47 protein-coding genes (2 of these 47 cut by a window edge) are annotated in these 57671 nt (G+C 70.2%); 31 read left to right on the forward strand and 16 right to left on the reverse strand.

What is annotated here, in order from left to right:
* On the reverse strand, positions 1-1889 hold the 5' portion of the coding sequence (locus C8E87_RS29780) for an ATP-binding protein (RefSeq protein WP_133876148.1). Its footprint begins 403 nt before the window's first position; the window shows 1889 of its 2292 coding nt (coding positions 1-1889); its start codon is at positions 1887-1889; the stop codon falls past the left edge of the window.
* 355 nt (positions 1890-2244) lie between these two features.
* Entirely contained in the window at positions 2245-3351 is a 1107-nt protein-coding gene (locus tag C8E87_RS29785; protein ID WP_239080589.1) for a pectinesterase family protein, read from the reverse strand.
* Positions 3352-3607: 256 nt separating this feature from the next.
* Here C8E87_RS29785 and C8E87_RS29790 point away from each other — a divergent pair, with 256 nt between their 5' ends.
* The 6 genes from C8E87_RS29790 (at position 3608) to C8E87_RS29815 (ending at position 8830) form a co-directional block, all read left to right on the forward strand.
* Positions 3608-4579 (forward strand): Hint domain-containing protein, encoded by a 972-nt coding sequence (locus tag C8E87_RS29790; protein ID WP_166661287.1) that lies wholly within the window; start codon positions 3608-3610, stop codon positions 4577-4579.
* Positions 4579-5181, forward strand: a complete 603-nt coding sequence (locus tag C8E87_RS29795; protein WP_133876151.1) for a DUF416 family protein — start codon at positions 4579-4581, stop codon at positions 5179-5181. The genes C8E87_RS29790 and C8E87_RS29795 overlap by 1 nt, the downstream gene beginning before the upstream one ends.
* A 52-nt stretch (positions 5182-5233) precedes the next feature.
* Positions 5234-6334, forward strand: coding sequence for an IS630 family transposase (locus C8E87_RS29800; RefSeq protein ID WP_133876152.1), 1101 nt, complete (start codon positions 5234-5236; stop codon positions 6332-6334).
* A 49-nt stretch (positions 6335-6383) separates the two neighbouring features.
* Positions 6384-7469: an IS630 family transposase gene (locus C8E87_RS29805; RefSeq protein WP_133876153.1), complete on the forward strand. Its 1086-nt coding sequence runs from the start codon at positions 6384-6386 to the stop codon at positions 7467-7469.
* A gap of 662 nt (positions 7470-8131) precedes the next feature.
* Positions 8132-8611: a pyocin-S2/colicin E7-DNase domain-containing protein gene (locus tag C8E87_RS29810; protein ID WP_341771751.1), complete on the forward strand. Its 480-nt coding sequence runs from the start codon at positions 8132-8134 to the stop codon at positions 8609-8611.
* Positions 8612-8614: 3 nt separating this feature from the next.
* Positions 8615-8830 carry a hypothetical protein gene (locus C8E87_RS29815; protein WP_133876155.1) on the forward strand — a complete coding sequence of 72 codons (216 nt, stop codon included), beginning with the start codon at positions 8615-8617 and terminating at the stop codon, positions 8828-8830.
* A gap of 302 nt (positions 8831-9132) precedes the next feature.
* On the opposite strand, the gene C8E87_RS29820 is transcribed toward C8E87_RS29815, so the two are convergent.
* Positions 9133-10140 carry a LacI family DNA-binding transcriptional regulator gene (locus C8E87_RS29820; protein ID WP_133876156.1) on the reverse strand — a complete coding sequence of 336 codons (1008 nt, stop codon included), beginning with the start codon at positions 10138-10140 and terminating at the stop codon, positions 9133-9135.
* 131 nt (positions 10141-10271) lie between these two features.
* Here C8E87_RS29820 and C8E87_RS29825 point away from each other — a divergent pair, with 131 nt between their 5' ends.
* From C8E87_RS29825 to C8E87_RS29850, 7 genes are all read left to right on the forward strand, one after another.
* Positions 10272-11423, forward strand: coding sequence for a Gfo/Idh/MocA family protein (locus tag C8E87_RS29825; protein ID WP_133876157.1), 1152 nt, complete (start codon positions 10272-10274; stop codon positions 11421-11423).
* A 104-nt stretch (positions 11424-11527) separates the two neighbouring features.
* Positions 11528-12625, forward strand: a complete 1098-nt coding sequence (locus tag C8E87_RS29830) for a DUF993 family protein (RefSeq protein WP_133876158.1) — start codon at positions 11528-11530, stop codon at positions 12623-12625.
* Positions 12622-13425, forward strand: a complete 804-nt coding sequence (locus tag C8E87_RS29835; protein WP_133876159.1) for a sugar phosphate isomerase/epimerase family protein — start codon at positions 12622-12624, stop codon at positions 13423-13425. Before C8E87_RS29830 ends, C8E87_RS29835 begins: the two co-directional genes overlap by 4 nt.
* On the forward strand, positions 13422-14168 hold the full coding sequence (locus tag C8E87_RS29840; protein ID WP_133876160.1) for a DUF6807 domain-containing protein: 747 nt from the start codon (positions 13422-13424) through the stop codon (positions 14166-14168). Before C8E87_RS29835 ends, C8E87_RS29840 begins: the two co-directional genes overlap by 4 nt.
* A 160-nt stretch (positions 14169-14328) precedes the next feature.
* The gene (locus C8E87_RS29845; RefSeq protein ID WP_133876161.1) at positions 14329-16206 is read left to right on the forward strand and encodes a S41 family peptidase; all 1878 of its coding nucleotides are present in this window, start codon (positions 14329-14331) and stop codon (positions 16204-16206) included.
* 95 nt (positions 16207-16301) lie between these two features.
* Positions 16302-16439, forward strand: a complete 138-nt coding sequence (locus tag C8E87_RS43895; protein ID WP_166661288.1) for a hypothetical protein — start codon at positions 16302-16304, stop codon at positions 16437-16439.
* Between the two features lie 64 nt (positions 16440-16503).
* A complete protein-coding gene (locus C8E87_RS29850; RefSeq protein ID WP_133876162.1) occupies positions 16504-17022 on the forward strand; it encodes a hypothetical protein in 519 nt (172 codons plus the stop codon).
* A gap of 136 nt (positions 17023-17158) precedes the next feature.
* Here C8E87_RS29850 and C8E87_RS29855 read toward each other — a convergent pair whose 3' ends face one another.
* The 5 genes from C8E87_RS29855 to C8E87_RS29875 are packed head-to-tail and all read right to left on the reverse strand — an operon-like array spanning position 17159 to position 23635.
* The gene (locus tag C8E87_RS29855; RefSeq protein WP_133876163.1) at positions 17159-18250 is read right to left on the reverse strand and encodes a Gfo/Idh/MocA family protein; all 1092 of its coding nucleotides are present in this window, start codon (positions 18248-18250) and stop codon (positions 17159-17161) included.
* Positions 18247-19698 carry a mannitol dehydrogenase family protein gene (locus tag C8E87_RS29860; protein ID WP_133876164.1) on the reverse strand — a complete coding sequence of 484 codons (1452 nt, stop codon included), beginning with the start codon at positions 19696-19698 and terminating at the stop codon, positions 18247-18249. The genes C8E87_RS29855 and C8E87_RS29860 overlap by 4 nt, the downstream gene beginning before the upstream one ends.
* Positions 19689-20966 (reverse strand): enolase C-terminal domain-like protein, encoded by a 1278-nt coding sequence (locus tag C8E87_RS29865; protein ID WP_133876165.1) that lies wholly within the window; start codon positions 20964-20966, stop codon positions 19689-19691. The genes C8E87_RS29860 and C8E87_RS29865 overlap by 10 nt, the downstream gene beginning before the upstream one ends.
* Entirely contained in the window at positions 20963-22375 is a 1413-nt protein-coding gene (uxaC, locus tag C8E87_RS29870; protein ID WP_133876166.1) for a glucuronate isomerase, read from the reverse strand. The genes C8E87_RS29865 and uxaC overlap by 4 nt, the downstream gene beginning before the upstream one ends.
* A 6-nt stretch (positions 22376-22381) precedes the next feature.
* Entirely contained in the window at positions 22382-23635 is a 1254-nt protein-coding gene (locus C8E87_RS29875; protein WP_133876167.1) for a Gfo/Idh/MocA family protein, read from the reverse strand.
* A gap of 323 nt (positions 23636-23958) precedes the next feature.
* On the opposite strand from C8E87_RS29875, the gene C8E87_RS29880 reads away from it, so the two are divergent.
* The 6 genes from C8E87_RS29880 to C8E87_RS29905 are packed head-to-tail and all read left to right on the forward strand — an operon-like array spanning position 23959 to position 29577.
* Positions 23959-24966, forward strand: a complete 1008-nt coding sequence (locus C8E87_RS29880) for a LacI family DNA-binding transcriptional regulator (protein WP_133876168.1) — start codon at positions 23959-23961, stop codon at positions 24964-24966.
* 39 nt (positions 24967-25005) lie between these two features.
* Positions 25006-26325, forward strand: coding sequence for an ABC transporter substrate-binding protein (locus C8E87_RS29885; RefSeq protein ID WP_133876169.1), 1320 nt, complete (start codon positions 25006-25008; stop codon positions 26323-26325).
* Positions 26322-27287, forward strand: coding sequence for a carbohydrate ABC transporter permease (locus C8E87_RS29890; RefSeq protein WP_133876170.1), 966 nt, complete (start codon positions 26322-26324; stop codon positions 27285-27287). The genes C8E87_RS29885 and C8E87_RS29890 overlap by 4 nt, the downstream gene beginning before the upstream one ends.
* Positions 27287-28117, forward strand: coding sequence for a carbohydrate ABC transporter permease (locus tag C8E87_RS29895; RefSeq protein ID WP_133876171.1), 831 nt, complete (start codon positions 27287-27289; stop codon positions 28115-28117). The genes C8E87_RS29890 and C8E87_RS29895 overlap by 1 nt, the downstream gene beginning before the upstream one ends.
* A 4-nt stretch (positions 28118-28121) precedes the next feature.
* On the forward strand, positions 28122-28820 hold the full coding sequence (locus tag C8E87_RS29900) for a hypothetical protein (protein WP_133876172.1): 699 nt from the start codon (positions 28122-28124) through the stop codon (positions 28818-28820).
* Positions 28777-29577 (forward strand): hypothetical protein, encoded by an 801-nt coding sequence (locus tag C8E87_RS29905; protein ID WP_133876173.1) that lies wholly within the window; start codon positions 28777-28779, stop codon positions 29575-29577. Before C8E87_RS29900 ends, C8E87_RS29905 begins: the two co-directional genes overlap by 44 nt.
* 105 nt (positions 29578-29682) lie before the next feature.
* Here C8E87_RS29905 and C8E87_RS29910 read toward each other — a convergent pair whose 3' ends face one another.
* Positions 29683-30510 carry an alpha/beta fold hydrolase gene (locus tag C8E87_RS29910; RefSeq protein ID WP_133876174.1) on the reverse strand — a complete coding sequence of 276 codons (828 nt, stop codon included), beginning with the start codon at positions 30508-30510 and terminating at the stop codon, positions 29683-29685.
* Between the two features lie 104 nt (positions 30511-30614).
* Between C8E87_RS29910 and C8E87_RS29915 the strand changes: the two genes are divergently transcribed.
* On the forward strand, positions 30615-31601 hold the full coding sequence (locus C8E87_RS29915; protein ID WP_133876175.1) for a sigma-70 family RNA polymerase sigma factor: 987 nt from the start codon (positions 30615-30617) through the stop codon (positions 31599-31601).
* Here C8E87_RS29915 and C8E87_RS29920 read toward each other — a convergent pair.
* The gene (locus tag C8E87_RS29920; RefSeq protein ID WP_133876176.1) at positions 31500-31883 is read right to left on the reverse strand and encodes an STAS domain-containing protein; all 384 of its coding nucleotides are present in this window, start codon (positions 31881-31883) and stop codon (positions 31500-31502) included. The genes C8E87_RS29915 and C8E87_RS29920 overlap by 102 nt on opposite strands.
* A gap of 285 nt (positions 31884-32168) precedes the next feature.
* On the opposite strand from C8E87_RS29920, the gene C8E87_RS29925 reads away from it, so the two are divergent.
* The 6 genes from C8E87_RS29925 to C8E87_RS29950 all read left to right on the forward strand — a co-directional run bounded on the left by C8E87_RS29925 (position 32169) and on the right by C8E87_RS29950 (position 40386).
* Positions 32169-33407: an FAD-binding protein gene (locus C8E87_RS29925; protein WP_133876177.1), complete on the forward strand. Its 1239-nt coding sequence runs from the start codon at positions 32169-32171 to the stop codon at positions 33405-33407.
* A 90-nt stretch (positions 33408-33497) separates the two neighbouring features.
* A complete protein-coding gene (locus tag C8E87_RS29930; RefSeq protein ID WP_133876178.1) occupies positions 33498-34871 on the forward strand; it encodes a serine hydrolase domain-containing protein in 1374 nt (457 codons plus the stop codon).
* Positions 34872-34906: 35 nt separating this feature from the next.
* Entirely contained in the window at positions 34907-35803 is an 897-nt protein-coding gene (locus tag C8E87_RS29935) for an NAD-dependent epimerase/dehydratase family protein (RefSeq protein ID WP_133876179.1), read from the forward strand.
* 160 nt (positions 35804-35963) lie between these two features.
* The gene (locus C8E87_RS29940) at positions 35964-37163 is read left to right on the forward strand and encodes a hypothetical protein (protein ID WP_133876180.1); all 1200 of its coding nucleotides are present in this window, start codon (positions 35964-35966) and stop codon (positions 37161-37163) included.
* 143 nt (positions 37164-37306) lie between these two features.
* Positions 37307-39514, forward strand: coding sequence for an ATP-dependent zinc metalloprotease FtsH (gene ftsH, locus C8E87_RS29945; protein WP_239080284.1), 2208 nt, complete (start codon positions 37307-37309; stop codon positions 39512-39514).
* Between the two features lie 2 nt (positions 39515-39516).
* The gene (locus tag C8E87_RS29950; RefSeq protein ID WP_133876181.1) at positions 39517-40386 is read left to right on the forward strand and encodes a PHP domain-containing protein; all 870 of its coding nucleotides are present in this window, start codon (positions 39517-39519) and stop codon (positions 40384-40386) included.
* Positions 40387-40690: 304 nt separating this feature from the next.
* On the opposite strand, the gene C8E87_RS29955 is transcribed toward C8E87_RS29950, so the two are convergent.
* The 3 genes from C8E87_RS29955 to C8E87_RS29965 form a co-directional block, all read right to left on the reverse strand.
* Complete coding sequence (locus tag C8E87_RS29955) at positions 40691-41935, reverse strand: hypothetical protein (protein ID WP_133876182.1); 1245 nt, start codon at positions 41933-41935, stop codon at positions 40691-40693.
* A 25-nt stretch (positions 41936-41960) separates the two neighbouring features.
* A complete protein-coding gene (locus C8E87_RS29960) occupies positions 41961-42290 on the reverse strand; it encodes a PadR family transcriptional regulator (protein ID WP_133876183.1) in 330 nt (109 codons plus the stop codon).
* Between the two features lie 179 nt (positions 42291-42469).
* Positions 42470-44671: an MMPL family transporter gene (locus tag C8E87_RS29965; protein WP_239080285.1), complete on the reverse strand. Its 2202-nt coding sequence runs from the start codon at positions 44669-44671 to the stop codon at positions 42470-42472.
* A 242-nt stretch (positions 44672-44913) separates the two neighbouring features.
* Here C8E87_RS29965 and C8E87_RS29970 point away from each other — a divergent pair, with 242 nt between their 5' ends.
* The 5 genes from C8E87_RS29970 to C8E87_RS29990 all read left to right on the forward strand — a co-directional run bounded on the left by C8E87_RS29970 (position 44914) and on the right by C8E87_RS29990 (position 54363).
* Complete coding sequence (locus C8E87_RS29970; RefSeq protein WP_133876185.1) at positions 44914-45681, forward strand: S1 family peptidase; 768 nt, start codon at positions 44914-44916, stop codon at positions 45679-45681.
* A 145-nt stretch (positions 45682-45826) separates the two neighbouring features.
* Positions 45827-46405 (forward strand): TetR/AcrR family transcriptional regulator, encoded by a 579-nt coding sequence (locus C8E87_RS29975; RefSeq protein WP_133876186.1) that lies wholly within the window; start codon positions 45827-45829, stop codon positions 46403-46405.
* A gap of 22 nt (positions 46406-46427) precedes the next feature.
* A complete protein-coding gene (locus C8E87_RS29980) occupies positions 46428-48608 on the forward strand; it encodes an MMPL family transporter (protein WP_133876187.1) in 2181 nt (726 codons plus the stop codon).
* Positions 48609-48690: 82 nt separating this feature from the next.
* Positions 48691-53484 (forward strand): PDDEXK-like endonuclease domain-containing protein, encoded by a 4794-nt coding sequence (locus C8E87_RS29985; protein ID WP_133876188.1) that lies wholly within the window; start codon positions 48691-48693, stop codon positions 53482-53484.
* A gap of 81 nt (positions 53485-53565) precedes the next feature.
* The gene (locus C8E87_RS29990) at positions 53566-54363 is read left to right on the forward strand and encodes an ATP-binding protein (protein WP_133876189.1); all 798 of its coding nucleotides are present in this window, start codon (positions 53566-53568) and stop codon (positions 54361-54363) included.
* Here C8E87_RS29990 and C8E87_RS29995 read toward each other — a convergent pair.
* From C8E87_RS29995 to C8E87_RS30005, 3 genes are all read right to left on the reverse strand, one after another.
* Positions 54360-55811 carry an NAD(P)/FAD-dependent oxidoreductase gene (locus C8E87_RS29995; protein ID WP_133876190.1) on the reverse strand — a complete coding sequence of 484 codons (1452 nt, stop codon included), beginning with the start codon at positions 55809-55811 and terminating at the stop codon, positions 54360-54362. The two genes, C8E87_RS29990 and C8E87_RS29995, sit on opposite strands and share 4 nt — an antisense overlap.
* Before the next feature lie 272 nt (positions 55812-56083).
* Positions 56084-57193: a glycoside hydrolase family 53 protein gene (locus C8E87_RS30000; protein WP_203720701.1), complete on the reverse strand. Its 1110-nt coding sequence runs from the start codon at positions 57191-57193 to the stop codon at positions 56084-56086.
* Positions 57194-57355: 162 nt separating this feature from the next.
* Positions 57356-57671, reverse strand: the 3' end of a protein-coding gene (locus C8E87_RS30005; RefSeq protein WP_133877160.1) for a LacI family DNA-binding transcriptional regulator. The gene runs 731 nt beyond the window's last position; only the last 316 of its 1047 coding nucleotides appear in the window; its start codon lies off the right edge, out of view; it ends in the stop codon at positions 57356-57358.

The raw sequence follows: 57671 nt of genomic DNA on the forward strand, positions 1-57671 counted from the left end.
GCGCCGAGCAGTCGTGCCGCCAACAAGGGCTCGCCCGCGGTGGCCGCACCTGCCGCGAGGCCGCCGAGGAGGTAGCACTGCGCGACACGGTCGTCCAACTGGCGGGCGAGACGCAGGCTTTCGGTGAACAGTGGCCTGGACCCGTCCTGGTCGCCGCGCAGCAGGGCCGCGAGGCCCTGGTTCATCAGCATCATGCCGAGGCTGTACAGGTCGCCCGCCTCCCTGCTCAGCCGCGCCCCCTCGGCGGCCGCGGATCCGACCGCGTCGAGGTCGCCGGCGAGCAGCCCGTTGAGTGCCTGTGCCTGACGTGTCATGAGGGCAGCGCCGAGATCGTCCAGCGTGTTGTTCACGGTGCGGGCCTCCTCGAGCAGCCGCACCGAGATCGCGCGGTCACCGGACATGCTCGCGGCGATCGACGCCATGGCCAGCGACTGCGCCAGCACCTCCCGTTGGCCGGTGGCCCGTGCCGAGGTCACGGCCCGATCGAGAACCGGTGCCGCCGCGGCCGGGTCGTTCTGCAGCACGCCCAGGAACCCGCGGGCGAAGTAGGCCCACGGGTGAGCGTCGGGCTCAGGGTCGCTGACAAGCAGTCTGTCGAGCCACCGCACCCCCTCGGTCGTGGCGCGCGTGATCCAGTACCAGATCAGGCTGGTGGCAAGTTCGAGGCCGCGTCGAGTGTCGCCCTGGTCGACACGCCTGTGCAGGGTGGCCCGGATGTTGTCGATCTCCTGATCCATCCACGGCAACCACTGCGGGAGGCTGGACCTGCCCTCGGCCGCGAAGCGCCGGCAGCGGGACAGGTAGTGGTCGAAGCAGCGTCGTTCGACGGTCTCCTCCTCGCCTGCTTCGCGCAACCTGAGCCGTGCGTACTCCCGCACCGTCTCGTGCAGCCGGTAGCAGGCGATGCTCGCGTCCTCCTCCTTGACCAGCAGGGATTTGTCCAGCAACGATGACAGCACGTCCAGCACGAGTGCCGCCGGGACGTCGCCGCTACCGCACACCGCCTCGGCGTCATCGAGGGTGAACCGGGCCGCGAAGACACACAGCCGCGCCAGCAACCTGCGCTCGGTCGGCGAGAGCAGGTCGTAGCTCCACTCGACCGAGGTGCGCAGCGTCTGGTGACGTGGCAGCGCGGTCCGGTCGCCGGTGGTGAGCAGCTCGAAACGATCGCTGAGCCGGTCGCGGATCTGCTGCGGGCTCAGCGCCCGCGTCCGGACGGCCGCCAGCTCGATCGCCAAGGGAAGCCCGTCCAGCCGGCGGCACAGCTCGACGACAGTGGCGTGGTTGTCAGCGGTCAGCTCGAAGCTGCCCGAGGCCGCTGCTGCCCGCTCCACGAACAGTTGGACCGCCTCGTTGAAGCGCAACTGCGCCAGCGGTTCAGGGTCGTCCGGCGGTGGCAGTTGAAGCGATGGAACGGGCAGCACATGCTCGCCGGCTGTCGACAGCGGCTCCCGGCTGGTTGCCAGCACACGGACTCCCGGCGCCGCCCTCATGAGGTCATTGACCAGGTGGGCGACCGCCGGCAGGACGTGCTCGCAGTTGTCCACGACCAGCAGCAGTTCCTTGTCGCTCAGATAGGAGCGCAGCAGGGCCGTCGGATTTACGGCTGCTTGGTCGCGTAGGTCCAGGGCGGCCAGCACGGCGTTGCCCACCAGGGCCTGATCGCCGATCTCGGCGAGTTCCACCATCCAGATACCGCCCGGGAAACCACGACCGAGGTCGTTGGCCGCGCGGATCGCCAGCCTGGTCTTGCCGACTCCGCCCGGCCCGACCAGGCTGACCAGCCGCCCGGCCGCCAACCTCTTCTTGATCTCGGCCAGTTCGCCCCGGCGGCCGACGAAGCTCGTCGTCTCCGCCGGCAGGTTGCCCGGTCGCCGAGGCTGCAGCACGGGGCAAACCTACTACTCAGCGGGGCTGCGAGACCGCCTGATGCTGTCCCGGCGGATCAGCTCGGCCGGGATGTGCGACCTTCCGCAAGCGTCGCCGCGCACTGTGCTGGGTTGGTGTTCGTTACAGGATGCGGCGGATGCCGGCGCCTGCGTTGACCACGGCGGGTACGGCCGCGGTGGGATCGAGGCGGGTTCGCAGGGTGGGGGTCCAGCCGGCGTCGGGGTCAGGTGGGGGCCGTGGGCGGCGTTGCAGGCGGCCACCAGGTCGACCGGCACGACGGCCCGCTTCGCCGGCAGTTGTTGCTTTCGATGGCCCACCTCACGCGGGAGAGGCGGCGTTCGGGTCGGTGGGCTGTCAGAGGTGGCGGTCGGGGGACCATTTGTCGGCGCCACGCAGGAAGGCGGGAACGGTCCGCGTCGCGGCCTCGACCGGGGTCAACTGGGGACGGTCGGGAGAAGGGCAAGCGCCGCGGCCGTGGTTGCGGTATTCGGCGAAGCGGGCCTCCTGCCACGGCCACGTACCGAAATCGCTCCAGGCGGTCGCCCCGATGTGCGCGTCGATGCGCGAGTCCCGGATGATTGTCTGGCCGACGGCGTCCGGGTCCTGGCTGGGGTGCCACGGGCGGCCGAGGAAGACGCTCGCCTCGGGGGCGCCGGACGTGAACGCGCACCGGGCGAACAGGAAACCGTGCGGGCTGCTGGTATCCGTGCTCGGGGCGGTGACGTAACCCCGCGGCGTCGACTCCCGGTCCAGCGAGTGGATGCGGCACCGGTCGAAGACAGCCGTGGCCCGGCCGAAGATGAAGTCGACATCACCCTCGACGTAGCAGTCCCGGAAGTACGCGCGGGCGATCGTGCCGGCGGCGGAACTGTTCGCATACAGCGTGTCCTGGTTGCCGAGGAAGCGTACGCGGGTGAAAGCCACCCGATCGGCGCGCGTGAGAACGGCGACCGCCTGCCGGCTGGTGATCTCGGGGTGGGCGGCCTCGTCGAACAGGTTCGCGAACGTCACGTTGTGCGCCCGGAAGTCACGCCCGTCCACAGTGACCGACGCGCTGCCGGTAGTTCCCCACGTGCCACCGTCCGGGTTCGGCGTCCCATTGGCCCGATCGTCCGCGATCACCACGTCGGCCGGCCGCTCGCCGAGCCCGACAATGGTGATCAGTGGACGGTCCGAGGGGATGACAACCCTTCCCGTGTACGTTCCGGGCCGAACCGCGATCACGAAGGGCGCGCTGTTTCCCGCGGGAACGGCATCGACGGCTTCCTGAATCCCGGCAAAGTCCCCGCTTCCGTCAGAGGCCACGACCACCCGGCGACCCGGCCCGCCCCCGCCGCCGGCGCCTGCTCCGCCGCCGCCCACGTTGCTCACGGTCACGCCGCCCACGTCGCTCGCCCCGCTCAGGTCGTTCGCGCTGCCCGCCGACGCGGAAACGGCCCGCCCGCCGAAGAGCGAAGCCACCGTGACGGCCCCCGCAGAGGCCCCAAGAAACGTCCGCCGGCGCATGCCAAGTCTCCAACCGCTCGCCAAAACCCTTGAGGTAAGCCCTTTCCTGGCGAACCGTAGGCGTCTCGAGAGGCGTGGGTCAATGCAATGCCGAGAACCTGCAAACACGCCGTGCACCCAGGCCGAGTCCTTCCAGGTGGACACCATGATCTGCAACAAAAGCGCCGCCCGCCGCCACCGAAGGCGCCCGGAGGGTTCCGACCGTCCGTCGGTGTCCCAGCAGCCGGCGGAACAGCGCAACTTCGTCAAGGTGGACAAGGGCAACGACCCGCAGACGGCGAAGCCGGAGGCGTGTCACAGCTTCGCGCCGGACACCCGGGTGCTGATGGCCGACGGCACCACCAGGCCCATCGCCGAGGTCAACGTCGGCGACAAGGTGACCACGACGGACCCATCGACGGGGCAGAGCAGTGACCAGCAGGTGACGCTGCTGCACGCCAACCGTGACCGGGAACTGACCGACGTCACGGTATCGACGGCGCCCGCCGCGGCACCCCGTACGGAGGGCGAGGGCAAGGGTGGCCGCAGCACGCGCGGCCCCACCGAATCGACGCTGGAGACCACAGCTCACCACCCGTTCTGGGACGCCACTGCCGGCGCCTGGGTCGATGCCGCGGAACTCACCCCGGGCACGTCCACGCTGGTCGGCCCCGACGGCCAAATCCAGTACGTAACCGCAGTACACAACTTCACCGGCACCGAGGTGATGCGCGACCTCACCGTCGCCACCACCCACACGTACTATGTGCTCGCCGGCACAACGCCAGTCCTCGTCCACAACAACGATGCCGCTTTCGCAGGGAGGGCATGCGATGTTCCTCGCTTGGGGCGTAGTGCTGAGCGGATCAATGGTTCGCTCGATCCCATCGCTCGATCGCAGCGAGACACGGTGGTGATGAGTACCGATAATGGGCCAGACCTAGTGGCCTCCGGCGTCCGTGACATTGACCCACGTCAGCGAGCTGCGATGGGTGGTTCCGAACTGGAAGCGCGGCTTCCTGGACATCATGCTGAGGTAACCGCAAATGAGCGGGCGAAAGACCTTGGGCTGAGTCCGCGGGCGCTATCCAGTTATCCGCACGCAATCTGCCCAGCCTGTCGTCAGTACCTAGAAGAAGAAGGCTATAGAATCTCGTCCGATGGGATGAGCGCTGTTATGCGTACCTTCGGAAAGGAGAACTGATGGTGGTCCCGGTGCGCTTTGACTCTCAGCGGCTACGCGAAGACCTTGTCAACCTTGCCCCGTGGCAACGTGTCGCCTTTGCAGTTGGCTGTGTTGAGGTGCTTATACCTGCATACTTGAAATTCAGTGAGTTGGAGCAGGTCGGCGATCCGGTCCTGGTCCGGACCTCAGTGGACGCAGTCTGGTCAGGGCTGCAGGGCGGCGACATGAGCGGCGCCGCATCGGAGCTTCCTACGCCGGATTCGATAAAGGAACTGTTGCCGGCTGAAGAAGACTGGAATGAGTGGGCGCCGCAGGCGGAAGATGCCATTGCCTCGCTCGTCTACCTCTTGGAACTTATGCGTGACGATAATGTTGACCTCGCTGTCTACGCTGCTGAGCGAGCATATTCGGCCGCAGACGAGTTCGAAGCACGAGAACAGGATCTAGAGGTTCTTGGAAGGGATGCTGGTGAGGCGCTCTTGCAGGCTTCGTCGATCCAAGCCGAACTGCAACGGCAGGTGGATGCCTTAGATGCCTTGCAAGATCCCGCGGCCGACTCCTCTATAATTTCCGGTCTGCGGGCCGCTGCGATGCAAGTACCTGTTGGCGGTCCGACGTAGGCCAGCTAGTGTCCTGCGCCGTTAATTCGTTGAATTAATGTAGAGTTCGTTCATGGCTGGTCGTGGACGCCCGAAGGTGCCGTTGGTGTTGACCGAGGATGAGCGGGTCACGTTGGTGCGGTGGTCTCGCCGGGCGAAGTCGTCGCAGGCTCTGGCGGTGCGGTGCCGGATCGTGTTGGGTTGTGCGGAGGATGAGGGTCTGCGCTCGAACAAGGACGTCGCGGCGCAGTTGGGGATCTGGCCGCAGACGGTGACCAAGTGGCGCGGGCGTTTCCTCGAGCGCCGTTTGGACGGCCTGGTCGACGAGCAACGGCCCGGCGCGCCCCGCAAGATCAGCGACGAGCGGATCGAGGACGTGGTCGTCAAGACGCTGGAATCGACCCCGGGTAACGCGACGCACTGGTCTCGGGCATCGATGGCCGAACAGTCGGGGTTATCGAAGTCGACGGTTGGCCGGGTGTGGAAGGCGTTCGGGCTCAAGCCGCATCTGGTCGATACGTTCAAGCTCAGTAACGATCCGCAGTTCATCGACAAGGTTCGTGACGTGGTCGGGCTGTACTTGGACCCGCCGGAGAAGGCCCTCGTGCTGGCGGTCGACGAGAAGTCGCAGATTCAAGCCCTCGACCGCTCGGCGCCGGTGCTGCCGATGATGCCGGGCATGCCCGAACGGCGTACTCACGACTACGTCCGGCACGGCATCACCACGCTGTTCGCCGCTCTGGACGTGGCCACCGGTACCGTGATCGGCTCGATCCACCGCCGGCACCGGGCGATCGAGTTCAAGAAGTTCCTCACCAAACTCGACCACGAAATACCCGCCGACCTCGACATCCATCTGATCTGCGACAACTACGGCACCCACAAACACCCCAGCGTCCGGCAGTGGCTGACCGCGCATCCCCGCTTCCACATGCATTTCACCCCGACCTACTCCAGCTGGCTCAACCAGGTGGAACGCTGGTTCGGTCTGCTCACCGACCAGAAGATCCGCCGCGGCGCCCACCGATCGATCCAAGCGCTGGAGAAAGACATCCGCTCCTGGATCGACCAGTGGAACAGCGACCCGAAACCCTTTATCTGGACCAAAACCGCTGACGAGATCCTCGAACGTCTCGCCTCATATCTTCAACGAATTCCTGGCGCAGGACACTAGTGTCGCGTGTCTTAAGTTACTTGACGGTTCAGGTGCGTAAGAACGAGGCATGTCGGTTGCTGCGCCGTTGGTTTTGCGTCCTGGTGATGGTGCTCGTCTTCGCGCGCTGACGCGGTCGTCGTCGGCGCCTGCAGGCCATGTGCAGCGGGCCCGGATGGTGCTGCTGGCCGCAGATGGCTTGCCGAACGCGGAGATCGGCAGGCGGGTGGGGATGACCCGGCAGACGGTGATCGCCTGGCGGGCCCGATACGAGGCCGGCGGGATCGGCGCTCTGGCGGAGCTGCCCCGTTCGGGCCGGCCGCCGGTCATCGACGAGTCGGCGGTGATCACCTCGACGCTGAACCCGCCACCGGACGGGCTTGGGGTGACGCACTGGTCAGCGCGGCTGCTCTCGGATCACTTGACCCAAGGTGGGATGCCGGTCAGCTTCGCCGAGGTCGCCCGGATCTGGCGGGACTGGGGCCTGCAATCCCATCGGGCCGAGACGTTCAAGTTCTCCACCGATCCGCAGCTGGAAGCCAAGATCCGTGACGTCGTCGGTCTTTACCTCGATCCGCCGGTCAACGCCGTCGTCGTGTGTGTGGACGAGAAGTCGCAGATCCAGGCCCTCGACCGCACCGCGCCGCTGCTACCGATGCGTTTCAACCAGGCCGAGAAACGCACCCACGACTACAAGCGGCACGGCACCACGACCCTGTTCGCCGCTCTCGAGGTCGCGACCGGGAAGATCACCGCGGACGCCTGCTACCAGCGGCATCGCAACGGCGAGTTCCTGGCATTCCTCAAACAGGTCACCAAAGCCCATCCGCGAGTGAAACTGCACGTGATCGCGGACAACTACGCCACCCACAACCACCCGAACGTCGAAGCCTGGCTGGCCCGCAACCCGCGGATCACCATGCACTTCACCCCAACCAGCGCCTCCTGGATGAACATGGTCGAGATCTTCTTCGGCATCATCACCCGCCAAGCCATCCGCCGAGCCACCTTCACCAGCGTGGCCGACCTGATCGGCGCGATCCGAACGTTCATCGACGCCTACAACCAGCGCTGCGAACCGTTCCACTGGACCAAGACCGCCGACCAGATCCTCACCAAAGCCAACCGTCAAAAGACCTCAGACACGCGACACTAGATAGCCCGGCGAAGGTACAGATGAGCGGCATTTTGCCATGTCGGAGAGCTGGTGGTCGGCCCTAGTGTGCGGACTTCTTTGGCCGAGTAAATGCAGGCAGGAGGATGTCCTGCGACTCGGCGGTTGTCTCGTGCAGCTCACCCAGATGCGTCGGCAGACCGGCTTCGGCCGGGCCGCTTCTTGATTACGTATAGCTTTTCTTAGCCAGACTCTTCTGTCGTAGTGCAGTGAAACGGTCTGAAGCCAACCTTTCGGGCGTTCATTGCTGTGCGGGCGGCGGTCGGCGGTGTGGCCGGGGTGGGCGCCGTGGGCGTCTGCCCGCGTGGTGTACGCGTCTGCGGGGCCGTAGCGGGTCTCCGGGGTCAAGGGCCGCCCGCAGGGCGGTCGCTGTGGCGACGCGGTAGCGCCCTTGAGGCCGGAGGGGAGGCCTCGTACCCTCGCGGCGCCGGCCGCTGCTGATCTCCTCTGGGTGCGTGGACGTTGTTCCGCCGGTTCGTTTGTGCGCTCGGTCCGCGTGCGGTCGTGGTCGTGCGTGGGGGTTGCTGTCACCGTTGCTGTCACGATCGATGATCGCGACTCTTCGGAGCGATGAACCCGCCTGATATCGCAGGTGAAGTTGGGTGTGACGTAGCGCAACAGCCGGTCGCGGCCATACGTACTATGTGCTCGCCGGTGAAACGCCGGTACTTGTACACAACAACAATGAAGAGTGCCCCACTGCGACTCAGAAGCGGAATTCGTCCGGAACCGCGACCGGTGGCGATGGTTTGCCAATGGTTGACGGAAGGTGGTTGCGCGGGTCACACGTAAATGCAGGATTAATTCCACTTCAGATTGCTGATCAGCTGCGCGACAGGGAATTCAAGAGCTTTCGGGATTTCCGTCAGGCATTCTGGAGCGCAGTCGGAAACGATCCGCATCTTGCGAGCCAGTTTTCTGCCTCGAATCAAGCTAATATGCTTTCTGGAAAAGCGCCATTCGTGGCCCCGATTCAGCAGTATCGTGGCGCAACGCGAAACACGTTGCATCACGTCACGCCGATATCCCAGGGCGGTGGAGTATATGACCTTGATAATCTGGTCGTAGTGACGCCGAGATATCATGCTGACATTCTGGATCCCGAGTTCCACGGAGGGGGCTGACCTGTGATCGAGAGCGAACTTCGCGCTAGGTGTCTTGAGCTCGTGCACATGATTCGGTCGGGCGCCGGCTCTGAAGAGGAAGGCGACCGATATTTCGAGGAGTTGCAGCGGATCAAGCCCAACCCGAACTGGGCCGACATCATGTTCTACAGATTCCCGGACCTTTCCGATGAGGAGGTTGTGGAGGAAGGGTTGGCGTATCGGCCGATGGCCCTATAAGTCGCGACGAGACTTTCTTACGGATGTGTCCGGTCCAGGGGCAGGCCGTTCCAGTCGGGTGCTGCGGTATCCACGGAACGTCGTTTTTCGCGTTCCCATGCGCTGGGAATAGATACTCCGCGCGAGTCGGTGTCGCAGTTAAGAAGTGTGCCGAGGAGAATGGCATGTCTTGGTTGGGGCATGCGATTGTGAAGGCAATGCCGTGCCGCGTCAGCGGTGCGGCGGCGATCGCCGGACGCCGCCGGGCGGCCTGCGCGCGGCCGTAGACGTTGAGCGCGTGCGCGCGGGCGGCGCTCAGCTGGTCACCGGGACTGGGAGACCGGCCATGTGCTGTCGCGGCGGATCAGCTCCGCGGGGATCTTTTCCACCCGGGGGGCGGTGTTGGGTGGGGGTGGGTCGAGGGCGAGTTCCATTGCTCGTTTTCCCAGGTCGGTCAGTGGCAGGCGGATTGACGTCAGGGCGGGTGTGACGTCGCGGGCTATGGGCATGTCGTCGAAGCCGATCACGCTCAGGAAGCGGCCTGCGGTGCGCATCGCGGCGAGGGCGCCCACGGCCATGGAGTCGTTGAGGGCGGCGATCGCGGTGATGGTCGGGTCTGAGGCCAGCAATGCTGCCGCGGCGGCCTCGCCGCCGTCGCGGGTGAAGTCGGCGTGGGTGACGGTCAGGGTGCGGCCGTGAGAGGTGGCGGCGCGTTGCAGGCCCGCCAGGCGGTCGGCCGTCGTGGTCAGGGCGGCGGGGCCGGCGATCACCCCGACCGATGTGTGGCCCAGCTCGAACAGGTGGGAGCCGGCCAGGTAGCCGCCCTCCTCGTTGGCGGGCAGCACCGCGTCGCAGGCGTGGTGGTGGCGGCCGATCACCGCTATGCGGCCGCCGGTGGCTTCGAAGGCGGTCATCCGGGCGTCGAGTTCCTGTTCGGCGTCCGACGACAGGTAGCCGGAGCCTGCGACCACGATCGCGGCGACCTGGTGGGCGTGCAGCAGGTCGATGTATTCCAGTTCGCGGGCCGGTTCGCGGAACGTGTTGCAGATGATGGTGAGGCGGCCGCCGGCCGTAGCCACCTGTTGCAGGCCGCGGGTGATTTCGGCGAAGTACGGGTCGGACACGTCGTGGACGAGCACGCCGACGGCGTTGCGGTTGGAGCGGGCCAGCATCTGCGCGTGCGCGTTGGGCACGTAACGCAATTCGGCCACCGCGGCCAGCACCCGGGCGCGCAGTTCCTCCGTCACCGGCTTGGGGCTGCCGTTGATGATGCGCGAGGCGGTCGCCGTGGACACCCCGGCGCGGCGGGCCACATCGGCCAACGTAGCCACTACCACCTCCGGTGAAGGAAACCCGCTGAGGATACCGCCGGCGGTCTTGCCCGCCCGGCACCACGCCCCGTACGGTATCAGGAAAGCGCTTACCTAAGCGGTTTGCGAGCGAAGCGGAGGCTGGGAAGAGCATGGACCGCACCCCACTCGGCATTGTCCTCAACGGCGTCACCGGCCGGATGGGGCTGCGTCAGCACCTGATCCGTTCGATCCTGGCCATCCGCGAGGACGGCGGCCTCCCGCTGCGCGACGGCACCGTGCTGTGGCCCGAGCCCGTGCTCGTCGGCCGCAGCGAGGCCAAACTCCGGGCGATCGCCGACCGGCACGGCCTGACCGACTGGACCACCGACCTCGACGGCGCGCTGGCCCGCGAGGACGTGCGGGTCTACTTCGACGCCCAGGTCACCTCGGCCCGGGTCAAGGCGCTGCGCACGGCGATCGAGGCGGGCAAGCACATCTACACCGAGAAACCGGTCGCCGAGAGCCTGGCCGAGGCGGTCGATCTGGCCCGGACGGCTGACGAGGCCGGCATCAAGCACGGCGTGGTGCAGGACAAACTGTTCCTGCCGGGCCTGCAGAAACTGCTCCGGCTGGTGCGGGGCGGATTCTTCGGGCGCATTCTCTCCGTACGGGGGGAATTCGGCTATTGGGTTTTCGAGGGTGACTGGCAGGCCGCGCAACGCCCCTCCTGGAACTACCGTGCGGCGGACGGCGGGGGCATCACGCTCGACATGTTCCCGCATTGGCACTACGTGCTGGAGCAGATCTTCGGGCCCGTACGCGCCGTGACCGCTCGCTCGGTGACCCACATCGACCGCCGCTGGGACGAGGCCGGCGACCCGTACGCGGCAACCGCTGACGACGCCGTCTACGGCCTGTTCGAGCTCGACGGCGGCGTCATGGCGCAGATCAACAGCTCCTGGGCCGTACGGGTGAACCGCGACGAACTGGTGGAGTTCCAGGTCGACGGCACCCATGGCAGCGCGGTCGCCGGTCTGCACCACTGCCGCATCCAGCCGCGCGCCGCCACCCCCAAGCCGGTCTGGGACCCGGACGTGCCGACCGCGCAGCGTTTCCGCGAGCAGTGGCAGCAGGTGCCCGACAACGAGGTCTTCGTCAACGGCTTCCGCGCGCAGTGGGAGCGGTTCCTGCGGTACGTGGCCGAGGACGGGCCCTACACCGGCGACCTGTGGGCGGGGGCGCGCGGCGTGCAGGTGGCCGAGCTGGGCCTGCAGTCCTCGCGGGAGGGCCGCCGCCTGGAGATCCCGGAGCTGGACCAATGAGGTTCAGCGAACGAGGCCCCGAGCAGACGCCGGTGAGGTTCAGCGGAGACGGTCGCGAGCGGACGCCGGTGAGGTTCAGCGGACGAGGCCAGGAGCACACACCGATGAGGTTCAGCGGACGCGGCCGGGAGTACGCGCCGGGCAAGCCGTTCACCAGCCGGATCGCGTACGCCGCCGCCCCCGTGACCGCCGACGGGGAGGGCGAGAACATCCCGGGCGCCCCGGCCGCGCTCGACTGGGACACCACGCTCAAATTCCGGCACCACCTGTGGTCGTACGGGTTCGGGGTGGCCGAGGCGATGGACACCGCTCAGCGTGGGGCGGGACTCGACTACCCGGCCACCCGTGAGCTGATCCGCCGCAGCGCCGCCGAGGCCCGTACGGTCGGCGGGGCGATCGTGGCCGGCGTCGGCACCGACCAGCTGCCGGCCGGTCCGGCCACGCTCGACGAGATCACCAAGGCCTACCTGGAACAGCTGCACGATGTACGCGATGCCGGGGCGACGCCCGTGCTGATGTGCAGCCGGCACCTGGCCGCGGCCGCGCGCGACGCCGACGACTACAAGCGCGTCTACGGCGAGCTGCTGTCGCAGGCGGACGGGCCGGTCCTGCTGCACTGGCTGGGCGAGGCGTTCGATCCCGCGCTGGCCGGTTACTGGGGCAACCACGACGCCGTGCTCGAGATCATCGACGAGCACCGCGAGCGGGTGGCCGGGATCAAGCTGTCGTTGCTCGACGCGGACCACGAGGTCGAGATGCGGCGGCGGCTCCCTCCGGGCGTACGCATGTTCACCGGCGACGACTTCAACTACCCGTCGCTGATCCTCGGCGACGACCACGGCCACTCCGAGGCGTTGCTGGGCGTGCTCGCGGTCATCGCCCCACCCGCGGCGGCGGCGCTGCGGGCACTCGACGAGGGCGACGTGACGGCGTACGGGGAAATCATGGAACCGACGCTGCCGCTTGCCCGGCACCTTTTCGCGGCGCCGACCTACCACTACAAGACCGGAATCGTGTTCCTGAACTGGCTCGCGGGCCATCAGGATCACCTCACGATGGTCAACGGCGCGCAGTCGGGGCGCTCGCCGCGGCACCTGCTCACGTTGATGCGGCTGGCCGACGAGGCCGGGTTGCTGCCCGACGCCGAACTGGCCGAGCATCGTGCCGGCGCCTGGCTGACGACGGTGGGGCTGAACCGATGAGGGGTTTCTCGCTCAACCAGGCCACCACCAAACGCTGGCCCCTCGACGAGCTCGTGCCCGGGTGTGCCGCCGCGGGGGTCGAGGCGGTCGGCCTGTGGCGCGAAGAGGTCACCGAGTACGGCACGGAGAAGGCCGCTTCCCTCGTACGCGATGCCGGCCTCACGGTGTCGTCGCTGTGCCGGGGCGGGTTCTTCCACGACACCGGCTGGTACGACGAGAACCGGCGCGCCATCGAGCAGGCACATACCCTCGGGACCGACACGCTCGTCCTGGTCAGCGGCGGGCTGCCCGGTTCGAGCCGCGACCTCGACGCCGCCCGCCGGCACGTGGGCGACGCGATCGGCGCGCTGGTTCCCGACGCGCTGGCCGCCGGCGTACGCCTGGCCGTCGAACCGCTGCACCCGATGTTCTGCTCCGACCGCTGTGTGGTGGCCACGCTCGGGCAGGCGCTGCGGCTGGCCCAGCCCTACCCGGCCGAGGCGGTCGGCGTGGTGATCGACACCTATCACCTGTGGTGGGACGACACGGTGTGGGACGGGATCGCCACGGCCGGGCGGCAGGGGCGGATCGCGTCGTTCCAGCTGGCCGACTGGATCACCCCGTTGCCGTCCGGTGTGCTGCTGGGGCGGGGGCTGCCCGGCACGGGTTCGGTCGACCTGCGGCGCTTCGCCAGGGCCGTACGGGAAACCGGCTACGACGGCCATGTCGAGGTCGAGGTGTTCCACGAGGAGGTGTGGTCGCGCCCCGGCCCCGAGGTGCTGGCCGAGGCGCTCGCCGGATACCAGGCGGCCGTCGCGTGACCTTCCTGCGCGTAGGGGGCGCCCTCGTCGCGACGTACGTCGTCGACCCCCCGCTCGACATCCGGCTCGCGCCGCGGCCCTACCTGCATCCCGTACGCACCCTGGGCGGCGCCGTGGTGACCGACGAGCTCTGCTTCGACCACCCCTGGCACCTCGGGGCGTCGGTGACGGTCGCCGACGTCAACGGCTGGAACCTCTGGGGCGGCCGCACGTTCGTCCGCGACCAGGGCTACACCTGGCTCGACGACCACGGCGCGATCCGGCACGACGGCTGGCTCTCCGCCCGGGGTGGCCTGTCGGAGAAGCTGCGCTGGTGTGACGGCGACGACCGCACCCTGCTGACCGAGCGGCGCGACATCACGGCGTCCGCGGCCCCCGGCGGGTGGGAGCTGTCCTTCCGGTACGCGTTGACGACCGCCCCGGGCCTGGAGGTGTCGCTCGGCAGCCCAGCCACCCACGGGCGTACGGGGGAAGCGGGTTACGGCGGTTTTTTCTGGCGCTTGCCGGCCGGCCGGGCCGTCACCGACCAGCCACACGGAAGCACCGCGCCGTCGGTGACCGTCACGGTCGACGACCGCTACGCGCTCACGTTCGCGGGGCTGGCCGGTGCGGACCGCTGGTTCCTCCGCACCGGCGGCTACAACGGGGTGTGCGCCGCCCTGGCCTGGGAGAAGCCGCTGGTCATCCCGGCGGGGGAGACCCTGGCCCGCCACCTCCGCGTGCTGATCCGCGACCTCGTCTGAGCGGAAGCCGGCCGGGGCGACAGCACGTCGGCGGTCGAGCGGAACCCGTACGGGCGAAAGGCCTGGACCGGCCGGCCGCCCGGGTCGCCGCGTCACGCGATCCGTCGATGGGTCCTTGATCGGACAGCCTCACCATGCCTCGGCGGTCCTACTGTGAGTCATGACCCAGGCTGTTTCGCTCACTGATTTCCTCGGCTCGACCGAGGTCGGGCGGCTCACGATCGCCCAGCGGAAACTGATTGCCGAGCAGGCCCGGCTCGTTCTCGAACAGAGCTATGCGCTGCTGCCGTTCAAGATGGCCCGGTACGGCATCAACCCGTTGCAGCGTCTGCGATTGCTGTCGCAGCGCCTCGACCGCGACGGCGACCCCGGGCTCGAGTGGCGCCTGCACTCCGAGCTCGTCGACATCTTCAACTCGCTCCGTGACCTGCACACCCGGTACACGCTGCCGCAGCCGTTCAACGGCGTCGCCGTGTTCCTGCCGTTCCTGCTCAAGGAGTTCACCGAGGACGGCCGCCCGCGCTACCTGGTCAGCCGCCGTCAGGCCGGCCAGCCCGAACTCGACCACGCCGAGTTCCGCTTCGGCGTCGAGCTCACACATTGGAACGGCGTGCCGATCGCGCGGGCCGTCGAACGCTTCGGCGAGCGGCTGCCCGGCGCCAACGCCGACGCGCGCCACGCCCGCGCGGTGCAGATGTTCACCGTACGGTCGTTGGCCTTCGCGCCCCCGCCCGACGAGGAGTGGATCACCATCGGGTATCTGGACGCCTCCGGCCGGGCCCGCGAGATCCGGATGACCTGGAACGCGACCCCGATCGCGGTCGCCACCGAAAGCCCCGCCCCGGCCGACGTGCAGCTCGGCGTCGACATCGAGGGCGCCCAACTGGCCCGGCTGCGGGCCGAACTGTTCGCTCCGGAGGCCGTGGCCGCCGAGGAAAGCGGGCAGGAAATCGTCGCCGACGACCCGGACGTGGTCCCGGTGAGCCCCGACCTGGCCACCGTCTTCGAGGCGCGGCGCGTCACCGTCGGCTCGCGCACGGTCGGGCACCTGCGGATCCGCACGTTCATGCCTACCGGTGGCGGCATCGTCGCGTTCGTCCGCGAGTTCACCCGGCTGCTCGGCGCGCTGCCCCAGGACGGGCTCGTGCTCGACGTACGCGGCAACGGCGGCGGCGCGGTCGTCGCCTCCGAACTGTGCCTGCAGGCGCTCACCGCCCGCCCCGTCGAACCGGAACCCGCCCAGTTCGCCGTCACCCCGCTCAACCTGCGCCTGTGCCGCACCCGCGACGACCTGGAGCGCTGGCTCCCGTCGATGGACCAGGCGCTCGAGTCGGGCGCGCCCTACTCGGCCGGCATCCCGTTCACCGAACGCGAATGGTTCGACGCCGTGCCGCAGTCCTACTTCGGCCCGGTCGTGCTGCTCACCGACGCCCGCTGCTACTCCGCCACCGACATCTTCGCGGCCGGTTTCCAGGACAACGGCATCGGCCTCGTGCTCGGCACCGACGGCAACACCGGCGCCGGCGGCGGCAACGTGTGGCAGCTGGGCGACCTGATCGGCTCGCTGCCCGGGTCGTTCCAGCCGCTGCCGCTGGGCGCCGGCGTCTCCCTGGTCATCCGCCGGCTGCTGCGGGTCGGCGCCAAGGCGGGCACCCCGCTGGAGGACTACGGCGTCGTGCCCGACAAACGCCACAGCCCGACCCGCCGCGACATCCTCGCCAACGACGCCGACCTGCTGACGGAGGCGGTGGCCCTGCTCGACAAGTCGCCCGCCCGCCGCTTCGACGTCACGCTGTCCCCGTCGGGCGACGACCTGACGGCCACGTTCGACGTGCTGGGCATCGACCGCGCCGACATCGAGGTCGACGGCCGCCCCCGCTGCAGCGCCGACCTGGACGGGTCGCCTGTCGTGGTCGTCGGCTGCGGGTCTGCCCGGGTGGTCCGGGTCCGAGGCTTCGACGACGGGACGGTGGTGGGGCTGCGGACGTTCGTCCGTAAGGGCGGGGGGTTGCAGTTGCTGGGAACGCTCGAAGACTGATCAGGGATGGGAGCGTCGCTGGGTTGTCCTTGATCTGGCAGTCACGGCCGCGGCGGTGGCTTACCGTGGCGGCAAACACGGGGAGGAGAACAAGGATGAGCGTTTCGTCGATATCGGTCCGTATTGCGGTACTGGCTTTGCTTGTTGCGCTCGTGACGGTGGTGGCCCTTGTCGTGGGGGACGGCAGCCCGGCGGATGGTCTGTCGACCGCGACCAAGATTTACGTCGGCTGAGTCCGGGCGGCGCGGCGGTCCGCGCGCTGGTGGTGGCCGTGCCTCGCACCGTTATCTTGGGTTGGTGCGAACAGTGGAGGTCACCACGCCCAGCGGGCAGCGGTGGGGTGTGCGCGTGGTGTGGGAGCCGCGGTGGCGGGTCATGGCTCGGCGGTTCGGGGGGTGGCGGGCCAAGCGGCGCCACGACGACGTCGGGCCTGGTGACGTGCTGAGCGGCGGGGCCGATGTCAGCTCCAACGTCGGCAGCAGCGGCGGCAGTGGGAGCAGCGGGATCAGTGACGAGCTCGCGGTCATCGCGGTGGTGTTGTTCGCGCTGGTGGCCGTGGGCGTCGTGTTCTGGTGGGTGCTGCTCCCGCTGCTGCTGATCATCTTGGACGGGCTCATCGTGCTGGCGCTGCTGCTCGTGTCGGTGGTGGCGCGGGTCTTGTTCCGGCGTCCCTGGATGGTGCGGGCCACCTCCGGCCGGGGTGAGGTGACCGAGGTCGAGGTGGTCGGGTGGCGGGCCGCGCTGCGCCGCCGGGACGAGATCGCCGAGTCGCTGCGCACCGGGCTGAAGCCCGCGCCCCACAGCGTCATCGTGTAGCCGGCACGCCGTCGAACAGGTCGGAGTGAGCACGCCGGCGCCCATGCACTGGAACGGGCCGGCGCGCCGCTGACAAGCGTGGGCGCCCCAGGGTCCGGCTTGCCGTCGAACAGCGGGACGAACGGGTCTGTGCCCGTCAGGGCACCGGGAGGCGGTGGTGTTCCGGCTTGGTTGCCCAGCCGACGCCCATCTCGGAGGGGAGCATGAGTGTCTCGGCGGACTGCCGCAGCAACGCGTTGATGCCCGGGATGGTGCGTCCGGACGCGTCGACGAGCTGCGGGATGGGCGCGTCGGGCTGGGTCAGGGCCTCGAGCACCGTGGTGAAGTCGATCGTCGACTCCAGGGGGACCAGCAGGCCGGCGCCCGATGAACGGTGGTCGAGCAAGTTGGTCAGCAGGTCGGTGCGCCCGGGCACCTCGACCAGTTCCGGGTCGCCGGGCAGGGCCAGCCGGTCGGTCGGGTATTCGAGCCGGGCCCGCCCGTTCGGCCCGCGGGCGTCGATCTCGCCCGCGATGAAGTCCTCGCCGGCCAGCGTGACCGCGACCAGCAGCGGCAGCCCGCTGTCGAACGTGATGCGCGCGAACGCCGTGTCCTCCACCTCGATCGGCCGTACGCGGTAGCGCTCCACCTCGAGCAGGCGGGGCCGCCCGGATCCGGCCGCCGCCCCGGCCGCCAGGGCCTGCATCACCGCGTGGGCGAGCGGGTTGACCAGGGCGCCGTCGACCACGGGGCGGCCGTTGACCGTACGGCGTCCGGCCCAGGGCGCGCGGGCGTAGTAGGCGTCGTCCCGCTTCCACGACGCCACCGCGGTCAGGGCGGTGACCGACGGGTCGAGCGCGGAGCGGAAGCGGGACCAGGCCTGCGACCCGAGCGCCTGGAAGCCGACCTGACAGGCCCGTCCGGCCCGGGACACGGCGTCGACCAGGGTGTGGTGCGCGGCCACCGATGTCACCGGCGGCTTCTCGAGCAGCAGGTCGCAGCCGGCGTCGAGCGCATCGAGGGCGATCGGCAGGTGGGTGTGCGGCGGCGTGCAGATCACCACCACGTCGGGGCGGGTCTCGGCGAGCAGGGCCCGGTGGTCGGTGAAGGCGGGCGCGTCGGGCGGGGGATCGATCGGTTGCAGGTCGGCCAGGCCCACCAGTTCCACTGAGGGCGACAAATCGGCAATGCGGCGGCGGTGCCAGCGCCCGTGCCCGTTGGCCCCGATCAGGCCAACCCGCGCCTTCACGCGACACCGGCCAATGTGGCTGCCACGCCGTGCTTTTGCAGGGCAGTCAGCCACTCCACCAGCACGGCGCGCAACTCCACGTCGTCTGCCAGCGCCGGCGTGAAAACCGTGTCCAGCCCGAGCAAGGCGTCCACCACACCCTCAGGAGTTGTGGGCGCGGCCGCGAGCCGGGCCCGGATCCGGTCGGCCAGGGGGTCGTCCAGCGGCAGCGGCTGCCCGTCGTCGGCCACCCCCTGCACGAATCGCATCCACGCCGCCACGATCAGGGCGCCCCACCGGGGCATCGCACCGGCGGCTCGCCTGTCCTGGATCGTCTGCAGCACCCGCTGCGGCAGCTTCTGCGAACCGTCGGTGGCCACCTGCACGGTCCGGTACGCGATGGCCGGGTTCTCGAACCGCGTCAAGACCTCTTCCCCGTACGCGACGGTGTCGACCCCGGACGGCGGAGCGAAACTGGGTGCCACGTCGGAGGCGATGTACTCCCGTACGACCGGACGTAGCCCCGGCATCCGCAGGGCCGAGTCGATGGTGGTGTGCCCGGCCAGCGCCCCCAGGTAGGCGATCGCCGAGTGCACGCCGTTGAGGGTGCGCAGCTTCAACCGCTCGTACGGGCGGGGGTCATCAGTCATGACCGCCCCGGCCTGTTCCCAGGCGGGCCGCCCGGCGGGGAAGTCGTCCTCGATCACCCACGCCGAGTACGGCTCGCCGCAGACCGCCGCCCGATCCCGTACGCCCAAAGCCTCTGCCGCCATCGCGGAGAAGGCTGGTGTGGTGGCCGGCACGATGCGGTCGACCATCGAGCCGGGGAACGTGACGCTCTCGCGCACCCAGTCGCCGATCGCCGTGGCCGCGGCGAGGGTCTCGATCAGCCCGCGCAGCCGGTGCCCGTTGGCCGGCAGGTTGTCGCAGCTGGCCAGCGCGATCGGTCCCGCGTCGGCGCGCCGCCGTGCGCACAGCCCCCGGATCAGCAGGCCCGGCACGGTCTGCGGGGGCCGGCCGGTTTCGAGGTCGGCGCGCAGCTCGTCGTCGAGCAGCAGCCGCCCGGTGGCCGCGTCGAGCTTGTAGCCCTTCTCGGTCACGGTGAGCGTGACAATCTTGATGGCCGGGTCGGCGATCCGCGCCACCACGGCGTCCGGGCCGGCGGCGGCCCGCAGCTGCCCGGCCGACGAGCCGATGACCCGGGTGCCGCGGCCGCCGGGTCCCAGCGTCGTCACACTGAACAGCCCGTCCTGCGCGCGCATTGCTTCGACGACCTGCGGCGAGCGCGGCGCGACACCGACGATGCCCCAGCCGCCACCGGCCGCGGCCATCGCGTCCTCGGTGAAGACCGCCTGGTGTGCCCGGTGGAAGGCGCCGAGTCCCAGGTGGACGATCCCGGCGGCGGGCGCGTCGATGCGCGGACGCGCCGAGACGGGCACGGTGGAAAGCGTCTTGCGGCTCAGTTCCATGCCGGGCCGTCCGGGAACGAGAACTCGGCGATCGACGCGGCCCGCATGTCGGAGCTGTAGCCCGCTCTCGTGGGCACCAGGTAACGGCCTTCCCGCGTACGCACCGGGTCCTCGAAGTGTTCGTGCAGGTGATCGACGTACTCGATCATGCGCCCGTCCAGCGACGTGCCCACCCGCAGATAGTCGAAGATCGCGATGTGCTGGACCAGCTCGCACAGCCCCACGCCGCCCGAGTGCGGGCAGACCGGCACCCCGAACTTGGCCGCCAGCAGCAGTTCGGCCAGCACCTCGGGGATCCCCGCGACCCGGCACGCGTCGACCTGCATCACCCCGATCGCGCCGGCTTGCAGGAGTTGCTTGAAGACGACCCGGTTCGCCGCCACTTCACCGGTCGCCACCCGTACGGGGGAAACGGCTCTTTGAATGCGGGCGTGCCCGAGCACGTCGTCGGGATGGGTGGGCTCCTCGATCCAATAGGGGTCGAACTCGGCAAGCCGGGCCATGTTCGCGATCGCCTCGTCCACGCCCCAGATCTGGTTGGCGTCCATCATCAGCAGCGCGTCCGGTCCGATCTCGGCGCGGATGATCCCGGCCCGCCGCACGTCGTCCTCGATCGGGCCGCCGACCTTCATCTTCATGGCGCGCCAGCCCTCCGCGTACGCCTGCCGGGTCAGCGCCCGAACCTTCTCGTCGGGGTAGCCCAGCCAGCCGACGCTGGTCGTGTACGACGGGAAGCCCTCGCGCCGCAGTTCCTCGAGGCGCTCGGAGAGACCGGCCCGGCCCTTGTCGAGGATCGCCGCGGCTTCGCCGGGGGTGAGCGCGTCCGAAATATGCCGGAAGTCCACGGCAGCAACAAGATCCTCGGTCGGGAGCTCAGCCAGGAACTGCCACATCGGCTTGCCCGCGAGCTTGGCCCGCGCGTCCCACACGGCGTTGACCACAGCGCCGGTCGCCATGTGCAGGGCGCCCTTCTCCGGCCCGATCCAGCGCAGCTGCGGATGAGCGGTCAAAGCGCGCAGAAAGGCCAAGGGGTCACCGTCGAGGTCCACGCCGATCAGGGTCGGCGCCAGGGCCCGTACGGCGGCACAGGTGATCTCGTTGCCCTGCCCGTTGGTGAACGTGAACCCGGTGCCGGCCACCCCGCCGTCGGTGGAGAGCTCGACATAGGTGGCCGAGTAGTCGCCCCGGTTGATCGAGTCGGAGCCGTCCCCGGCCGCCGCGGTCGGGAACCGTACGTCGTGCACGTCGACACCCGTGATGGTGGTCATCTCTTCTCCAGCCTGAAGATCCGCTTGGGCAGGTGGTAAGCCAGGTCGGCCATCGTCTCGGCCGCCTCCGGGAACGGCAGGCGGTCCTGCACGACGAGGGAGGCCAGGTACGCCGCGTCGACCCGGCGGGCGACGTCGTGGCGTACGGGAATGGAACAGAACGCCCGGGTGTCGTCGACGAAACCCGCCGTGTTGTAGAAGCCGGCCGAGTCGGTGACGGCCTCACGGAAGCGGCGCATCGCGTCGGGCGTGTCGAGGAACCACCACGGCGCGCCCAGGAACAGCGCCGGATACCCGCCGGCCAGGGGGGCCAGTTCGCGGCTGAACGCGGTCTCGTCGAGCGTGTAGAGCACGACCCGCAGGCGAGGGTCCATCCCGTGCGCGTCCAGCAGCGGCCGCAAGGCCCGGACGTAATCGGTGGCCATCGGGATGTCGCCGCCCACGTCCCGGCCGTGCGCGGCGAACAGCGCGCGGTTGTGGTCCCGCGACGCGCCCGGGTGCAACTGCATGACCAGGCCGTCGTCGATCGACATGCGGGCGAACTCGAGGATCATGTGCGCGCGGAACGTCTCGGCGTCGTCCGCGGTCGCCTCCCCGCGTAACCCGCGTTCGTAGAGCTCGGCGGCCTCGGCGGGGGAGAGCGCCACCGTACGGGCGGTGGGGTGCCCATGGTCCGACGAGGTCGCGCCGGCCTCGATGAACGCCTCGCGCCGGCGTCGAAGCGCGTCCAGGTAACCCGCGTACGTCGTGGTGTCCTCGCCGGCCAGCTCGCCCATCCGCGCCACGTTCCCGGCCCAGCCGTCGCGTTCCAGGTCGACCACGTCGTCGGGGCGGAACGTGGTGATCACCCGGCCGCCCGGCCCGCCCCACCCGTCGGCGGCCAGCTTGGCGTGCCGGGACAGGTCGTCGGTGGGGGACTCGGTGGTGGCCAGCACCTCGATGCCGAAGCGCTCGAACAGGGCCCGCGGGCGGAACCCGGGCTCGGCCAGGCGGGCGGAGATCGCGTCGTACACGTCGTCGGCCGTGTCCTTGGTGAGCGGGATGTCGACCTGGAAGACCGTGCGGAACGTCTGCTCCAGCCACAGCCGCGACGGGGTGCCGCGGAACAGGCGCCAGTTCGCGGCGAGCAGGCGCCAGATCGTACGGGGGTCGGTCTCGACCGGGCCGCCGTCGCGCCGGGGCACACCCAGGCGGTCCGGTGGGATGCCCTGGCTGAGCAGCATGCGCGTTACGTAGTGGTCGGGCACGATCAGCAGCCGGGCCGGGTCGCCGAACGGTTCGTCGTCGGCGAGCAGCGCCGGGTCGACGTGTCCGTGCGGGCTGATCAGGGGCAGGTCGCGCGCCACCGCGTACAGGTCGCGGGCGATGCCGGCGTGCCGCGGGTCGGTGACGAAGATGGGGTCGGGCACGGGCGGTTACTCCTTCTTGAGCAGGTCGTCGACCCGTACGGGGGTGGCGTCCCGCAGGCTCTGGTTGGCGGCCAGGCCGGTGAGCAGGGCCAGGGCGCCGTCGCGGGCGGTGGCCGACCGGTTCATCGGGTCCTTGTGCCCGCCCAGCAGCACGCCGGTGAGGCGTTTGTCGGCGCCGCCGTGGCCCTCGCGGTCGACCGGCTGCAGTTCGACGGCGTACGGCGGGGTCCAGTACGGCCGGATGGTCAGCCTCACCGATCCCGGCTCGGGACTGGCCCCGTGCTTCACCATGTCCGCCGCGGCCGGGCTGACGTGGTCGCTCTCGACAACTTCGAGCTCGAGCCGGCCCTTGCTGCCGTTGACCATGAGCCGGTAGCCCTCCCAGGGGGCGTACGCGGTCAGGTGGTACGTCATGGTGGCGCCGGTGTCGTAGCGGACCAGCACCGCCAGGTCGTCCTCGATGGTCACGCCGGGGGCGAAGACGTCCTGGTCGCGGCGGTAGCCGTCCTCGGCCGACGGGCCTTCGTACAGGGCTTGCAGCCTCGGGTCGGCCGTCAGGTCGAGCGCGAACCGCTCCCGCGGGTGCTGCCGGCCGCGCCCGTGGTCGCCGTAGAAGAACAGCCGGCCGGAGGCGAAGACCTCGACCGGCGCGGCGCCCAGCCACCAGTTGACCAGGTCGAAGTGGTGCCCCGACTTGTGCACGAGCAGGCCGCCCGAGCTGGCCTTGTCGCGGTGCCAGCGGCGGAAGTAGTCGGCGCCGTGCCGCACGTCGAGCAGCCACTCGAAGTGCACCGAGCCGATCTCGCCGATCTCGCCGCTCGCCAGCAACGAGCGGACCACCTCGTGCACCGGATTGAACCGGTAGTTGAAGGCGACCTGCACGCGGCGGCCGGTGCGTTCGACGGCGTCGAGGATGCGCCGGCAGCCGGCGGCGTCGACGGTCATCGGCTTCTCGGTGACGACGTCGCAGCCGGCCTCGAGCGCGGTGACGATGTGGCCGGCGTGGGTGCTGTCCACGCTGGTGACGATCAGCTCGTCGACCCGCTGCTCGGTCAGCATCCGGTGCAGGTCGGCGGCCTGGTAGGTCGGTACGGGGTGCTCGAGCCAGCCGTTGTGGACGTCCATGCGGGCCTGGTTGACGTCGGCCAGGGCGACCAGTTCGGCGGTGTCGGCATGGTCGTCGGTGACCGCGCGGATGAACATCTCGGCGCGCGATCCGGTGCCGATGACGGCTATCCGGCGGCGGGTGTCTGCGGGCATGCGGGTCCTCCGGGGCTGACGGCTCTTCCGGCGGTTCTCGGTTCGTGCGGCTCGGCCGCGGTTCTCGGTTCGTGCGTGCGGCTCGACGGCTGTCTTCGGGGCGTCGGTGGCGCAGCAAAGGTTTGCAGGGAAGTTAGGCCGATCGATCCCTTGACGTCAATGATGGTGGTCGTATGATCCGATTTTGTCCAAGTAAGAGCGTGTTATCAGTGCCCGTTGGCAATTTCTCCGCAACAGAACGGCATTGACAGTCGTGCAACCGCTTGCATTAATGGCTGTCATCACGTGACCGGGGCCACAGGGCCGAGGCGAGGGAGGCACGCATGGCCGTCACCATCCGCGACGTGGCGCGGGCGTCCGGCGTGCACATCTCCACCGTGTCCCGCACGTTCTCGGCCCCGCACCTGGTCAACCCGAACACCCGCAGCCGAGTGCTCGCCTGCGCCGAGCAGCTGGGCTACCGCCCCAACCGGGCCGCCCGCGCGCTGATCACCGGCCGCACCTACAACATCGGCCTGATCGTGGCCGACATCGCCAACCCGTTCTTCCCGCCGCTGATCAAGGCGGCGGAGAGCCAGGCCCGCAAGCACGACCACCACATCTTCGTCGCCGACACCAACGAGGACGCGGCGCTCGAGGAAGAGGTGGTGCGCGCCCTGGCCAAACAGGTCGACGGCGTGCTGCTCGTCAGCCCCCGGATGAGCAACGCGCTGATCGAGCAGCTCAGCCGCGAGGTGCCGCTGGTCGTGGTCAACCGGCAGATCGCCGGCATCCCGGCCGTCGTCATGGACGTCGCCCGCGGCGCCCGGTCGGCGCTGGAACACCTCACAGCGCTCGGCCACCGCCGGATAGCCCTGCTCAGCGGCCCCCGCGGGTCGTGGACCAGCCGGGAGATCCGCCGCTCGGCCGCCGCGACCGCGAAGGCCGCCGGGGCCGAGCTCAGCATCATCGGCCCCAACCCGCCGACCGAGGGTGGCGGGCTCACGATCGCCGAGGACGTGTTGCGGGCCGGCGCCACCGCCGTGCTCGCCTACAACGACCTCATGGCGATCGGCCTCATCGAGGGTCTGCTGGCCGCCGGGGCCCGGGTGCCCCAGGACGTCAGCGTCGTCGGGATCGACGACATCATGCTCAGCCGGCTCACCCGCCCGAAGCTGACCACGGTGGCGACCCCCACCGCCGCCGCCGGTCGGGCGGCCGTCGACATGCTCCTCGCGCATGGCGACGACCGTCGCACCACCGCCCAGATTCAACTGCAGACCGAACTGGTCATACGCGACTCGACGGGGCGGGGCCCGGGTCCGCACAGCCCTGCGGACCCGGGCACGTAAACGCCCCCGACGGTGTCGCTTCTGCGAAGGAGAAGCGCCATGGAGCCCATCACGCGGGGCGTCACGCCCGCCAAACGTACTACCCGGCGGCGGTTGCTCGCCGCCGCCCTGACCGTCCCGCTCCTGCTCGGCGCCGCGGCCTGCGGCGGTGACGACGGGGGCGGCGACTCCGGCAAGGTGGAACTGTCGATCTTCTGGTGGGGCGCCGAGAAACGCGCCGAACTGACCGACCAGGCGCTCGCGCTCTACACCCGGAAACACCCGGACGTCACGTTCAAGAAGACCTGGCAGGGAAACCAGGGCTACTTCGACAAGCTGGCCACCCTCACCGCGGGCGGCAACGCCCCCGACATCTTCCAGATCGACGACAACTACATCTCCGAGTACGCCGGCCGCGGCGTCACGCTGGACCTCAACCCGTACGCCGAAAGCGGCAAGCTCGACGTCAGCAAGTTCCCCGACAGCCTGCGCAAGTACGGCGAGGTCGACGGCAAGCTGGCCGGCGTGGCCATGGGCGAGAACACCCAGGGCCTGGTCTACAACAAGACCCTGCTGGCCAAGCACAACCTGCCCGAGCCCAAGACCGGGATGAGCTGGGAGGAGTTCATCGACTGGGCGGCTGACGTGTCGAAGAAGGCCAAGCTGCCCGGCACCCAGGATGCCAGCGCGGTCTACCAGGCGCTCTGGGTCTTCCTGCGGCAGAACGGCAAGGACCTGTACGCGGGCAAGCAGCTCGGCTTCGACGAGGCCGACATGACCAAGTGGTTCACGCTCTGGAAGGACGCCCGAGCCAAGGGGGCCACGCCGACGCCGGACGTCATCCACGAGGGCAACGCCAGCGACGTCAGCAAGCAGCTGATCGTGACGGGCAAGGCCGGCACGTCGTGGGTCTGGACCAACCAGATGCCCGAGCTGAAGAAGAACACCGACGACGAGCTGGGCCTGATGGCGTACCCGGGTGACTCGAGCGTGCAGTGGGCGCGCGCGTCGCTGTACTTCTCGGCGTTCCGCGGCAGCAAGCACAAGGACACCGCCGTCGACGTGATCAACTTCCTGGCCAACGACCCGGAGGCCGCGAAGATCCTCGGCACCGACCGGGGCCTGCCGCCCAACATCGAGATCCGTCAGCAGGTCGCGGCGACCGTGACCGACCCCAACATGAAGCAGACGATCGCCGTCCAGGACGAGCTCGGCAAGCAGTTCGGGCCCAACCCGCCGACGGTGCCGCCGCAGGGCCACAGCAAGGTGCGTTCCGAGCTGGTCCGGGTGGCCGAAGAGGTCGTCTACGGGCGGCAGACCCCGGAGCAGGCCGCGGCGGCGTACGTCTCCGCCGCCAAGGCGGCGATCGGCGCCTCGTGACCGCCTCCACGCTCACCCGTGACCCCGCTGCCCCCGCCGCTCACCGGCCGGGGCGGCGGGTCCGCCGGCGCCGCGAGAACGTCGCCGGGTACGTCTTCCTCTCGCCGTGGCTGCTGGGCCTGCTCGGGGTGACCGCGATCCCGATGCTCATCTCGCTCTACCTGAGCTTCACCGACTACAGCCCGCTGATCTCACTGGGCGACGCGAGCTGGGTCGGGCTGGACAACTACCGGCGGATGTTCACCGCCGACCAGTCGTACTGGCACGCGGTCACCGTGACCATCACGTTCGCGCTGGTGGCCGTGCCGCTCAAGCTGGCCGCCGCGCTGGGAGTCGCGCTGCTGCTGAACCGGACGATGCGCGGCATCTCGCTGTTCCGCGGGCTGTTCTACCTGCCCTCGCTGCTCGGCGGCAGCGTCGCGCTGGCCATCGTGTGGGTCAGCATGTTCAACCGGGAAGGGGCCTTCAACTCGTTCCTGGCCCTGTTCGGCATCCAGGGCCTGCCGTGGGTCAACGACCCCGACTGGGCGCTGTACACGCTGATCCTGCTCGCGGTCTGGCAGTTCGGCGCGCCCATGGTGATCTTCCTGGCCGGCCTCAAGCAGGTGCCGGTCGAGCTGTACGAGGCGGCGTCGGTCGACGGCGCGAGCCCGTGGCGCAAGTTCGTGCACATCACGCTGCCGATGCTGTCGCCGGTCATCTTCTTCAACCTGGTGCTCGAGACGATCAACGGCTTCCAGGGCTTCACGTCGGCGTTCGTGCTCTCCAACGGCACCGGCGGGCCGGTCGACTCCACGCTCATGTACACGCTGAACCTCTACATCAAGGGGTTCGTCGAGCTCGACATGGGTTACGCGTCCGCCCTGGCCTGGGTGTTCCTGCTCGTGATCGGCCTGATCACCGTGGTGCTGTTCTCGACGGGCCGGTTCTGGGTCCACTACTCCGACAACGAGGAGCGGTGATGCGTTCGTACGCCCGTCTTGTCGCCCTGCTGTTGATCCTCGCGGTAGTGCTCTATCCGCTGGTGTGGATGGTCGGCACGTCGGTCAAGTCGCCGTCCGAGATCGTCAGCAACATCGGGTTGATCCCGCGCGAGTTCACCCCCGGCAACTTCGCCGAGGGCTGGACCAAGTTCGACGTCAGCTTCGGGCGCTTCTTCGTCAACAGCGCGGTCGTGTCGCTGCTGACCGTGCTCGGCAACACGATCTCGTGCCTGCTGGCGGCGTACGCTCTCGGTCGTCTGCGCTTCCGGCTGCGCGGCGTCTGGTTCGCAGTCATGATCGGCACGCTGCTGCTTCCCGGCCACGTGCTGATCATCCCGCAGTACATCCTGTTCCGGACGCTCGGCTGGGTCGGCGGGGACTGGCCCTACCTGCCCCTGCTGGTGCCGGCGTTCCTGGCCACCGAGGCGTTCTTCGTGTTCCTGATCGTGCAGTTCATGCGCGGCATCCCCCGCGAGCTGGACGAGGCCGCGGTGATCGACGGCGCTTCCCCGTACGGGATCTTCCGGCACGTCATCCTGCCGCTGTCCCGGCCCGCCCTGGTCACAACGGCGATCTTCTCGTTCATCTGGACCTGGAACGACTTCTTCCGCCAGCTGGTCTTCCTCTCCGAGCTCAAGGACTACACGGCGCCGGTGGCCCTGACCCTGTTCATCGACTCCACCAGCGAGAGCGCGGTCGGCCCGATGTTCGCGATGTCGTTGCTGTCGCTGATCCCGGTGTTCCTGTTCTTCGTGGCGTTCCAGCGGCTGCTGGTCGAAGGCATCAACACCAGCGGCCTGAAGGGATGACCGCATGCCCCACGACTGGCGCGACTCGTTGCGGCCGGCGGCAGACCTGGCCCTGCTCGGCATCCTGGTCACCCTCGCCTGCCTGCCGGTCCTGACAGCCGGGGCGGCAGTGGGGACGGGCAGCGCGGCCGTGCACAAGCTGCTCACCTTCGGCCGCTGGCCGACGGCGGCGGAGTGTTGGACGTCGTTCCGTACCCGCCTTCTGCCCGGCTGGTGGGCCGGCCCGGTCGTGCTGGTTCTGGCGTGGCTTCTCGCCGTCGACGCGGCCGCGGTCAACCGAGAAGCGGTCCCCGGCGGCCGCCCCCTGGTCGTCGCGCTGCTCGTCCTGGCCTCGGCCGGCGCCGGTTTCCTGGCGATGGTTGCCGGGATGTCGGGCTTCTCCAACCCCGATCCCGTACGGGGGTCTCGCGCTTCCGCCGAGCCGCGTCCGCTACGGCAGGCACGCGCTCTCGTGGCGGCCCGCCCCGGCGCACTGCTCGCCACCACCGGGGTGGTCCTGCTGGTGGCGTTGCTGGCGCTCCTGCTTCACCCCGCCCTGGTGCCGGTGCTGGCCGGGTACGCCCTGTTCGCGGTGCACGCCGTCCTGCACCGCCTCACCCCGCGAACGGTCAGTTCCCCCGTACGGGGTCCGGCCGGTCCCGATGTGCTGAACTGGGTGCATGCTGATGCGTCCCGCGGAGTTGGCAGCGATCCGGGCCGGTGAGGTCGACCTGGCGTTCCGGCGGTGGGACCGGCCCCGGCTCAAGGTCGGCACCAAGATGCGTACGGCGGTGGGGCTGGTCGAGGTCACGTCGGTTGACCGTGTGCCGGTGAGTTCGCTGACCGCTGCGGATGCCCGGCGGGCCGGGGCGGCTTCGCTGGCGGCGCTGCGGCAGGGGCTGGACCGCGTACACCCCGAACGGCCGGTGTATCGGGTCGGGCTGCGGTACGCCGGTGCCGACCCGCGTCAGGTGTTGCGGGAGGCGGTTCCCGACGCGGCGGAGCTCGACAGCATCGGGACCCGGCTCGACCGTCTCGACCGCGCCTCGCCGAGCGGGCCGTGGACCCGGGCGACGCTGCTGCTGATCGACGAACTGCCCGCCACCCGGGCGCCTGAGCTCGCCCAACGCCTGGGCCGAGACACCCCGTCGTTCAAACAGAACGTCCGCAAGCTCAAGGAGCGCGGCCTGACCGAGTCGCTCGACATCGGCTACCGCCTCTCAGCCCGGGGCGCCGCCTTCCTCGACCACGAAGGACATCCGCGGTCGCCCGCCACTCCGCGGCCGGGAACCCCACTGCCGCACCTCGGCGCTCCCGCGACCCGCGCGCTCGCCGCCCGTGGCGTGGCCAGCCTCGAACAGGTAGCCGACCTCACCGCCGCCGAGGTGCAGGCACTCCACGGGGTGGGCCCGTACGCGTTGCGCCACCTGCGCGCCGCACTGGACGCGGCCGGCCTCACGTTCCGCGAACCCTCGCCCTGAACGACTGTCAGCCGGTGAAGGGCTGGGGTGGCCGGCGCAGGACTGGTGGCAGCGGGGGGCTCCCAGAGAGCGTGACTGACAGCCACACCTGCGACGGCCGTGACCTCACTCGGGCTTGTCCACGAACTCCAGCGCGGCGGTGGCGAAGAGCGGGGACGTGAACAGGTTGTAGTGGGTGAGGCCGGGGAGGATGGCCAGCGCGTGGCCGCCCTTGGGACGGCCCTCGCCCATCCAGCCGCCGTCGCGCAGGCCGCCGTCGAGCAGTTCGAAGACCTCGACGAAGTGGGAGGGCGGGCACATGTCGGCGTCGGCCGCCATGATCAGGGTCGGGACCTGCAGGTTGCGGACCTCCTCGGTGTAGTCGAAGTCGACGGCCATCGCCTTTCCGATCTTGCCGAGCAGGCGGGGAAAGTCCTCCGGGCGGGGCGCGACCCGCGAGTACAGCTCGTACATCGGGGTCTCCTTCATGAACTCCGCCGCCTCGGGGCCGACCTGGCCCTGCTGCTCGAGGATCTCGGGGTACGTCGCGCTGCGGCGGATGCCGGCCGAGGCCGAGACCAGGCGCCCGACCTTCTGCGGGTGGCGGATCGCCAGCAGCAGCGCGACCCCGCCGCCCAGCGAGTAGCCGACCACGTCCGGCTTCTCGAGGCCGAGGTGGTCGATCAGCGCGGCGACGTCGTCGGCCATGAACTTGATGTCGAGCGGGCGGTCGATGTCCGCCGTACGGCCGTGTCCTTGCAGGTCGATCAGGATGACCTGGTGTCCTTCGGCGAACTGGCCGATGATCGGGCCGAACATCTCGCCCGAGCCGAGGCCGCCGTGCAGCAGGATCAGCGGGCGGCCCTCGCCGTGCGTCTCGTAGTACAGGTTGATCCCGTTGACCTCGGCGTACGAGCCGTTGCCGTGCTGCTCGGCGGTCCAGGTGGTGGTCATCTCGTGCTCCTTCGTCGTCAGTTGCGGGTAGGACCGGGGCCGACGGCGGAACTCATCGGTGCGCGGGGAAGTTTTTGTCGTACCCCTGGACTAGTTTCGGTCTTGTGAGCGACGTGGCCACCCCGATCGAGACCCAGCTCGAGGCTTTCCGTCCCGAGCTGACCGGTTACTGCTATCGCATGCTCGGCTCCGCCTTCGAGGCCGAGGATGCCGTTCAGGACACCCTCGTGCGTGCCTGGAAGAGCTACGAGGGCTTCGAGGGCCGCTCGGCCCTGCGGTCCTGGCTCTATCGCATCGCCACCAATGTGTGCCTGACCATGCTGGGCAGCGCGCAGCGGCGGGCCCGCCCGATGGATCTCGCGCCCGCCGGGTCGGGTCACGCGGCCCACCCGGGGGAGCCTCGCCCCGATGAGATCTGGGTCGGCCCGGTGCCCGACGGGCGGGTGCTGGCCGCGGTGGCCGACCCGGCCCAGGTGGTGGCCGACCGCGAGTCGATCCGGCTGGCCTTCGTCGCCGCGCTGCAGCATCTGCCGCCCAAGCAGCGGGCCGTGCTGATCCTGCGCGAGGTGCTGGCGTGGTCGGCGCAAGAGGTGGCCGAGCTGCTCGATTTGTCGGTGGCGAGCGTCAACAGCGCGCTCCAGCGGGCCCGCGCCACGATCGCCTCGACCGACAAGGCGGCCCAGGTGCTCGAGCCCGACGACGAGGAACAGAAAAAGCTGCTCGCTCGCTACGTGCAGGCCTTCGAGTCATACGATTTGACCGCTCTGACGGCTTTGCTGCACGAGGATGCGACGCTGTCGATGCCGCCGCTGCCGCTGTGGCTGCGCGGCACCGACGACATCATCGCGTGGATGACTGGCACGGGCAGCGGTTGCGAGGGGTCGCGGCTGATCCCCGTGGTGGCCAGCGGGCTGCCCGCGTTCGGGCAGTATCGGGTGGCCGCCGACGGCGACGGGCACACGCCGTGGGCGCTGACCGTGCTCGAGATCTCAGACGGGCGGATCGCCGGCGTCAACAACTTCCTCGACACCGAGCGGCTGTTCCCACTGTTCGGGCTCCCCGAAAGGCTCCCGCGAGAGGAGGCCGCCTGATTCGTCCAGCGCGGCGAAAAAGCCGCCCAGCCCCATCAGCGCGAAAACGCCGAGCAGGTCGGCGCCGGCGCCGGTCAGCACAAAGCGGTGGCCGTGCCGCCCGGCGGTCATGCGCAGCCGGGCCAGCGCCTCGACGGTGACCACACTCGGGGCGACCGCGGTGACGTCACAGAGCACGTCACCCGGCCCGTCCCGCGCGCGTAGCAGGCCGGCCAGGTCCGCACACAGGCAGGGAATGTCCGCGCGGGTGACCCTCGCGCCGACGGCAAACAAGACCGTCATACCGCATACGACTCGCCGGCCCCGCAAAACTCATCGCCGCCGCCTGTCGCCCGTCGCCCGCTGCCTGCTGGCCGAAGGCCGAGCGTCGCGGGCCGGCGGATCGCCGGCGGCTGGGCTGGGCCGGGCCGGTGGACGGGTGCGGCGGGGCTGGAGCCGGGCATTTCGGGCTGGGGTGGTGCGGTTGGCTGTCCGTTTGGGGTGGGAGTTGGGTGGGGGTCCGGTTCGGGGGCTGAGCTGGGCGGAGCGGGCTGACGGCCGTACGGGGAAGGCCTTTAGGCTGGGCTGATGAGCGAGCAAGTGACCAACTGGGCCGGCAACATCGTCTTCAACGCGCGCGCGGTGCGCCGGCCGGGGTCGGTGGGCGAGGTGCAGGAGATCGTTGCCGGGGGTGGGCCGATCAAGGTGCTGGGCAGCGGCCACTCCTTCAACCGGATGGCCGACACCGACGGCACGCTGATCTCGCTTGCTGATCTGCCCCGGGTGACCGAGATCAGCGCCGACCGTAAGTCCGTGCGGGTCGACGGCGGCGTCCGCTACGGCGACATCGCGGCCTACCTGCACACCAACGGCCTCGCCCTGCACAACACGGCCTCCCTGCCGCACATCTCGGTGGCGGGCGCGATCGCCACCGCCACCCACGGTTCGGGTGTCACCAACGGCAACCTGGCCACGGCGGTGTCGTCGATCGAGTTCGTCGACGGCTCGGGCAAGCTGGTGACGGTGAGCCGGGGCGACGCCGACTTCGAGGGCGTCGTCGTGCACCTGGGCGCGCTCGGCATCATCACCGCGCTCACGCTCGACGTGGTGCCGGCGTTCGACATCCGGCAGTACGTGTTCGACACTGTGCCCCGGGCCTCGCTCGACGGCAACCTCGACGCGATGCTCGCCGACGGGTACAGCGTGAGCCTGTTCACCAACTGGAGCAGCCGCGACATCAGCCACGCCTGGCTCAAGCGCACCGAGCCGATCGGCGACGAGTGGTACGGCGCGCGTCTGGCCGACGGCCCCCGCCACCCCGTCCCGGGCATGCCCGCCCAGAACAGCACCGAGCAGGGCGGCGTGCCCGGCCCCTGGCACACCCGGCTGCCGCACTTCCGCATGGAGTTCACCCCGTCGAGCGGCGAGGAGCTGCAGTCGGAATATCACGTGGCCCGCGCCGACGGACTGGCCGCGATCGACGCCGTGGCCTCGATCCGTGAGCGGGTCGCCGCCGTGCTGCAGGTCTGCGAGGTGCGGACGATCGCCGCCGACAACCTGTGGCTGAGCCCCAACTACCACCGCGACAGCATGGCGCTGCACTTCACGTGGATCGCCGACGCCGACGCGGTGACGCCGGTGGTGGCCGAGCTCGAGCAGGTGCTGGCCCCGCTGTCGCCCCGGCCGCACGTGGGCAAGGTGTTCACGATGGCGCCCGAGACGATCCGGCAGGGGTGGGAGCGGTTCGCCGACTTCCAGGCGCTGGTCGCGAAGTACGACCCGGCGGGCACGTTCCGCAACGACTGGCTGGCCGAAATCCTGGGCTGATTCGCCCGAAAACGGGGTACTAGCAGGGCTTATGCGTGGTTGATTCTTCCCAGCCGCACCGTCGCGGCATTTGTTGAGGAAGAGAGCCACATGCGCACCAGTCAATCCCGCGTGTCGATCCGGGCGAAAGCCGCCGTCACCGCGTTGCTGCTCGGCGCCGGCGGCGTCGCCGCAGTGGGCGCCGCCGCCCAGGCCCAGCCACCCGCGCCCAGCCGGTCCGCGGACCTGTCGCCGGAGCTGCAGCGGCTGCTCGCGCAGGTCGGACGGCACATCTCGCTGCGCGAACTGGAAGCCGACGGCACCCTGGCGGGGCTGTCGCGGGCCACGCGGGCGGCCGATCCGAGCAGCGCCGACCTGAGCGCCGAGGAGGCCGACCGCCCGCGGTCCGGCACAGTCGCCACGCCGGGCAAGACGTTCGACATGGCCTGGTTCGAGCGCAACCTGCGGGCCGCGCTGACCGGCAAGGCCGTCGGGTACGCGTACTCGATCGGCAAGGGCGGCCAGCTGGACCGGCAGGCCGGTGTCGGTTCCGCGCGGGTGGCGCCCGACAACCCGGTCACCGCCCAGTCGGCCACCAAGGCGATGACCATCGCCAGCGTCAGCAAGCCGGTCACCACCGCGGCCGTGCTGCGCCTGCTGGAGCAGAAGAAGATCTCGGTCGACAGCGCGATCGGGCCGTGGCTGCCGTCGGCCTGGAAACGCGGCGTCGACGTCGACAAGATCACGTTCCGGCAGCTGATGACGCACACCAGCGGCCTGCTCCAGAACTACCAGACGGCCACCGGCACGACCGGGGGCAAGTCGACGGGCTCGTGGGACAACATCCGCATCGCGATCGGTCAGGACCTCGGATCCCAGGGTCCCAAGTACGCGAACATGAACTTCAGCATCTTCCGCATCATGGTGCCCAAGATCGCGTACGGGGTGGACCTGAGCCCGCTGTACGACGCGCCGCCGGCCAACGTCACCCCGGCACAGATCGACTACCTGACCGGGATCGTGTTCCTCGGTTACCTCAAGCCTGTCCTGGCGCTGGCCAAAGCCTCGGTGAGCTGCGCCAACTCCGACGCCACACCGACCAAGCTGTACGCGTACCCGACCGGTGGCAAGGCCGGCTGGGGCCCGCAGGACTACACCACCGGCTGCGGCGGCTACGGCTACAACATGTCCGCCAACGGGATCACCTCGTTCCTGTCGCACATCCGCTACACCGAGACGGTGATCTCCGCGGCCGCGCGCAAGCTGATGGTCGACGAGAACGTCGGCATGTACTCCTACGACGGCGCCTACGGCACGTACCACGGCCACAACGGCTCGTGGACGCAGTCCGGCAACCGGGGGATGCGCAGCTGCGCCATGTCGTTCCACATCCACGTGGACGCCTCGCTGCTGGTCAACAGCAAGGGCGACTACCCGAGCCCGTGCACGATCCTGCGCGACGCGTTCGACAAGGCCTGGCACTGACCGCGGCCTAATAGCGGTCCCGCCGTACGACGTGGGTGCCGGCCAGGTCGAGGAAGGCCTGGGCCGTCCGCGTCGTCGGTGCGACCGGCTACATCGGCTCCCGCGTCCTCACCGTCCTGCTCGGGGCCGGGCACAGTGTTACCGCATTGGTCCGAGACCCTTCCCGCGTACGGGGTGAGGGCGCGCGACTGGTGACCGGCAACATGCGGGATCGCGGTCTCGTCCGTGGGCTGGCCGCCGACGCCGAGGCGGTGATCGCGACGGCAACTCCGGGCGACGCCACGAGCGCCGAGGCCGACCGTGACTTCGTGGGCGCGGTGCTGGACGGGTTGCGACCGGGGGCAACCTTTGTCCGTACGGGGGGAATCTGGGTGCATGGCGAGGGCGATGCGCTCACCGAGGAGACGCCGTTGTCGCCGCCCGCGCTGGTCGCGTGGCGCGCCGAGATCGACAGCCGTGCCCTGGCGGCCCCGGGGATCCGCTCGCTGCTGGTCGAACCGGGCATCGTGTACGGCCATGGCACGGGCATCCCGGCGCTGGTGTTCGGCCAGGAGCGGGTCGGTGATCCGGCCGCGCTGCAACTGATCGGCCCGGGGACGCAGCACTGGACCACCGTGCACGTCGACGATCTTGCCGAGCTCTACCTGGCCACGCTGACCGCGGGCGCGGCCGGCGATCGTTTCCTGGCGGTCGGCGGCTTCAACCCGACCGTGGCGGAGCTGGGCGAGGCGGCCGCCCGGCGGCTCGGGCTGGACGGCCGGGTGGTGGCGGAGGACCCGGCCGGAACGGTGGCGCGGCTGGGCGGTTTCGGCGAGGCGTTGCTGCTCGACCAGCAGGCGTCGGGGGAGAAGGCGCGGCGGGTGCTCGGCTGGAAGCCGTCACGGCCGTCGCTGCTCGAGACCTTTGCCTCCGGTGAATACGACCCGGCTTGATTGATCGATAAGCGTGGAACCCCGGCGTGAGCTGGGGTTCCGCCGTCTCGCCAAGAAGATCATCTTAAGAAATTCTTAAGTGCTGATCGGCTTTGGGAGCGCTCCCGTATGGATGGCCGTAGCCACATTCGGTCCCCCAGTCGCGGAAGGCGTACTCCCAATGTACAGAGCCAAGTTCAACAAGTCTTCCTCCAAGAACACGCGTCGTTGGCAGATCGGTGCGGTCGCGGGAGTCGCCGTCGCCATGGTCGGCGTCGGTCTGGGTGTCGCATCGGCCGACGAGGCGGTGCCGACGGTCAACTGCCCGCAGCTGACCGGCTTGCCCGCGGTGCCGGCCCAGGCGCAGGCCGAGGTGCAGCGCAACCTGGAACTGCTGAACACGCAGATCTCCGAGGCCAACAACCGCATCGCGAGCACGGTCGGCCAGGGCGGCCCGAACTTCATCCAGAACGCGATCCTCGGCCCGCTGGCCGACAAGCGCTTCGCGACGATCAACCGGATCGAGACCGCGATCGGCCGCAACGCCGCGAAGCCCAACCTGAACGCCGAGGGCCTGTCGGACTGCTCGCTCAACCAGGACGGCGGGAACTCGGCCCAGCAGCCGACCGACGTGCCGGCCGCGGGCAACGGTGGTGGCAACAACGCCGGTGGTGGCAACAACGCGCTGCCGACCGTCAACTGCCCCACGCTGACCAACCTGCCGGCCATCCCGGCGCAGGCCGCGGCCGAGGTGCAGCGCAACCTGGAACTGCTGAACACCCAGATCCGTGAGGCCAACGCCCGGATCGTCTCGACCGTCGGCCAGGGCGGCGCGAACTTCATTCAGAACGCGATCCTCGGCCCGCTGGCCGACAAGCGCTTCGCGACGATCAACCGGATCGAGACCGCGATCGGCCGCAACGCGGCCAAGCCCAACCTGAACGCCGAGGGCCTGTCGGAGTGCTCGCTCAACCAGGGTGGCGGCGCCTCGGCCGAGCAGCCCGTCGAGGTGCCGGCTGGCAACGCCGGTGGCGGCAATGCCGGCAACGGCGGTAACGGCAACGGGAACGGCGGCGCGACCGGCGCCCTGCCGACGGTGAACTGCCCGGCGCTGAACAACCTGCCGGCCATCCCGGCCCAGGCCGCCGCCGAGGTGCAGCGCAACCTCGAACTGCTGAACACCCAGATCGCCGAGGCCAACAACCGCATCGCGAGCACGGTGGGTCAGGGCGGCCCGAACTTCATCCAGAACGCGATCCTCGGCCCGCTGGCCGACAAGCGCTTCGCGACGATCAACCGGATCGAGACCGCGATCGGCCGCAACGCCGCGAAGCCCAACCTGAACGCCGAGGGCCTGTCGGACTGCTCGCTCAACCAGTGACCTCGCTGAACCAGTGACGTAGCAACACCACCGCGGACAGACGCGCGCCCGGACCCCCACCCGGGCGCGCGTCGTCTCTTCGGGCACAGTCACGCGCGTCACGAGTGCGCATTTGTGTCACACGACAGGGGTAGCTTCGCCCCATGCCCGCCGATGCGAATGCGAAGCCGCCGCAGCGCCCCCACCCGTGGCGGGTGGAAGGCGCGCCGCCCAGCGATCCACCCGGTGGCCCGAAAGGGCCGCGCTCCTCCTGGCTCCGCTTCGGCGGCATGCTCATCGCCCTGCTCGCTCTCAACTGGATCATCTCGTCGATCTTCCTGAGCCCGGCCGAGCGGGCCCCGGTGTCCTACACGTTCTTCCTGGCCCAGGTCCAGGCCGACAACGTCAGCGAGATCACCTCGACCGGTGACACCATCGAGGGCCAGTTCAAAAAGGAGACGGCCTACACGCCGACCGGCGCGACCAAGGCCGAGCAGGTCGAGCGGTTCACCACCCAGCGGCCCTCGTTCGCCGACGACAACCTGTTCGCCGAGTTGCAGGCCAACAACGTGCCGGTCAACGCGAACCCGCCCGACGCCCCACGCCCGATCTGGCAGCAGCTGCTGATCGGCTTCGGTCCCACGATCCTGCTGGTCGCGCTGTTCGTGTGGATCTATCGGCGCATGGCGGGCGGGGCCGGGGGCGCGCTCGGCGCCTTCGGCAAGTCGCGCGCCAAGCTCTATCAGCCAGAATCCGGACCCCGTACGACGTTTGCCGACGTCGCCGGCATCGAAGAGGTTGAGAAGGAAGTCACCGAGATCGTCGACTTCCTGCGCGAGCCCGAAAAGTATCGCAAGCTGGGTGCCCAGATCCCGCACGGCGTGCTGCTGTCAGGCCCGCCCGGCACGGGCAAGACGCTGCTGGCCCGCGCGGTGGCCGGCGAGGCCAGGGTGCCGTTCTTCTCGATCTCGGCGTCCGAGTTCATCGAGGCGATCGTCGGGGTCGGCGCCAGCCGGGTGCGTGACCTGTTCGACCAGGCCAAAAAGGTCGCTCCGTCCATCATCTTCATCGACGAGCTGGACGCGATCGGCCGGGCCCGGGGCAGCGCCCAGTCGCTCGGCGGCAACGACGAGCGCGAGCAGACGCTCAACCAGATCCTGACCGAGATGGACGGCTTCACCGGCAGCGAGGGGGTGGTGGTGCTGGCCGCGACCAACCGTTCCGAGGTGCTCGACCCGGCGCTGCTGCGGCCCGGCCGGTTCGACCGGCGCGTGGTGGTCAGCCCTCCCGACCTGTCCGGCCGCCGGGCGATCCTCGCCGTGCACACCCGTGGCGTGCCGCTGGCCCCCGACGTCGACCTCGACGCCCTCGCCGCCACCACGCCCGGCATGGTCGGCGCCGACCTGAAAAACCTGGTGAACGAGGCCGCGCTGCTGGCCGCCCGCCGCGGGCACACCCAGGTGCGGAACGCCGACTTCACCGACGCGCTGGAAAAGGTGGTGCTGGGCACCGTCCGCGGCATCATGCTGACCCCGGGCGAAAAAGAGCGTACGGCGTTCCACGAGTCCGGCCACGCGCTGCTGGGCATGCTGACGCCCGGCGCCGACCCGGTCCGCAAGATTTCGATCATCCCGCGCGGCCAGGCGCTGGGCGTGACGTTCCAGAGCCCGTCGGCCGACCGCTACGGCTACTCGGCGAAGTACCTGCGCGGCCGCATCATCGGCGCGCTCGGTGGCCGGGCCGCCGAAGAGGTCGTCTACGGCGACATGACCACGGGCGCCGAGAGCGACCTCGACCAGGTCAGCAACATCGCCCGCCAGATGGTGGGCCGGTGGGGCATGTCCGAGGCGATCGGCCCGGTCACCGTGCTGCCGCCGCCCGGCCAGGAGTCGCCGCTGGGCCTCGACGGGGTCGCCCCCGCCACCAAGGAGCTGATCGACGCCGAGGTCCGCAAGATCGTGGAAGCCTGCTACGCCGAGGCCCTGTCGCTGCTGCGCTCGCACCGGCCGCAGCTCGACAGCCTGGCCCACCGCCTGCTCGAGACCGAAACCCTCGACGAGGCCGACGCGTACGCCGCCGCCGGCATCGACCCGTCCGAGGCCCCGGGTGCGGTGGCCCGCGGCGAGGCCCCCGGCTCCGCGCAGGCCCCCGGCCTCCCGGTCTCGGCCGTGAACTCGGGGACGTCTCCGGCGCCTGGTGTTCCGGCCTCAGCCGTGGCCTCCGAGGCGTCTCCGGCGCCTGGTGTTCCGGCCGCGGCCGGAGTCTCCGAAGCGTCTCCGGCGCCTGGTGTTCCGGCCGCGGCCGTGGCCTCCGAAGCGTCCGCGGTCCCCGGGCGGCCCGATCCCACCGCGACCGACTCCACCCCGGCCTGACCATGAGCGACGCGCTCACCCCGACACCGTCTCGTCGGGGCAGCGCGTCGCTGCCGGCCGACAGCCACGTGCACAGCGAGTGGTCGTGGGACGCGGCTTTCGGCGACATGGGGGCGACCTGCGAACGGGCTGTCGAGCTGGAACTGCCCGCGGTCGCCTTCACCGAGCACCTCGACCACATCGTGTGGACGGCCGACCACGACACGCTCGAGGAGAGCCCAGTCCTGGCATCCCACGCCGACGCTCAGGGGCGGGTGATCGCCCCGCCGTTCGACGCGGCCGGTTACCTGGCTGCCGTCGAGCGCTGCCGGGAACGCTTCCCCGGCCTGCGGATCCTCAGCGGGCTCGAGATCGGCGAGCCGCACCTGCACACCGACGCCGTCGCCCGGGTGTTGAGCGCGGGCCGGTTCGACCGCGTGCTCGGCTCGATGCACGCGCTGCTCATCGGCGAGACGTTCTACGAGCCGCCGGGGTTCTTCGCGCACTACGGCCAGGAGGAAGGGTTCCGGCGCTATCTGCTCGGGATCCCGGCCGTCGTCGCCGGCAGTGAGGTGTTCTCGGTCTTCGCCCACATCGACTTTCCGGTGCGGTTCTGGACAGGGCCGTTCGACCCGCAGCGATGGGAGGAGGAGTTCCGGCTGGCGCTGCGCGCGATCGCCGACGGCGGGCGGGCCCTCGAGGTCAACAGCAAGGTCCCCCTGCATCCCGCGATCCTGCGCTGGTGGCGCGAGGAAGGTGGCGCCGCGGTGTCGTTCGGCAGCGACGCGCACTCACCGGGGTCGCTGGCTCACGACTTCCACGAGGTGGCCCACATGGTCGAGGCCCACGGCTTCCGCCCCGGCCGCCGGCCGCACGACTTCTGGACCCGCTGACCGCAGCCCCGCGAGCCGGCCGAACCGACCCGCGGGTGGTCGCGACGCTGCCGCGCGGGTGTGGCGGTGCCGGAACGCTGACGCGGGGCTGAGGCGGCGTCGGAACCCGTGCCCTGTACGGCTCGGCAGTCAAGGTACTCTCCGGACCCGCGACGCCCTCCAACAGGGAGCGTGGCCGGTGGAGGCAGGCGCGGTGGTCACAACGCTCCCCCTGAAGCTGGGTGGTGCGCTGTCTGGCTCACCGCTTTGTCGATTTTGTTGCGCCGCTGCCCTTCGGCAGCCAAGGCCGCGTGTCCGGCAGAGGTCACCTCGTAGTTGCGGCTTCGTCAGCCTGTCGGTTTCGCAGACGTCCGAACGCGGCACCCAGTGCCGCGCCGCTGAGCGCGCCCATCGCCCAGAAGACGATCGAGCCGACGAGGAACTCGGGACGCAGCACGTCGCCCACCGCCGCCTGCCAAGTCGGCGGCAAAGCATCGCCGGTGCTCAGATAGCCCGCGTGCCGCTCGGCCCAGACCACGGCCTCCGGAATGCTGACGGCGAGCATCCCTGCCAGAGCGCCCAGCCCGGCCACGGCCCCGGTGCGCAGCGCCGCGCTGACGGACCGGTGGCGCCAGGCAGTGGTGAGCGTGACCACGAACAGCAGCACGCTCGGCAGCGTGACCCAGGTGCTCAGGACACCGCCCTGTTCGTGAGCTAATGACCAGCGCGAGGCGATGAACACGCCACCGGCCACGAGTACCGCGACACCCGAGGCCTGCAGCCAGGCGCCTTGCGTCAGCCCGGATCGCAGCGCGGTCCATGTCCCGCCGAGGGCGAACCGGCGCCGCTCGCGCGGCGTGTCGATCGCCGCGAGTTCGGCACGCAGCGCGGTGCCCCAGGCGGCTTGGTTGCCGGGTAGGTCAGCGGTTGCCAGCTCAAGCAACACCTGCCAGGAATCGCGATGCTGTCTGCCCTCCGCCTGGCGGCGGGCACCGAGTGCCGCACCGAGGACGGGCCACGGCAGCGCCCAGACCAGCGTGGCGAAGAAGGCGTCGAACGGCACGAGCAGATCTCCCTCGCCGAGGTTGCCGACGACGGGGAAGGCACCAGGATCGGCCAGGTATGCGGCGCGCAGGGGCAGGTGGGCAACTGCTGCACCGGCGGTGACGGCGAGCAGGGCGAGCACCCCGGCGACGGTTCCGGCGCCGAAGCTGCGGGCACGCGCCGCCGCGCCGGCGGCGATTGCGGCGAGCAGCCCGCACCCGGCGGCGGCCAGCAGTCCGAGCGCCAATGTCAGCAGCACGACGTCGAAGCCCCAGTCCGAGCCGCGAGGCGCCGCGGCGAGGTAGGCCTGTTCCAGCGCGGCGGTGAGCGCGGCGGCGCCGACGGCGAGGGTGATCAGTGCTGGCCAGACGGGCCTCCGGGCGCCGTTGCGCAGCGCGGCGCCGAGGTGGGCGGGAAGGCTTCGCGCGCCTGCCTGGCGCGCGGCGCCGGTCAGATGGATCGCGAGCACCAGCAGCGCGAGCAGGGGCGGCACGAGCATCACCGGGAGGAGCAGGAATGCGAACATCGGAGGCCTCCGGACGGTGGTCGGGTCAGGTGGTCCGCGGCGAGAGCCGGGTCGCGCGCGGGGTGGCCGGGGCCTCGGCAGCGCGAGCCCTGGCGGTGAGGGTGCGGGCGAGTTCGGCACCTGCGGTGCTGAGCCGGTAGAGGTGGCGGGCGGGCCGACCGCGGGGCGGGGCAGTTTCCCAGGAGGTCTCGACGTGGCCGCGTTCGGCGAGGCGGATCAGGATCGGGTAGACAGTTCCAGCTTTGAGGTCGAGGGTGCGGCACAGGTCGTAGCCGTGGCTCCAGTTCTCGCCGGTTTCAGCGAGGGCGATGAGCACTGCGGCGGTCTGCGGTGAGGGACGTCGGTCACGTACCATGCTCTCAATATCTATCTAGATAGAGTTATCCGCAAGCCCCAGCCCGCTTCCGCCCGCTCAGGCTCGCACCCAAGGCGGTGGGGCCGGCTGCGGGCTGCGACGCGGTGGGGTCGCTCAGAAACGGCAGGGCCGCCCGCGGCGAGGGGGGAGCCTCGCGGCGGGCGGCCGGTTCGACAGGGTCAGGAGCGGGGGCCCACCAGCTCGGGTTCGGGCTGGGGCGGGGTCACGGCCGCGGCCGTGTGGCGGCCCCGGGGGCGCATGAAGCGGGGCGCCCACCAGTTGGCCTTGCCCAGCAGCGTCATCGCCGAGGGCAGGACCACCGCGCGGATGATGGTGGCGTCGAGCAGGATCGCGGCGGCCAGGCCGATGCCCAGCTGCTTCATGTCGATCGTGGACAGCGTGGCGAAGATCGAGAACACCGCGACCATCACCAGGGCCGCGCTGCTCACCGTGCCGGCCGAACCGGTGATGCCCTCGGCCACCGCCTCGCGGGTCGGCACGCCGCGCAGCACCGCCTCGCGGATCCGGGACACCACGAACACGTGGTAGTCCATCGACAGGCCGAACAGCACCACGAACAGGAACAGCGGCAGCCAGCTGACGATCGCGTCCATCGACGTGAAGCCGAGCAGGTCGGGCGCCCAGCTGCCCTGGAAGACCAGCACCAGCAGCCCGTACGCCGCCCCGACGGAGAGCAGGTTGAGCATGATCGAGGTGGCCGCGACCACGACCGACCGGAACGTCCAGGCCATCATGAGGAACGTCAGCAGCAGCACGACCCCGGCCACCAGCGGCAGCGTCCGCCAGATGTGCTCGGCGTAGTCCTCGTTGTCGGCCACCCCGCCGCCGACCGCGTACGTCACGCCGGGCACCCCGTTGAGCGCGGCCGGCACCAGGTCGGAGCGCAGCCGGTGCAGCGAGTCGGATGCCTCGTCACTGCGCGACGAGAACGGCGTCGCCACGTGCAGCACCGAGACCGTCTTGTCCGGCGAGACCTCGATGTCCGGCCCGCCCTGCTCGAGCGGCGCGAACAGCCTGTCGCCCTGGGTGCTCTGCGCGAGGTTCTTCAGAGCGGCCTGCACGGCGGGAGCGGAAGCGGCGGGCGCCGAGACCGCGATCAGGTGGTTGGTGCCGTTGCTCGGGTAGGCCGCGGTCAGCCGGTCGTACGCCTGCATGGCCGGCGTCGTGCGGGGCAGGTCTTCGGTGCCGGGGAACTTGAGGTTCATGCCGAGCGCCGGAACGGCCAGGGCCAGCAGCGCCAGCACGCTCACCAGCAGCGTGGCGACCGGCCAGCGCAGCGCCGGGTGCAGAACCGCCCGCCAGAACCGCGACCCGCCGCCGGAGTTGCGGGCGGACAGGCGCCACAGCAGCGGCACCCGCGGCCGGTCGACCCAGCGGCCCAGCTTGGCCAGGATCGCGGGCAGCACGGTCAGCGAGCCGAGCACGGCCACCGCGACCACGAGGATCGAGCCGACGGCGAGCGACGAGAACGTGGAGTCGCCGGCGAGGAACAGCCCGGCCATCGCGATGATGACGGCCGTGCCGCTGACCACCACGGCGTGCCCGGAGGTCTCGGCGGCGATCTCGACCGCGTCGACGTGGCCGCGGCCCTTGGCCCGTTCCTCCCGTTCCCGGCGTACGTAGAACAGCGAGTAGTCGACGCCGACGGCCATGCCGATCAGCAGGATGACGCTGGCGGTGGCGTCACTCGACGGCACCAGGTGCGAGGCCAGTGTGGACAGCCCCATCGCGGCGGCCACGGACGACAACGCCAGCAGCACCGGCACCCCGGCGGCGATCAGCGCGCCGAAGACCAGGATGAGGATCGCGAGGGTGACCGGCAGGCTGAGGATCTCGGCCCGCTTGAAGTCCTCGCCCAGCGTGTCGTCCAGCGCCTTGCCGATGGAGGGGCCGCCGACCTGTTCGACCCTCAGTTCGGGGTGGGTGGCCTGCACCTCGGCGGTGGCCGAGCGCAGCGGCTCGACGCGGTCCGCGGCGGTGTCGGGGTCGCCGGCCATGGTGATCGGCACCAGCAGCGCCGAGCCGTCGTTGGCCGGGATGGGCTTGCCGACCTCGGCCACCCCGGTGACCGTGCGCAGCTTCGTGGTGGCGTCAGCGGCGGCCTTCTGCGCGGCTGCGGTGTCGAGCTTGCCCGTGCGGGCCGTGATCAGCACGTTGTCGACAGCGGGCTCGTCGGCGAACCCGGCCTTGTCGATCATCACGTACGCGCGTCCGGCCTCGCCGATCGCGTCGTCCTGCGGGGTCGCCTCCTTGAGGCCGGCCGAGTTGCCGCCCACGAAGCACACCGCCACGAAGACCACCCAGAGCGCGATCGCGCGCCACGGATGTTCGGCGCTCCAGCGCGCCATGCGTACCGTCACCGGTCGCCTGCCCATCGTTGCCCCCCAGTACGAATCCGTTTGTCGCACTGAAGGTATGGAGGGCGCGAGCCGGGCACATCGGGGCCGAACCCCGGTCGGCCCCCGACCCCGCGACACGCCGATGAGCGTCGGAAACCCGACGCCACGCCGCGGAAAGGCCCGCAAACCGGCCATACGGATCAGGGTTTACCCCGGGACTTCCCGGATTCGCCGCCCTTGATCTCCGCTACTAGGTTGTCCCCATGCGACAACGAAAGAGGTCGATTCTTGCCGCGACGGCCGCCGCCGCGCTGGTGTTCCTCGGGTCCGCGGGCCCGGCGAACGCTATCGCGAACGGCGACCCCGTCGAGCCGGGCCGGTATGCCTTCTCGGTCAAACTGACCATGACGGGCATCCCGACCGCCAACGGCGGCAAGCGCAACAGCGCGTGTTCCGGCGCCCTGATCGCACCCCAGTGGGTGATCACCGCCGGGCACTGCTTCCGCGACCAGAACGGGGTGCGCGTCGAGCGTCCGGTGGCCGATTCGACGCTCGCGACGATCGGCCGCACCGATCTGACGAACACCGAGAGGGGGCAGGAACTCGAGATCGTGGCGGTGCGTCAGTCGTCCACGGCCGACGTGTCGCTGGCCAAGCTGGCGGAGCCGGTCCGGGGCGTCCGCCCGATCCGGGTGGGCCGTACGGCTCCGCAGGCCGGGGACATTCTGCGGGTCACGGGTTACGGGTCCACCACGAGCGTCAATCCCGCGCCGGTCACCTGGCTGCGTACGGGGAAGATGGAGGTGGTCGCGCTCAGCGACTCGGTCACCCAGGTCAAGGGCCAATCGCCCCAGGCCGACACCACGCCTTGCCCGTACGACTCGGGTGGTCCGTTCTTCGTCGAGCGGGGTAAGCGGCCGCCGCTGCTCGTGGCGGTGGTCAGCAACGGCCCGTCGTGCCCGCACGACAGCATCGAGAACGCGGCCCGCGTCGACAATCTCGCCTCCTGGGTCTCGCAAGTCACACACTGACGTCTGTTGGCCGGGCCGGTTACGGGGAAACCCGTAGCCGGCCCTTTCGTATGCGGTGAACTTGACGTGATGCCCTCTCGCATTGTGAGGACCGCCACGGTCGGTAACCGACCAGCCTGGTCCATAACCGACTAGGGTGGTCCGCATGCCGCGTCCGACGAAGCAGCAGATCGACGACGAGATCCTGGAGACCGCCGCGGCCCTGTTCGCGCGGCACGGGTTCAGGGAGACGTCGATCCAGCGCATCGCCGACGCGGTGGGCTACTCCAAGACGGGCCTGCTCCACCGCTATCCCAGCAAGGAGGCGCTGCAACAGGCGGTCATCGACCACGCCCTGCGCGACATCCGCGCGGTGGCCGACACCGTCCGCGACCTGCCTCCCGGCCCGCAGCGTGACCGGGCGGCCGTCGGCGGCATCGCGCGTCTGGCGATGGAGGGTCCCGGCACGGTCTCGCTGCTGCTCACGTATCTGGCCGACACGCAGGACGACGAGTTCGGCCGCATCCTCGAGGAGATCGGCGAAGTGATCTTCGAGTGCTTCGCGACCGACCCCGAGGCCGAGCCGGCCCGGGCCCTTCGGGTCGTGGGCGCCCTGGGCGCAGTGGCCGTGGCTGGGGTCGCGCTGCGCGACAAGCCGCTCGCCGTGACCCTCGACGACCTCATCGACATCAGTTACGACGCGCTCGGCCACGGCCGGGCCGCGTCCGCACAGCCGCGCCCGTAACGACGAGCAAGGGAACACGCACATGGCAACGTTGCTGCATCGCCTCGGACTGGGTGCCGTCCGCCACAAGGCGCTGGTCATGGTCGCCTGGCTGGTAGCCGTGATCGCGCTCGGCGCCGGCGCCGCCACGCTCTCGGGCACGATGGTCAACTCGTTCTCGATCCCGGGGCAGGAGTCGACCAAGGCCCTCGACCTGATGGAGGAGCGGTTCGGCGCCGCCTCGGCCGGCGCCACGGCTCAGGTGGTGATGCAGGCGCCCGGCGCCGGCAGGATCACCGACCGGGCCACCGCCGCCCAGGTCGCTCAGGTCGTGGCCAAGCTGCAGAAACTGCCCGGGGTCGTGGCGGCCACGAACCCGCTCGACCCGCAGGCGCCCACGGTCTCGCAGGACCAGACCGCCGCCTACAGCACGGTCACCTACGGCGTGCAGGCCTCCGAGATCACCGTCGAGGAGCGTGAGGCGCTGACCGCGGTGGTCGACGAGTCCCGCGGGGCCGGCCTGATCGTCGAGGCCCGTGGCGAGGCCACGCAGGAGTCGGGCGCCGACATCGGTGGCGCCGGCGAGATCCTCGGCGTGGTCGTGGCGCTGGTCGTGCTGGCCGTCACGTACGGCTCGCTCGTGCTGGCCGGCATGAACCTGCTGACCGCGCTGGCCGGGGTGGCGATCGGCGCGCTCGGCATCACCACGCTCAGCGGCTTCGCGGAGCTGCAGTCCACCACCCCGATCCTCGCGGTCATGCTGGGCCTGGCCGTTGGCATCGACTACGCGCTGTTCATCGTCACCCGGTTCCGCCAGGAGCTGCGCCGCGGCCTGCCGGTGCCCGAGGCGGTCGCCCTCGCGGTCGGCACGGCCGGCTCCGCCGTGGTCACGGCCGGCCTCACGGTGGTGATCGCGCTGGCCGGCCTGGCGGTCGCCGGCATCCCGTTCCTCACCGAGATGGGCATCGCCGCCGCGGCCACCATCGTCTTCGCCGTGCTGGTCGCGATCACCCTGGTGCCCGCCTTCCTCGGCGCCATCGGCATGCGGGCGCTGCCCAAGCGCGAGCGGGTCAACCCCACCGTTTCCGTACGCCGGGACCGCGGCTTCTATCGCGGCTGGGCCCACATGGTGACCCACCAGCGCGTGCTCAGCCTGATCGTGGCCGTCGCGGCACTGGCCGTCATCGCGATCCCGTTCTTCTCGATGCAGACCACGCTCATCCAGCGCGCCGCCGAGGGCAGCACCCAGGAGAAGGCCGACGCGATCATCGCCGAGCGGTTCGGGCCGGGTTTCGCGGGCCCGTTGCTGGTGCTGGTCGACGGCTCCGGCGCCCCGGCGTACGCGACGACCGTACGGGAAGAGATCTCTGCCCTGCCCGATGTCGCCTTCGTGGCCGAGCCGCGCCCCAGCCAGGCCGGCGACGCGGCGCTGATCACGATCATCCCGAAGTCGGGGCCGGAGGACACCGCCACGATGGATCTGGTGCACGCCATCCGTGACGACGTGGCCGACGGGCCGGGCGCCGAGGTGTACGTGACCGGGCAGACCGCCGTCAGCATCGACGTGTCGGAGAAGCTCGACCAGGCGCTGCCGATCTATCTGGTGCTGGTCGTCGGTCTGGCCTTCGTGCTGCTGGTGCTGGTCTTTCGTTCGCTGCTGGTGCCGGTCGTCGGCGTGCTCGGCTTCCTGCTCACCATCGGCGCCGCGCTCGGCGCCACCACCGCGGTGTTCCAGTGGGGCTGGCTCTCCGACCTGGTCAACGCGCAGACCACCGGCCCGCTGCTGAGCCTGGCGCCGATCATCATCGTCGGCATCCTGTTCGGCCTGGCCATGGACTACCAGGTCTTCCTGGTCTCGCGGATGCATGAGGCGTATGCCCACGGCGCCGGGCCGCGCGACGCGGTGGTCACCGGCTTCCGGCAGGCCGCCCCGGTGGTCGTGGCCGCCGCAACCATCATGTTCTCGGTCTTCGCCGGGTTCGTGCCCGAGGGTAACGACACGATCAAGCCGATCGCGTTCGCGCTGGCCATCGGCATCCTGTTCGACGCCATCGTGGTCCGCATGGTGATCGTGCCGGCGGCGATCGCGCTGCTGGGCCGGTCCGCCTGGTGGCTGCCGAGGTGGCTGAGCTGGCTCCCGTCGGTCGACGTGGAGGGCGCCGCCCTGGAAAGGCACGTTCCGGACGACGCGCGCGACATCGAGGAACACGCTCACGCCGCGTAAAATGGGGCGTATGCCGTAAATATCCGGAAGCAGGTCGCCCAATCACCCACGTAACGACCGTCCGGCTTGCTGGAATTGGGGCATGTGGCCGGAACATGAAGAGGATACGGGCGGGCTCCCAGGCGCCGAGGTCAGAGCGGCCCTGGAGACCTGGCGCTCCGGCCTGGTCGACCTGACCGGCGCCAACCCCCTGCTCAACTTCGCCCGGGTCGCCTCGGGCGCCGTCGAGATCACCGGCCCGGCGCCCAAGGCGATCGTCAAGGTCCTGCAGGAGGGCGGCGGCTACAGCTTCCACGCCGAGGGCCCGGACACCCCCGTGCACGTGCTGCGCACCGAGCTGCCCGAGGAGCAGCTCGGCGCGTTGCTGCACGGGTTCTGGCGCCGTTCCCGCCAGGAGATGCTCGACCGGGGGGTCTCGCCGCTCTTCCTGGGCCTGGGCATGCTGCACTGGGCGGACGACGACGGGACCCCGTACGAGAGCCCGATCCTGCTCATCCCGGTCGAGATCGACCCGGCCGGCCCGCGGCTGATCGCCCGTCCCGAGGACCCGATCGTCAACCCCGCCCTGACCGTGCGCATGGACGACCTCGACATCGAGTTTCCTGAGATCAACTCGCTGGCCGAGCTCGACGTCACCGTGCTCTGGGCCATGGTCGACGTCGCGATCGGCGAGCGGCGCGGCTGGTACGCCGACGAGACGATCACGCTGTCCTGCCTGAGCGTGCACCGCGAGGCGATGTACTACGACCTGTACGAGAACGAGCCCCACATCGTCGAGCACCCTGTCGTCCGCGCCCTGGCCACGCGCGACGCCGACCGTGCGTTCGCCTTCGAGCCCACCCCGGTCGAGCGCATCGACGTCGTGGCGCCGCCCGAGGACGTCCCGCTGATCCTCGACGCCGACGCCACCCAGCGGGTCGCCGTGGCCGCCGCCGTGGCCGGGCGCAGCTTCGTGCTCGACGGCCCGCCCGGCACCGGCAAGTCGCAGACGGTCGCCAACATCGTCGGCGGGCTGATGCACGCGGGCAAACGGGTGCTGGTCGTCTCGGAAAAGGCCGCCGCGCTCGACACCGTGCAGCGCCGGCTCACCGAGGCCGGGCTCGGCAACTACCTGCTGGCCCTGCACAGCGACCTGACCGGGCGGCGCGAGGTGGCCGACGCGCTGGCCACCGCGCTCGAGACCGATTCCGTGCCGCTGGCGACCATGGACCCGATCGACCGGCGAGCCGTGCGGGAGCGGCGGGAGAGGCTCACCTCGTACGCGGAAGCCTTGAACCGCATCCGTCAGCCGCTCGGCCGCAGCCTCTTCGACGTGCTGGGCATCTGTGCCCGCCTGCTCGACGTGCCGGCCGCCCCGGTCGCGACGGTCGACCCGCACGAGCTCACCGCGGACGCCGTCCATCGCATCCGCGACGCGGTGGCTCGGCTCGGCCGGGTACGCAGCGACACGTACACCTGGCGCGAGGCGACAGACCGGGAGCCGCTCGACGGCCGCCTGCGCCAGGCCCTGACCGCCCTCGGCATCCTGGCCGAGACGGTGATCGCCAACTCGACCCTGGCCGACGCGTTCGACCTGCACGAACCGGCCGGCGCGGCCCGGCTGGCCGCGCTCTCGGCCCACGCCGCCAAGCGCCCGGTCAAGGTCGAGGAGGACTGGCTGACGATCGACAGCATCCAGCCGGTGCAGAAGGCGGCCACCGACCTCACCCACCATCTGGCCGCGCTGCGCTACGGCGGCATCCCGTGGGCCGAGCTGCCCTCGGCCGACGAGATGGCCGCCGTCCCGGACCTGTCGCACCTGGTCCCCGAGCCGGTCGACCTCAAACCGCTCAACGCCGCCCAGGCCGACCACCTGGCCAACAAGTTCGCCGAGGAGGCCGACCGGCTGGAGAGCCGTCTGGGGAGCCTCGACCGGGTCACCGCCCGGCTCGGGCTGCCCAACGTGGTCACGTTCTCCGACTCCAACCGGGTCATCACGGTGGCCGACCTGATCAGCCGGGAGCACAAACCGGAGCCGTCCTGGTTCGCCACCGGCGGGATGCCGGCGGCCCACGCTGCGGTGCGGGCGCTGCGGCTGGCGGTCGAGCGCGTACGGGAAACCGAGTCGCAGGCCCGGGAGCACTTCGACGAGGCGGTGCTCGAGGAGCCGATCACCGAGGTCGCCGACCGGCTCACCCGCCACCGGGGCCCGCGCCGGCTGTTGCGGCCCTATCGCCGCGACAAGCGACTGGCCGTCGAGGCCGCGCGGCCCGACGTCAAACCGTCCGAGGCGGTGACCCACGTCGAGGACGCCGCCGCCTGGAAGCAGGCCCTGGAGGATCTGGCGGCGGCCGAGGCCGAGCACGCCGAGCTGCTGGGCCGGCACTGGAAGGGCATGGACACCGACTTCCACGCCATTCAGGACGCGTTGCACACCGCGGACGAGGTGATCCGCGAGGTGCCGGCCGACGCGCTGCCCGCCGTCACCGTGCACGTCTGCGCGCCCCGGCCCAACAGCGCGCTGCTGCGTATCGTCGGCGAGGCCCGCGACGAGTTCACCCGGTTCCGCACCACCCTGCGCCCGGCCCCGGCCCGCGCCCCGCGCCCGGAACTGGGGGAGGGGGCCATCATCGACGCGGTCACGTGGCTGCGCGCCCACATCGCCCCGCTGCACGCGGCGGCCGAGATGATCCGGTCGTACAGCGTGCCCACCGGACGCGACCTGACTTTGGCCGAGGCCATGAGCATCGCCGAGCAGCGCCAGGCCGCCACCGACGCCGAGGCGGCCATCTGGGCCGAGGCCACCACGCACTCGGCTGTGCTGGGCACCGTCTATCGGGGCACCAAGACCGACGACGAGGCGATGAACGAGGTCGTCGCATGGACGGTGCAGGCCCGGCGGCTGATGACCGGCGAGGACGCGCCGATGACCCGGGAACAGGCCCACGCGCTGATGGAGGCCCACCCCACCGAGGGGCTGCCCGCCGCGGTCGCCGGCTGGGAGGCAGCCCGGGGCCAGGTGCTCGACGCGTTCGGCCCCGCCCGCCACGCCGAGCTCAACGAGCGGCTCGGCGACTACGACGGCGCCCGTGACCTGCTCGTCGAGCTGCTGCACGACGGCGAGGGACAGCAGGAGTGGTTCCGGCACGAGGACGCCCGGCGGGTGCTGGTCGACCACGGCCTGGCCGAGGCGCTGGAGTTCTGCGCCGAACAGGAGACGCCGATCGAGCAGGTCTGGCCCGTGCTGGAGCGGTCGCTCTACCGCGGATGGGCCGACGCCGTCATCCGCGACGACCCGGGCCTGCAGCCGGTCGCGGCCGAGGACCGTACCCACCTGGTCGACGTCTACCGCCTGCTCGACCGCGAGCTGACCTCGGCCGCGCTGGCCGACATCGTCTACGCCGTTGAGGCCCGCCGCCCGTCCGCGTCGGCCGCCGGTGAGCCCGGCGTGATCCGGCGCGAGGGCAACAAGCAGTCCGGGCACCTGCCCGTGCGGGAACTGCTGGCCCAGGCCCGGCACGCCGTGCAGGGGCTCAAGCCGTGCCTGCTGATGAGCCCGCTCGCGGTGAGCCGCTACCTGCCGCCCGAGATGGAGTTCGACATGGTCGTCATCGACGAGGCGTCGCAGGTGACCACGGCCGACGCGATCAACTGCATCTACCGGGGCGACGCTCTCGTGGTCGCGGGGGACGAGCGGCAGCTGCCGCCGACCTCGTACTACGACCGGGTCTCCGACGACGTCACCGACTTCCCGTCCATCCTGGAGCTCGCCCGCGACACGTTCCCGGTGCTGCACCTGGGCTGGCACCACCGCAGCCGGCACGAGGCGTTGTTCGCCTTCGCCAACATCGCCTACTACCACGGCCGCCTGGTCGCCATGACCCGTTCCTACCCGCAGGAACCCGGCCACGGCGTCGAGATGTTCCTGGTCGACGGCGTCTATCGGCGGCAGACCACGTCGGACAACCCGATCGAGGCCGACGCGGTGGCCGAGCGGGTGCTGCACCACTACACGACCCGGCCCGACAAGACGCTGGGCGTGGTGACGCTCTCGGTGGCCCAGGCCGACGCCGTCGACGACGCGGTGCGCCGCGCCCTCGGCGAGCGCCCCGACCTCGAGCACCTCCTCGACGACAACGACCGGCTCTCCGGGTTCTTCTGCAAGAGCCTGGAGGCGGTGCAGGGTGACGTCCGCGACGTGATCATCATGTCGATCGGCTACGGCTACGACGAGAACGACAAGATCAGCACGAACTTCGGGGCGCTCAACCGGCCGATGGGCTGGCGGCGCCTCAACGTGGCGATCACCCGCGCCCGCGAGCGCGTCGAGGTGGTCTCGTCCATCCGGGCCGGTGACGTCCCCGACATGGGCAACGAGAGCGTCCGGCACCTCAAGGCCTTCCTCGAGTACGCCGAGAGGTCCGCCGCCACGCTGGGCCGCGACATCACCGACCGTGAGGACGCGTCGCCCTTCGAGGACGCGGTGCTCACCGCCCTCACCTCGTGGGGTTACCGCGTACGCCGCAGGGTGGGCGCCGCCGGCCACTGGATCGACCTGGGCGTGCTGCACCCCGATCAGGACGACGACGTGTTCGCCATCGGCATCGAGTTCGACGGGCCCGAGTATCAGCACATCCCGTCCTCACGCGACCGGGACCGCCTGCGTGACGAGGCGCTGCGCGAGCTGGGCTGGCACATGCACCGGATCTGGTCGGTGGCCTGGTATCAGAACCCGGCCGAGGAACAGAACCGGCTGCGCGCGGCGATCGACCGGGCGCTGGCCGACCCGGTCGGGATCGACCAGCTCGCCGTCCCCGAATGGCCGCCGTACCGGGCCATTTCGGGCGAGCTGCTGCCGCGCGAGGCGCCGATAACCCCAACGGGGGACACCCTTTAGGAGTAATAGCCGGTATTCGCGCATGGTGATCTCTTCGGTGGGTACGCGTCGCCGTTTATGGAAAACAATCGTTGGCCGGTCATGCGCGGACGTCATGCCCTCCGTCGTCACGGCTCCCGAGACGTTTCCGGCGCCGTGGCGGTGACGGCCGACGCGGACAGCGCGGTCACCATCCTCACCGTGCGCGGAACCTGGGGGACGCCCCTGCGCCGGGACTCGTTCACGGCCGTGAAAACTGTGCTGTACGCCCACCCGGCCGCGTTGGTGGTCGACCTGAACGCCGTCATCGACACCAAGGCTGCGAGCGCCCCCACCTGGATGACAGTGTCCCGGGTCGGGGCGTCGATGACCCCGCCCGTACGGGTCGCCGCCTGCCTGCCCCGGCGCGCCGCGCTCACCCAGCGGCTCGACCGGCTCGGCCCGCCGAACTCCCTGCCCGTCTTCGACAGCCTGGAACTGGCACACGCGGCGATGGTGGCCGGCGGACCGGTGCTCGACCGGCGGAGCATCGAGCTGCCGCCCCACCCCGACAGCCCCGCACTCGCGCGCAACCTCGTCAGCGAGGCGTGCAGCGCGTGGGGGCTGTCCGCAGTGCTCTACCCGGCCCGGCTGGTGATGAGCGAACTCGCGGCCAACGCGATCGAGCACGCGGCCACGCCGTTCCACGCCGTCGCGGTGCGCCGCGGCAACGGCCTGCAAGTGATCGTCGCCGACCGCAACCCGCGCCTGCCCCACCTGGTCGAGCCGCCTCTCGACCCGCCGGGCAACCTGTGGGACCTGCGTGGTCAGGGACTGCGGACGGTGCGGGCGGCGTCGGCCGGGTGGGGAGCACTCCCCACCCGGGACGGCAAACTGGTCTGGGCGACCGTGCGGGCCTAGTTGCTGACGGTGGCCTTGGCCTTCGTGGCTCCGGACGGGTGCTTGCCGGTCGGCACGCCGGTCGTCGTCACGGACGGCTCGCCGCCGCCGGCCCCGGGCTCGGCGTCGCCGTTGACCCGGACCCGCCTGTACGGGTCGCCGTACTCGCGCATGGCCCGTCGCGCGAACGCCTGCTGCTCGGTGGCGACCCGCTCGGAGCGGCCGCGGCCGATGAAGCTGACCGCCCAGTGCAGCACCGTGGTGAACCTGTTCTTGAAGCCGACCAGGTAGATCACGTGCACCACGAGCCACATCAGCCAGGCGAAGAAACCCGACAGACGCAACTTGCCGATGCTGGCCACCGCGGAGAACCGCGAGATCGTGGCCATGCTGCCCTTGTCGAAATACTTGAACGGGCCGGGCGCGTCCTTGCGGCGCAGCCGGCGCTTGATCACGTCGGCCGCGTAGCGCCCGCCCTGGATCGCCACCTGAGCCACGCCGGGCAGCGGGCGGCCGTCCTCACCGGGCAGGTGCATCATGTCGCCCAGCACGAAGATCTCGGGGTGACCGGGAACGGTCAGGTCGGGCTGCACCATGACCCGGCCCGCGCGGTCGGTCTCGGCCCCGGCCGACTCGGCGATCTGCCGGGCCAGCGGCGGCGCCTGCACACCGGCGGCCCACACCTTGGTCATCGACGGGATGCGCTGGTGGCCGCGCTCGGACTCGACCTCGATGCCGGTCGCGTCGACGTCGACCACCTTGGTGTTGAGCTCCACCTCGACGCCCATCAGGTGCAGCTGGCGCAGCGCGCGGGTCGACAGGTGGTCGCCGAACGTGTTGAGCACCGCGCCGACCGCGTCGATCAGGATGATGCGGGCCCGGCGCGGGTCGATGTGCTTGTACTGCCCGACCAGGTTGCGGTGGGCCAGCTCGGCGATCTGGCCGGCCATCTCGACCCCCGTCGCGCCGGCGCCGACCACCACGAAGGTGAGCCAGCGCTCCTGCGCCTCGGGATCGGTCTGCAGGTCGGCGATCTCGAACGCGCCGAAGATCCTGGCCCGCAGCTCGAGAGCGTCGTCGATGCTCTTCATGCCCGGCGCGTAGTCGGTGAAGTGGTCGTTGCCGAAGTAGGACTGCGAGGCGCCGGCGGCCACGATCAGCGAGTCGTACGCCACCGTGTAATCGATGCCCGGGCCGGCCACCGTAATGATCTTGCGTTCCGTGTCGACCTCGCGGGCCCAGCCCAGCTTGACGTCGACGTTGTCCTGGCCCTTGAGCACCTCACGGATGGGCGGGGCGATCTCGCCCTCGGACAGCACGCCGGTGGCCACCTGATAGAGCAGGGGCTGGAACAAGTGGTAAGCCGTGCCGTTGATGAGTGTGATGTCGACGTCGGCCTTGCGGAGCGCCTTGATGGCGAAAAGACCCCCGAAGCCGGCCCCGATGACTGCCACCCGATGCCGCTGCATTACCACTCCCTCGGTGCTCGGTGTCTCGTTAGGTAGAGCACCCTGACCAGGCCAACTATGCCGTGAGTATCGACACTGTGGAGGCCCGGCGCGGGCGTGCGCGGGGCCTCGTGACACCTTGCTTTCCCAGCCCGGCCACGGAAAAACCCGAATGTCGTCATCATGCCCCACCCCGGCGGAATACCGTGAGGGTTTGGTGGGGTAGGACGCCTCACACGAGGCTGGGGTGACCGGCCGTGGGCCGGCGTCGACCGGCCCACGGCGCACGGCGGTTAAGGGGTCCAGCGGATGGACGGGTTCACGCGGCCGGACCAGTCGAAGACGGCCATGTTGTCCCAGCCGTCGCCGGTGCCGTTGATGTTCGCCGGATCCCAGCCGTTGCCCTTGATGGCGTACCAGGTGGGTTCCCAGTAGAAGACGCCGACGGCGCCGGCGTTGCGGGCGGTGTTCTGGACCCAGCTGAACTGCTGGGCCTGACCCGCCCACGTGGCCGGGATGTTGTCGCACAGCACCGTGCCGGGGATGGAGTTCGGCTCGTTGTCGGCGTCGGCGGTGGTGAACTGGTACGCCGTCTCGGCGATCACGACCGGTTTGCCGTACCGGGTGCGGGCGTCGACGATGACGTTGTAGAGGTTGGCCAGCGTGCCGTGCCACATGCAGTAGTACGACAAGGCCGTCACGTCCCACGGCACGCCCTGCGACCTGATGCCGTCGAAGAACCAGCGCATGTTGGCCATGCTGTCGGCGTCGGCCACGTGCACCCACACCTGGGTGGCGCTGTTGCACGCCTTGACCGCGTTGTAACCCTGCTTGAGCAGCGAGGCCAGCGGCGCGAAGTTGTTGTTCACGACCTGGCCGCGGGGCCACAGCATGCCGACGTTGATCTCGTTGCCGACCTGGATGCTGTCCGGCGTGGTGCCCTGGTTCTTCAGGGCGGTGCAGACGTCGTACGTGTAGTTGTAGACGTCCGTGCCGAGCTGGCTGAGCGAGTGGCCGGCCCAGGCCGCGGGCGGGAACTGCTTGCCCGGGTCGGCCCAGGTGTCCGAGTAGTGGAAGTCGATCAGCAGTTTCAGACCCTTGGCCTTGATCGCCCTGGCCTGCTGGAGCACCTTGGCCTTGTTGTTGTAGCCGCTGGCCGGGTTGTTCCAGATGCGCAGCCGGGCGTAGTTGACCCCGGCCGACTTGAGGATGTCGTACGGGTCGGCGGCGTTGCCGGAGGCGTTGTAGTACTTGCCGCCGAGGTCGAGCGTGCGCTGCAGCGACGACACGTCGGCGCCGCGCATGGTGAGGGTGTTCGCGGCGTGGGCGGGGGTGGGGGTCAGGACGGCGGTGGTCACCAGGACGGCGGTGACCACGGCCGCGCGGATGCGGGACAGGTTCATATCGCTCCTTCACGACGAAGGGGACGTACCGGCGACGGTGGAGACGCCGGAGTGGTGCCGCGGAGCGTGGTGCGGATGCCCGGCCCGGGGAAGGGGCCGGTGGTGCGGGCCCGGCCCGGGGAAGGGCCGGGGTGGTGCGGGTGCCTGAGCCAGGGGAGGGGCTCAGGCGGGCGAGGACGCGCGCACGACCAGGGTCGTGGGCACGGTGATGGAAAGCGGAGTGCGGCCCGCGATCACGTCGGTGAGCAGGCGGACCATTTCCTCGCTGACCCGGTCGAGGGGGTGCCGGACCGTGGTCAGCGGGGGCTCGGTGGTGGCGGCCAGCCCCGAGTCGTCGAAGCCGACCACCCGGACGTCGCCGGGCACATCCCGCCCGGCCTCCCGCAGCACGCGCAGCGCGCCGTCGGCCATCGCGTCGGAGGCGGCGAAAACCGCGTCGAGGTCGGGAGAGCGTTCGAGCAGCGTACGCATGGCCGCA

The organism is Paractinoplanes brasiliensis, from assembly GCF_004362215.1.
Lineage (GTDB): Bacteria > Actinomycetota > Actinomycetes > Mycobacteriales > Micromonosporaceae > Actinoplanes > Actinoplanes brasiliensis.

Bases quoted from the DNA above. Each gene is read 5' to 3' on its own strand.
- C8E87_RS29955 (WP_133876182.1), bottom strand. From the start codon at position 41,935: ATGTTCGCATTCCTGCTCCTCCCGGTGATGCTCGTGCCGCCCCTGCTC.
- C8E87_RS29885 (WP_133876169.1), top strand. From the start codon at position 25,006: ATGGAGCCCATCACGCGGGGCGTCACGCCCGCCAAACGTACTACCCGG.
- C8E87_RS29860 (WP_133876164.1), bottom strand. From the start codon at position 19,698: ATGGAACTGAGCCGCAAGACGCTTTCCACCGTGCCCGTCTCGGCGCGT.
- C8E87_RS29925 (WP_133876177.1), top strand. From the start codon at position 32,169: ATGAGCGAGCAAGTGACCAACTGGGCCGGCAACATCGTCTTCAACGCG.
- C8E87_RS29800 (WP_133876152.1), top strand. From the start codon at position 5,234: ATGGCTGGTCGTGGACGCCCGAAGGTGCCGTTGGTGTTGACCGAGGAT.
- C8E87_RS29960 (WP_133876183.1), bottom strand. From the start codon at position 42,290: ATGGTACGTGACCGACGTCCCTCACCGCAGACCGCCGCAGTGCTCATC.
- C8E87_RS29905 (WP_133876173.1), top strand. From the start codon at position 28,777: ATGCTGATGCGTCCCGCGGAGTTGGCAGCGATCCGGGCCGGTGAGGTC.
- C8E87_RS30000 (WP_203720701.1), bottom strand. From the start codon at position 57,193: ATGAACCTGTCCCGCATCCGCGCGGCCGTGGTCACCGCCGTCCTGGTG.
- C8E87_RS29875 (WP_133876167.1), bottom strand. From the start codon at position 23,635: ATGCCCGCAGACACCCGCCGCCGGATAGCCGTCATCGGCACCGGATCG.
- C8E87_RS43895 (WP_166661288.1), top strand. From the start codon at position 16,302: ATGAGCGTTTCGTCGATATCGGTCCGTATTGCGGTACTGGCTTTGCTT.
- C8E87_RS29805 (WP_133876153.1), top strand. From the start codon at position 6,384: ATGTCGGTTGCTGCGCCGTTGGTTTTGCGTCCTGGTGATGGTGCTCGT.
- C8E87_RS29970 (WP_133876185.1), top strand. From the start codon at position 44,914: ATGCGACAACGAAAGAGGTCGATTCTTGCCGCGACGGCCGCCGCCGCG.
- C8E87_RS29950 (WP_133876181.1), top strand. From the start codon at position 39,517: ATGAGCGACGCGCTCACCCCGACACCGTCTCGTCGGGGCAGCGCGTCG.
- C8E87_RS29985 (WP_133876188.1), top strand. From the start codon at position 48,691: ATGTGGCCGGAACATGAAGAGGATACGGGCGGGCTCCCAGGCGCCGAG.
- C8E87_RS29865 (WP_133876165.1), bottom strand. From the start codon at position 20,966: ATGACCACCATCACGGGTGTCGACGTGCACGACGTACGGTTCCCGACC.
- C8E87_RS29825 (WP_133876157.1), top strand. From the start codon at position 10,272: ATGGACCGCACCCCACTCGGCATTGTCCTCAACGGCGTCACCGGCCGG.
- C8E87_RS29795 (WP_133876151.1), top strand. From the start codon at position 4,579: ATGGTGGTCCCGGTGCGCTTTGACTCTCAGCGGCTACGCGAAGACCTT.
- C8E87_RS29980 (WP_133876187.1), top strand. From the start codon at position 46,428: ATGGCAACGTTGCTGCATCGCCTCGGACTGGGTGCCGTCCGCCACAAG.
- C8E87_RS29900 (WP_133876172.1), top strand. From the start codon at position 28,122: ATGCCCCACGACTGGCGCGACTCGTTGCGGCCGGCGGCAGACCTGGCC.
- C8E87_RS29830 (WP_133876158.1), top strand. From the start codon at position 11,528: ATGAGGTTCAGCGGACGCGGCCGGGAGTACGCGCCGGGCAAGCCGTTC.
- C8E87_RS29845 (WP_133876161.1), top strand. From the start codon at position 14,329: ATGACCCAGGCTGTTTCGCTCACTGATTTCCTCGGCTCGACCGAGGTC.
- C8E87_RS29930 (WP_133876178.1), top strand. From the start codon at position 33,498: ATGCGCACCAGTCAATCCCGCGTGTCGATCCGGGCGAAAGCCGCCGTC.
- C8E87_RS29910 (WP_133876174.1), bottom strand. From the start codon at position 30,510: ATGACCACCACCTGGACCGCCGAGCAGCACGGCAACGGCTCGTACGCC.
- C8E87_RS29920 (WP_133876176.1), bottom strand. From the start codon at position 31,883: ATGACGGTCTTGTTTGCCGTCGGCGCGAGGGTCACCCGCGCGGACATT.
- C8E87_RS29995 (WP_133876190.1), bottom strand. From the start codon at position 55,811: ATGCAGCGGCATCGGGTGGCAGTCATCGGGGCCGGCTTCGGGGGTCTT.
- C8E87_RS29880 (WP_133876168.1), top strand. From the start codon at position 23,959: ATGGCCGTCACCATCCGCGACGTGGCGCGGGCGTCCGGCGTGCACATC.
- C8E87_RS29975 (WP_133876186.1), top strand. From the start codon at position 45,827: ATGCCGCGTCCGACGAAGCAGCAGATCGACGACGAGATCCTGGAGACC.
- ftsH (WP_239080284.1), top strand. From the start codon at position 37,307: ATGCCCGCCGATGCGAATGCGAAGCCGCCGCAGCGCCCCCACCCGTGG.
- C8E87_RS29940 (WP_133876180.1), top strand. From the start codon at position 35,964: ATGTACAGAGCCAAGTTCAACAAGTCTTCCTCCAAGAACACGCGTCGT.
- C8E87_RS29895 (WP_133876171.1), top strand. From the start codon at position 27,287: ATGCGTTCGTACGCCCGTCTTGTCGCCCTGCTGTTGATCCTCGCGGTA.
- C8E87_RS29835 (WP_133876159.1), top strand. From the start codon at position 12,622: ATGAGGGGTTTCTCGCTCAACCAGGCCACCACCAAACGCTGGCCCCTC.
- C8E87_RS29990 (WP_133876189.1), top strand. From the start codon at position 53,566: ATGCGCGGACGTCATGCCCTCCGTCGTCACGGCTCCCGAGACGTTTCC.